Origin of the sequence: Leptolyngbya sp. FACHB-321 (genome assembly GCF_014695975.1) — a bacterium.
GTDB lineage: Bacteria > Cyanobacteriota > Cyanobacteriia > Leptolyngbyales > Leptolyngbyaceae > Stenomitos.
In genome coordinates, this window is record NZ_JACJPI010000090.1 from 115,344 (window position 1) to 173,014 (window position 57,671).

At 49.9% G+C, this 57,671-nt stretch carries 46 protein-coding genes and 2 pseudogenes (1 of these 48 only partly in view); 27 read left to right on the forward strand and 21 right to left on the reverse strand.

Annotated features, from left to right (window positions below; all coding sequences use genetic code 11):
- The first annotated feature begins 167 nt into the window (after positions 1-167).
- From H6F76_RS29115 to H6F76_RS29125, 3 genes are all read left to right on the forward strand, one after another.
- Positions 168-1,469: a sugar ABC transporter substrate-binding protein gene (locus H6F76_RS29115; protein ID WP_190513607.1), complete on the forward strand. Its 1,302-nt coding sequence runs from the start codon at positions 168-170 to the stop codon at positions 1,467-1,469.
- A gap of 63 nt (positions 1,470-1,532) precedes the next feature.
- Complete coding sequence (locus tag H6F76_RS29120; protein WP_190513609.1) at positions 1,533-1,799, forward strand: hypothetical protein; 267 nt, start codon at positions 1,533-1,535, stop codon at positions 1,797-1,799.
- Between the two features lie 534 nt (positions 1,800-2,333).
- The gene (locus H6F76_RS29125) at positions 2,334-2,900 is read left to right on the forward strand and encodes a PTPA-CTERM sorting domain-containing protein (RefSeq protein WP_190513611.1); all 567 of its coding nucleotides are present in this window, start codon (positions 2,334-2,336) and stop codon (positions 2,898-2,900) included.
- A 93-nt stretch (positions 2,901-2,993) separates the two neighbouring features.
- On the opposite strand, the gene H6F76_RS29130 is transcribed toward H6F76_RS29125, so the two are convergent.
- The 5 genes from H6F76_RS29130 to H6F76_RS29150 all read right to left on the reverse strand — a co-directional run bounded on the left by H6F76_RS29130 (position 2,994) and on the right by H6F76_RS29150 (position 11,629).
- The gene (locus H6F76_RS29130; RefSeq protein ID WP_190513612.1) at positions 2,994-6,497 is read right to left on the reverse strand and encodes a DNA polymerase III subunit alpha; all 3,504 of its coding nucleotides are present in this window, start codon (positions 6,495-6,497) and stop codon (positions 2,994-2,996) included.
- 203 nt (positions 6,498-6,700) lie between these two features.
- Positions 6,701-7,339 carry a histidine phosphatase family protein gene (locus H6F76_RS29135; RefSeq protein WP_190513614.1) on the reverse strand — a complete coding sequence of 213 codons (639 nt, stop codon included), beginning with the start codon at positions 7,337-7,339 and terminating at the stop codon, positions 6,701-6,703.
- A complete protein-coding gene (locus tag H6F76_RS29140) occupies positions 7,336-7,671 on the reverse strand; it encodes a hypothetical protein (RefSeq protein WP_190451334.1) in 336 nt (111 codons plus the stop codon). The genes H6F76_RS29135 and H6F76_RS29140 overlap by 4 nt, the downstream gene beginning before the upstream one ends.
- A 226-nt stretch (positions 7,672-7,897) precedes the next feature.
- A complete protein-coding gene (locus H6F76_RS29145; RefSeq protein WP_190513616.1) occupies positions 7,898-10,432 on the reverse strand; it encodes a glycogen/starch/alpha-glucan phosphorylase in 2,535 nt (844 codons plus the stop codon).
- Between the two features lie 21 nt (positions 10,433-10,453).
- Positions 10,454-11,629, reverse strand: a complete 1,176-nt coding sequence (locus tag H6F76_RS29150) for a transaldolase (RefSeq protein ID WP_190513618.1) — start codon at positions 11,627-11,629, stop codon at positions 10,454-10,456.
- A 321-nt stretch (positions 11,630-11,950) separates the two neighbouring features.
- Here H6F76_RS29150 and H6F76_RS29155 point away from each other — a divergent pair, with 321 nt between their 5' ends.
- The 5 genes and pseudogenes from H6F76_RS29155 to H6F76_RS29175 all read left to right on the forward strand — a co-directional run bounded on the left by H6F76_RS29155 (position 11,951) and on the right by H6F76_RS29175 (position 17,127).
- Positions 11,951-12,421, forward strand: a complete 471-nt coding sequence (locus H6F76_RS29155) for a hypothetical protein (protein ID WP_190513620.1) — start codon at positions 11,951-11,953, stop codon at positions 12,419-12,421.
- A gap of 55 nt (positions 12,422-12,476) precedes the next feature.
- Positions 12,477-12,824: a hypothetical protein gene (locus H6F76_RS29160; RefSeq protein WP_190513621.1), complete on the forward strand. Its 348-nt coding sequence runs from the start codon at positions 12,477-12,479 to the stop codon at positions 12,822-12,824.
- A 284-nt stretch (positions 12,825-13,108) separates the two neighbouring features.
- Positions 13,109-15,844, forward strand: a pseudogene (locus H6F76_RS29165) (DNA methyltransferase).
- A gap of 64 nt (positions 15,845-15,908) precedes the next feature.
- Positions 15,909-16,115 (forward strand): DUF2283 domain-containing protein, encoded by a 207-nt coding sequence (locus tag H6F76_RS29170; protein ID WP_190513623.1) that lies wholly within the window; start codon positions 15,909-15,911, stop codon positions 16,113-16,115.
- Between the two features lie 115 nt (positions 16,116-16,230).
- The gene (locus H6F76_RS29175) at positions 16,231-17,127 is read left to right on the forward strand and encodes a sugar ABC transporter permease (RefSeq protein ID WP_190513625.1); all 897 of its coding nucleotides are present in this window, start codon (positions 16,231-16,233) and stop codon (positions 17,125-17,127) included.
- Positions 17,128-17,225: 98 nt separating this feature from the next.
- Here H6F76_RS29175 and rsfS read toward each other — a convergent pair whose 3' ends face one another.
- The 7 genes from rsfS to trmD all read right to left on the reverse strand — a co-directional run bounded on the left by rsfS (position 17,226) and on the right by trmD (position 24,344).
- Positions 17,226-17,681 carry a ribosome silencing factor gene (gene rsfS, locus H6F76_RS29180; RefSeq protein ID WP_190513627.1) on the reverse strand — a complete coding sequence of 152 codons (456 nt, stop codon included), beginning with the start codon at positions 17,679-17,681 and terminating at the stop codon, positions 17,226-17,228.
- Between the two features lie 82 nt (positions 17,682-17,763).
- Positions 17,764-18,630 (reverse strand): bis(5'-nucleosyl)-tetraphosphatase (symmetrical) YqeK, encoded by an 867-nt coding sequence (gene yqeK / locus H6F76_RS29185; RefSeq protein WP_190513629.1) that lies wholly within the window; start codon positions 18,628-18,630, stop codon positions 17,764-17,766.
- A gap of 349 nt (positions 18,631-18,979) precedes the next feature.
- Positions 18,980-20,488 carry a PilT/PilU family type 4a pilus ATPase gene (locus H6F76_RS29190; protein ID WP_190451357.1) on the reverse strand — a complete coding sequence of 503 codons (1,509 nt, stop codon included), beginning with the start codon at positions 20,486-20,488 and terminating at the stop codon, positions 18,980-18,982.
- 499 nt (positions 20,489-20,987) lie between these two features.
- A complete protein-coding gene (gene ispF, locus H6F76_RS29195; RefSeq protein WP_190513704.1) occupies positions 20,988-21,470 on the reverse strand; it encodes a 2-C-methyl-D-erythritol 2,4-cyclodiphosphate synthase in 483 nt (160 codons plus the stop codon).
- Between the two features lie 147 nt (positions 21,471-21,617).
- Positions 21,618-22,244, reverse strand: coding sequence for a DUF1517 domain-containing protein (locus tag H6F76_RS29200; protein WP_190513631.1), 627 nt, complete (start codon positions 22,242-22,244; stop codon positions 21,618-21,620).
- Positions 22,245-22,456: 212 nt separating this feature from the next.
- The gene (locus H6F76_RS29205) at positions 22,457-23,548 is read right to left on the reverse strand and encodes a DUF1517 domain-containing protein (RefSeq protein WP_190513633.1); all 1,092 of its coding nucleotides are present in this window, start codon (positions 23,546-23,548) and stop codon (positions 22,457-22,459) included.
- 91 nt (positions 23,549-23,639) lie between these two features.
- Complete coding sequence (gene trmD, locus H6F76_RS29210) at positions 23,640-24,344, reverse strand: tRNA (guanosine(37)-N1)-methyltransferase TrmD (protein WP_190513635.1); 705 nt, start codon at positions 24,342-24,344, stop codon at positions 23,640-23,642.
- A 451-nt stretch (positions 24,345-24,795) separates the two neighbouring features.
- Between trmD and H6F76_RS29215 the strand changes: the two genes are divergently transcribed.
- Both H6F76_RS29215 and cphA read left to right on the forward strand, forming a co-directional pair.
- Complete coding sequence (locus tag H6F76_RS29215; protein WP_190513706.1) at positions 24,796-25,626, forward strand: cyanophycinase; 831 nt, start codon at positions 24,796-24,798, stop codon at positions 25,624-25,626.
- Between the two features lie 308 nt (positions 25,627-25,934).
- Positions 25,935-28,658 (forward strand): cyanophycin synthetase, encoded by a 2,724-nt coding sequence (gene cphA, locus H6F76_RS29220; RefSeq protein WP_190513637.1) that lies wholly within the window; start codon positions 25,935-25,937, stop codon positions 28,656-28,658.
- A 234-nt stretch (positions 28,659-28,892) separates the two neighbouring features.
- Here cphA and H6F76_RS29225 read toward each other — a convergent pair whose 3' ends face one another.
- Both H6F76_RS29225 and H6F76_RS29230 read right to left on the reverse strand, forming a co-directional pair.
- Entirely contained in the window at positions 28,893-29,831 is a 939-nt protein-coding gene (locus H6F76_RS29225) for a hypothetical protein (RefSeq protein WP_190513639.1), read from the reverse strand.
- Between the two features lie 285 nt (positions 29,832-30,116).
- Positions 30,117-31,775: a DUF262 domain-containing protein gene (locus tag H6F76_RS29230; RefSeq protein ID WP_190513641.1), complete on the reverse strand. Its 1,659-nt coding sequence runs from the start codon at positions 31,773-31,775 to the stop codon at positions 30,117-30,119.
- A gap of 458 nt (positions 31,776-32,233) precedes the next feature.
- Between H6F76_RS29230 and H6F76_RS29235 the strand changes: the two genes are divergently transcribed.
- The 6 genes and pseudogenes from H6F76_RS29235 (at position 32,234) to H6F76_RS29255 (ending at position 39,956) form a co-directional block, all read left to right on the forward strand.
- On the forward strand, positions 32,234-32,476 hold the full coding sequence (locus H6F76_RS29235; protein WP_190513644.1) for a hypothetical protein: 243 nt from the start codon (positions 32,234-32,236) through the stop codon (positions 32,474-32,476).
- Between the two features lie 173 nt (positions 32,477-32,649).
- Entirely contained in the window at positions 32,650-35,277 is a 2,628-nt protein-coding gene (gene alaS / locus H6F76_RS29240) for an alanine--tRNA ligase (RefSeq protein WP_190513647.1), read from the forward strand.
- 41 nt (positions 35,278-35,318) lie between these two features.
- Complete coding sequence (locus tag H6F76_RS29245) at positions 35,319-35,918, forward strand: Uma2 family endonuclease (protein ID WP_190513649.1); 600 nt, start codon at positions 35,319-35,321, stop codon at positions 35,916-35,918.
- A 23-nt stretch (positions 35,919-35,941) separates the two neighbouring features.
- Positions 35,942-36,076: pseudogene (locus H6F76_RS31675) on the forward strand (AAA family ATPase); the annotation flags it as partial.
- Between the two features lie 114 nt (positions 36,077-36,190).
- The gene (locus tag H6F76_RS29250; RefSeq protein WP_190513651.1) at positions 36,191-37,567 is read left to right on the forward strand and encodes an inorganic phosphate transporter; all 1,377 of its coding nucleotides are present in this window, start codon (positions 36,191-36,193) and stop codon (positions 37,565-37,567) included.
- A gap of 466 nt (positions 37,568-38,033) precedes the next feature.
- Complete coding sequence (locus H6F76_RS29255; RefSeq protein ID WP_242036898.1) at positions 38,034-39,956, forward strand: DMT family transporter; 1,923 nt, start codon at positions 38,034-38,036, stop codon at positions 39,954-39,956.
- Between the two features lie 25 nt (positions 39,957-39,981).
- Here the strand turns inward: H6F76_RS29255 and H6F76_RS29260 are convergent, their stop codons facing one another.
- Positions 39,982-41,556: a glycosyltransferase family 39 protein gene (locus H6F76_RS29260; protein ID WP_206754425.1), complete on the reverse strand. Its 1,575-nt coding sequence runs from the start codon at positions 41,554-41,556 to the stop codon at positions 39,982-39,984.
- A 565-nt stretch (positions 41,557-42,121) separates the two neighbouring features.
- Here H6F76_RS29260 and H6F76_RS29265 point away from each other — a divergent pair.
- The 5 genes from H6F76_RS29265 (at position 42,122) to H6F76_RS29285 (ending at position 49,478) form a co-directional block, all read left to right on the forward strand.
- Positions 42,122-43,954 (forward strand): NAD(P)H-quinone oxidoreductase subunit F, encoded by a 1,833-nt coding sequence (locus H6F76_RS29265; protein WP_190513655.1) that lies wholly within the window; start codon positions 42,122-42,124, stop codon positions 43,952-43,954.
- A 93-nt stretch (positions 43,955-44,047) separates the two neighbouring features.
- Complete coding sequence (locus tag H6F76_RS29270; RefSeq protein ID WP_190513657.1) at positions 44,048-45,553, forward strand: NADH-quinone oxidoreductase subunit M; 1,506 nt, start codon at positions 44,048-44,050, stop codon at positions 45,551-45,553.
- Between the two features lie 130 nt (positions 45,554-45,683).
- The gene (locus tag H6F76_RS29275) at positions 45,684-46,976 is read left to right on the forward strand and encodes a CO2 hydration protein (RefSeq protein WP_190513658.1); all 1,293 of its coding nucleotides are present in this window, start codon (positions 45,684-45,686) and stop codon (positions 46,974-46,976) included.
- Between the two features lie 134 nt (positions 46,977-47,110).
- Entirely contained in the window at positions 47,111-47,512 is a 402-nt protein-coding gene (locus tag H6F76_RS29280) for a fasciclin domain-containing protein (protein ID WP_190451385.1), read from the forward strand.
- A gap of 616 nt (positions 47,513-48,128) precedes the next feature.
- Complete coding sequence (locus H6F76_RS29285; RefSeq protein ID WP_242036899.1) at positions 48,129-49,478, forward strand: LCP family protein; 1,350 nt, start codon at positions 48,129-48,131, stop codon at positions 49,476-49,478.
- Between the two features lie 64 nt (positions 49,479-49,542).
- Here the strand turns inward: H6F76_RS29285 and H6F76_RS29290 are convergent, their stop codons facing one another.
- Genes H6F76_RS29290 through ndhC form a run of 3 tightly spaced genes read right to left on the reverse strand, consistent with a single transcriptional unit; the run spans position 49,543 to position 51,204 of the window.
- The gene (locus H6F76_RS29290) at positions 49,543-50,049 is read right to left on the reverse strand and encodes an NAD(P)H-quinone oxidoreductase subunit J (protein WP_190513712.1); all 507 of its coding nucleotides are present in this window, start codon (positions 50,047-50,049) and stop codon (positions 49,543-49,545) included.
- Between the two features lie 55 nt (positions 50,050-50,104).
- Entirely contained in the window at positions 50,105-50,791 is a 687-nt protein-coding gene (gene ndhK / locus H6F76_RS29295) for a photosynthetic/respiratory NAD(P)H-quinone oxidoreductase subunit K (RefSeq protein WP_206756078.1), read from the reverse strand.
- 50 nt (positions 50,792-50,841) lie between these two features.
- On the reverse strand, positions 50,842-51,204 hold the full coding sequence (ndhC, locus tag H6F76_RS29300; protein WP_106259002.1) for a photosynthetic/respiratory NAD(P)H-quinone oxidoreductase subunit C: 363 nt from the start codon (positions 51,202-51,204) through the stop codon (positions 50,842-50,844).
- 271 nt (positions 51,205-51,475) lie between these two features.
- Between ndhC and H6F76_RS29305 the strand changes: the two genes are divergently transcribed.
- From H6F76_RS29305 to H6F76_RS29330, 6 genes are all read left to right on the forward strand, one after another.
- Complete coding sequence (locus tag H6F76_RS29305) at positions 51,476-51,811, forward strand: rubredoxin (protein WP_190513661.1); 336 nt, start codon at positions 51,476-51,478, stop codon at positions 51,809-51,811.
- Positions 51,812-51,914: 103 nt separating this feature from the next.
- Entirely contained in the window at positions 51,915-52,949 is a 1,035-nt protein-coding gene (locus H6F76_RS29310) for a photosynthesis system II assembly factor Ycf48 (protein ID WP_190513665.1), read from the forward strand.
- A gap of 175 nt (positions 52,950-53,124) precedes the next feature.
- Entirely contained in the window at positions 53,125-53,373 is a 249-nt protein-coding gene (psbE, locus tag H6F76_RS29315) for a cytochrome b559 subunit alpha (protein WP_190451398.1), read from the forward strand.
- Between the two features lie 20 nt (positions 53,374-53,393).
- Positions 53,394-53,525 carry a cytochrome b559 subunit beta gene (gene psbF, locus H6F76_RS29320; RefSeq protein WP_190451400.1) on the forward strand — a complete coding sequence of 44 codons (132 nt, stop codon included), beginning with the start codon at positions 53,394-53,396 and terminating at the stop codon, positions 53,523-53,525.
- 20 nt (positions 53,526-53,545) lie between these two features.
- Complete coding sequence (locus H6F76_RS29325) at positions 53,546-53,671, forward strand: photosystem II reaction center protein L (RefSeq protein WP_190451402.1); 126 nt, start codon at positions 53,546-53,548, stop codon at positions 53,669-53,671.
- A 67-nt stretch (positions 53,672-53,738) separates the two neighbouring features.
- Positions 53,739-53,858 carry a photosystem II reaction center protein J gene (locus H6F76_RS29330; RefSeq protein WP_190451404.1) on the forward strand — a complete coding sequence of 40 codons (120 nt, stop codon included), beginning with the start codon at positions 53,739-53,741 and terminating at the stop codon, positions 53,856-53,858.
- 273 nt (positions 53,859-54,131) lie between these two features.
- Here H6F76_RS29330 and H6F76_RS29335 read toward each other — a convergent pair whose 3' ends face one another.
- The 3 genes from H6F76_RS29335 to H6F76_RS29345 all read right to left on the reverse strand — a co-directional run.
- Complete coding sequence (locus H6F76_RS29335) at positions 54,132-54,260, reverse strand: photosystem I reaction center subunit VIII (RefSeq protein WP_190451407.1); 129 nt, start codon at positions 54,258-54,260, stop codon at positions 54,132-54,134.
- Positions 54,261-54,472: 212 nt separating this feature from the next.
- Positions 54,473-57,058 (reverse strand): hypothetical protein, encoded by a 2,586-nt coding sequence (locus H6F76_RS29340; RefSeq protein ID WP_190513667.1) that lies wholly within the window; start codon positions 57,056-57,058, stop codon positions 54,473-54,475.
- Between the two features lie 204 nt (positions 57,059-57,262).
- Positions 57,263-57,671, reverse strand: the 3' portion of a protein-coding gene (locus H6F76_RS29345) for a secondary thiamine-phosphate synthase enzyme YjbQ (RefSeq protein ID WP_190513668.1). The gene runs 8 nt beyond the window's last position; the window shows 409 of its 417 coding nt (coding positions 9-417); its start codon lies beyond the right edge, outside the window — the gene reads right to left on this strand; the stop codon is at positions 57,263-57,265.

A 57,671-nucleotide genomic window follows, 5' to 3' on the forward strand; every position in this document is an offset into this window, starting at 1 on the left:
TAGCTTGCATCCTCTAAACTAAACAAGGCGATCGACCCATTGGGACACAAACTGCACCGTAAAGCAGTCATTGAGGACGAAAGGATCTTTACCCTTCTCCTCTATTTGTACTTACCCCGCTCCTCCTCTCAATTCCCGCCCCCTAGATGCTTTAGATGATACGTGCAATGAGTCGGACAAAAACCTGGAAACAAATTGGCATTTTTTCGCTGCTGGGCTTCTTGCTCAGTTGGCTGGTGAGTTGTAGTACTGGCGCTCCACCTGCTGCAAACAATGGGCAAGCAGGCGGCAAGCAAGAAGTCGAATTCTGGACTATGCAGCTCCAGCCCGACTTTACCGACTATTTCAATAAACTCATCGCCCAATTTGAGCAGGAAAATCCGACGCTCAAGATCCGCTGGGTCGATGTGCCCTGGGCAGATATGCAGCGCAAAATTTTGACGGCTGTCTCCGCTAAAACTGCGCCTGATGTCGTGAACCTGAACCCAGATTTTGCTTCGCAACTTGCACAACGCAACGCCTGGTTAACGCTGGATGACAAGGTTCCTCGCGACGTGCAGCAGCAATATCTGCCAAAGATCTGGAAAGCCAGCACGCTGAACAACCAGAGCTTCGGCATTCCCTGGTATTTAACAACGCGAGTGGCAATCTACAATACAGCCTTGTTAGAGCAAGCTGGAGTAAGCAAGCCCCCCGCAACCTATGCCGAACTTGCTCAGGTTGCCAAGCAGATTAAGGCGAAAACGGATAAGTACGCCTTTTTTACGACGGTTGTGCCAGAAGACTCCGGCGAAGTGTTGGAATCGTTTGTGCAAATGGGGGTCAATCTGGTCGATGCACAAGGCAAGGCAGCGTTTAATACGCCTCAGGGTAAAGCGGCATTTCAGTTCTGGGTGGACTTATATAAGAATGAACTGATGCCCAAAGAGGCGTTAACGGAAGGGCATCGCCACGCAATCAACCTGTATCAGCAAGGGCAAACTGCAATTCTGGCTTCGGGTGCTGAGTTTTTGAATACGATCGCCAAAAACGCACCGACGATCGCCAAAGCCTCTGCCTCTGCGCCACAAATTACGGGTGACACAGCAAAGAAAAACGTCGCTGTCATGAATCTGGTGATTCCTAAAAACACAGACGTACCTGATGCTGCCCTTAAGTTTGCCCTCTTTGTCACTAACGATGCCAATCAGCTCTCCTTCGCTAAAGCCGCGAATGTCCTGCCTTCTACGGTGAAGGCACTGCAAGACAGTTACTTTCAGACAGCACCAGCCAACGCCACGCCTGTAGACAAAGCCCGCATTATTAGCGCCAAGCAAATGCAGGATGCCGAAGTGCTGATTCCAGCGATGAAGGACGTAAAACAACTCCAAAAAGTGATCTACGATAATTTGCAGGCAGCAATGTTGGGTCAAAAGGGTGTCGATCAGGCGATCGCTGATGCTGCTGACCAATGGAATCAACGCAGCTAAACCTTGACCCATCGCTTTTAGGTCACAACGTTCGGTAAGAACGACAGCTACTCAAGCAAGACAATGGCGAAACATACCCAGGCACATATCACGCGTACGATCGAGTCCAACAAACCAGACTTCTTCAAAACTCGTACCAAAGAGCAGATGCACTACTATATGGGCGCGAAGCTGATCGAAATCGGCATTGAACCCAAAGCAGTGCTCTACCGTTGGTCGATGGAACCAAAAGGCAATAGCGAAGTCTGGACGTACAGCGCGTACTGGGGTGACTCTAAGGACAAGTTACTTCAGCAAGAAAGCGACTCTCAAACAGGCTCTCATCAGTAACTCTCAGTTGCAGTCAATAAAGTTGCAGCCGATAAATCTGGCTTAGGGACGAAGAACTCTTCGTTCTCAAGATTGATGCGTTTGATCGAAACTTGTTGACTAGCCATAAGCAAGTAGAAAACGTACGCTTGGCATAGGACACTTTTCCACTTGTCCTATAAGCAGATAGACTCTTGAGCTAATAGCCTATCCACTGTTTCGTTTGCCGCTGTTAGCCTTTCAGGCTCGTTGATTTCGCTACGTCACCAGTCTTAGGGTAGGTATAATTCTGCTCCTTCAACCGACTTTGCAACGATGTGCCAATTTGTTGCTTGCCCCCTTTAAGCAGCAGCCTCGCTTTTGGCAATTTATTGTAGTAGGCATCATTCAGGTGTGTCTTTTAACCCTCTGCTCGACCTTCTTTTCAAGTCATATCAAGCGTTACACAATCCAGGGCATGAGATTTTGCGCTCTGGACGTTACTTGAAAATGAAGCAGTTTGCTAAGGGAACGACCGCAGTGCATCTCCAAAGATTCAACTTTATTGGAGAACTAATGATGACCCTGAAACTAAAAGCCCTTGTGACAGTTGCTGCCATCAGTACCACTGCTGCTTTTGTCACTCATGCCAGCCCAGCATCAGCTGCATCACTGACCTGGAACCTTAATGCTCAGTTTGTTGGCGGTGGCACAGCCACAGGTTCATTCAACTATGATGCGACCAGTGGGGTACTGTCTCAGTTCAACATTAAAACGTTGGCTGGTACATCTGCACCGTCTAACTTCCTTTTTCCAGGTGCAACCTATACGGCTGCATCGTCTACTGGAAGCCTACAAGACTCTATTAGATTAGAACTCATTGGCTCCGAGTTCTCTTTCCAAACGTTGTTCTCTGCACCCTTAACAGAGGCGGGTGGCACAATTTCACTGGTGCCGTCATTTTCCTTTGAAAGACTTCCAGTTTCAGGTGGCGTCGGGATTATTCGTGACCTGGCAAGTGGAACAGTTACAGCATCAGCGACGGCGGTGCCAACACCCGCACTTTTGCCCGGTCTCGTTGGTCTAGGGCTAGGCGTTCTCCGTCAGAAGCGTAAGGCTGCACAGGCTAATCCGCTCAGTTAAGCTTCGGCTTCTGTTCCTTGTTTCATTGTTACTGTTGCTTGGTGGATCATCCGATCGCGCTCCTGCGATCGGATTTCTCTTTACAAGCAGCGTTTACGCACTCGTCAACGACGCTATCCTTGCGCGAAAGCCTGCTCTTGCCAGCGCGCTGACGACTAGCTGGTCATCCTGAATGCGAAACTGAGAGCCAAAGCCAACCACACACCGCTGGTTGTAGTTGCTGACAATGCCAATGATGGATACTTTTGCCTTGTCCTTTTCGCCCTGGTGCTCCAGCAAAACCTCTTTCAATCGCTGCCGCTCTGAAATATCGCTGGCAAGTTTAGGGTCAAGTTCGACCATCACCATGCGGACAGACTCGATCGGCTCAGCATCGTCAATGATGAACTGTACCTGATCATCGCGGCGATCGACCTTACCCCAGACCATCAGCCGTGCATCTGCTTGAATATGGTGCCCAATGCGCTCAAAGGATTTGGGGAACACGACCGCTTCAGTGTGGCCCGTCAAGTCTTCGATCTGGATGATTGCCATGCGATCGCCCTTTTTCGTCACGACGGATTTGACGCTGGTAAGCATGACGATCGCGCTAACGCTGGTGCCTTCTTTGTAATCGTTGAGATCGCTCAAGCTGATGGGAGCCAGCACTCGCGCTGATTCCCGCAACGCCTTAAGCGGGTGATCAGAAATATAAAAGCCGAGAATTTCTTTTTCTAGCCGCAGCTTTTCTTGCTGAGGAAAATCGGGTGTGGGTGGCGCTTTGGGAGCCAACGTAAAACTGGCAGGTGCTTCTTTGACTGCTGTACCACCACCGAACAAATCAAACAGGTTGCCCTGTCCGCTGGCTCGATCTTTCGCGCGCGACTGTGCCCAATCAATGACCAGATCCAGATCTTTGATCAACTGCTGTCGGTTGGGTTCGATCGTGTCGAAGGCTCCGCAGTAGATCAAAGCTTCCAGGGCGCGACGGTTAACGGTACGAGAATCAACGCGATCGCACAGATCCGCCAGGGATTTGAACGGTCCATCTTGATCACGGGCAGAGAGAAGGGACTCGATCGGTCCCATGCCTACGTTTCTCACACCGCCCAGCCCAAAGAGAATGCGGTCTGCCAGTGGCGTAAAGTCTACGCCCGATCGATTTACGTCTGGTGGTTCTACGCGAATACCCATCGCCATGCAGGAGGCAATATACCGCTGCACTTTATCCTGATCGCCACTGTTGGTGGTTAGCAGCGCCGCCATGTATTCGATCGGATAGTTGGCTTTGAGATACGCCGTTTGATACGTCACATACCCATACGCTGTAGAGTGTGATTTGTTGAAGCAATACTCGGCAAACATCACCATTTGCTCGAACAAATCAGAGGCAACCTTTGCCTTCACGCCATTCTTTTGAGCACCTGCGACAAACATCTCCTGATGCTTTTCCATCTCGGCTTTCTTTTTCTTACCCATTGCCCGACGCAGCAGATCGGCTTGACCGAGGGAATAGCCGCCCATGTCCTGCGCAATTTTCATGATCTGCTCCTGGTAGACCATGATGCCGTAGGTTTCGCTCAGGATGGAGGTAAGAATCTCGTGGGGATAGTCGATTTGCTCCCGTCCGTGTTTGCGGTTGATAAATTTGGGGATTAGTCCGGCATCCAGTGGTCCAGGACGATACAGGGCAAGCACAGAGGAAATATCTTCCAGACTATCGGGTTTGAGGTCGCGGACAATCTGGCGCATCCCCGAGGACTCTAGCTGGAAGACTCCTTCCAGTTCGCCCCGTGCCAAGAGTTTGTAGACTTCGGGGTTATCCAGCGGCAGACCATCCATGTCGATCGTCTCTTGCTTTGTCTGCTCGATTAGATCAACCGTTTTTTGAATCATGGTCAGGTTCTTGAGTCCCAGGAAGTCCATTTTTAGGAGTCCCAGGGATTCGATGTCTTCCATGTAGTACTGGGTGAAGACAGCACCGTCAGCGTTGCGCTGAAGCGGCACCAGTTCATCCAGCGGTTGCGCTGAAATCACGACTCCAGCCGCATGGATGCCAACACTCTTGTTCGTCCCTTCAATGCGGATGGCGGTATCAATCCACTGGCGCACGATCGGATCTTTGTCGTACCGCTCTTTGAATTCTGGTGCAGGCGTTTCTGCCGAAATCATCACCTTCAGCTTGGTCGGCTTACCACGCACCACGGGGATCATCTTCGCCATCTTATCGGCATCGCCGTAGGGAATGTTGAGCACCCGTGCTGTGTCTTTCAGCACCGCTTTGGAGGTCATGCGGTTGTAGGTAATGATCTGAGCAACCCGCTCGGTGCCGTACTTTTCGGTGACGTACTGGATGACTTCTTCCCGGCGATCGATGCAAAAGTCCGTATCAATATCAGGCATGGACTTCCGTTCGGGATTCAAGAAGCGCTCGAACAGCAAGCCGTGATGCACCGGGTCAATATTGGTAATGCTCATGGCGTAGGCAACGAGGGAACCTGCTGCCGAACCACGCCCCGGACCCACTGGAATCCGGTTGTCTCTGGCGTATTTGATGTAGTCCCACACGACGAGGAAGTAGGTGGCAAACCCCATCTGCTGCATCATCTTGAGTTCATAGTCCATTCGATCGCGGTAGACCGGCTTGATCTCTTCCCGCGAGTGGCATTTGAACCGTTCAAGCAAGCCCGCCCAAGCGACGTGCTCAAAATAGGCATCGGCTGTATCAAACCCCTCAGGGATGGGATAGTCCGCAATCCGGGGTTCGCCCAGAATGTGGTACTCCTCAATTTTGTCGGCAACTTCGAGGGTGGTGGCGATCGCCTCGTCAATTACGTCTTCCGTCAAATGATCCTGGAAGAGTGATCGCATTTCCTCAGCGGATTTGAGATATTCGGTGCCGCTATAACGCAGCCGCTTGTCTTCGGAGATCAGTTTGCCAGTTTGGATGCACAGCAGCGCATCATGCGCCTCTACGTCGAAGCAAGAGATGTAGTGCGAATCGTTAGTGGCAATAATTTGAATGTCGAGTTCACGGGCAATGTTGACCAGTTCGACGTTCACGATGCGGTCTTCCTGCGACCCGTGATCCTGGATTTCGAGGTAGTAATCGTCGCCAAACCGATCTTTGTACCACTGTGCCACTCGCCGCGCAATTTCCGGTCTGCCCTGAAGAATCGCCTGAGGCACTTCGCCACCCAAACACGCGCTCGTGACGATCAGTCCTTCGTGATACTCCTCCAACATCTCTTTGTTGATGCAGGGGCGGGCGAACAGCCCCTTACCTTGAAAGCCTTTGAGGTGGGAAAGAGTCGTGAGTTTGACCAGATTTTTGTAGCCGATGTCGTTCTTTGCCAGCACAATCTGGTGATACTTGGGGCGGCGCTCCTGCTTAGTGACATCACTATTCATGATGTACATCTCGTTGCCGATGATGGGCTTTACGCCTTTGCCCTTGCACACCTTTAGCAGTTCGATCGCCCCATACATGACCCCGTGATCCGTCAGGGCGATCGCTTTCATCCCTAGCTCAACGGCGCGATCGACCAGTTCCGGCAACTGACTGGCTCCATCAAGCAGGCTGTAGTCACTATGAATGTGCAGACCAACAAAGGACATACTATTACTCAAGCATCACGCGAATCCAATAAGGTTACTCGATCGCAGGCGCTACGGCTAGGCTTTTTTGTAAGAATTGACGCTAGATGTGGAGAGTATGCGATCGTTCTAACGGTGAACTGGACAAACGAAAATCACCCTAGTACCAATGTATCAGCACTGAGCGATTGTCCGAGTATTTTGTTTTCACCGCTTGCCTTCGCTCAAGTGCCTTCTAACGTCCGTAGCGCTTCATCCATGTAGGAGCGATCGCCCAGGACTTCTAGAAGTGGACCATGTTCACGAAATTTGACGACGCTGATGGAACCAGCAAGGGCATTGATGCGATCGCGGTAGCGCCCTAGATCAATCCCTAACAGGCTGCACAAGATAATGCGAATGGTGGCTTTATGTGACACGACCAGTACGTTACCAGTCTTGTGTTTTTGCTCAATTTCAGCGACTACTAATGAGGCACGACTGGCGATTTGCACAGAGGTTTCGCCGCCAGTGGGCGCGTTCCAGGCGGGTTCAGCCAGCCAGTGAATATAGTCGTCGGCGTAGTGTTCTTTGACATGCTCTTGCGTCAGCCCTTCCCATTCGCCGTAGCGAATTTCTTTGAGTCCATCGCGCAACTGCATTTCCAGCCCGATCGCGTCGCAAAGGGGTTTTGCAGTCGCGATCGTGCGTTTCATCGGGCTAACGTAGACGGCAGCCCAGTCGATGGTTTTATGGGCAGCAGCAAACGCCTCTGCCATTTTGAAGCCATTTTCTGTGAGTTCTGCATCTAGATCGCCACAATAGCCACCAGAGCGACTATAGGTGGTTTCACCATGCCGCACAAAATAAAGGGTTAGGGTCATGAGGCTTGCTTGCTGTCCTCGTCGTAGTGCATTCGATAAATGGGGTTGTCGAGTCCCAACTCATTCATGACGGTGCGAGCATGGAGGACGCGATCGGCGATCGAGAGCGAGTCGCTTAAAACGCCAAAAAGCGAAATTTCGGCTTCTAGCTTGCGGATTTCTTGCAGTAACGTTTGCTCAACATCGCCTTCAACGTCGTGCAGCTTGCTCATGAGCGTACTCCGCTCAACCTCATAGTGAGAATGAGAGTTTTTGAAATACTCATGGAGTTGCGTGACGAGAGACGCGACGGACTGGTGATCGACTAGAAAATGCGGATCTTTTGTTTCCATCGGGAGGTAAGGGGGGAGAAGGCAGGGGGCAGAGGAGGGAAGGCAGGAGGCAGAAGGCAGGGGGCAGAAGGTAATCCTTTGTCACCCAATGGTAGTGTTCAGTGACTCAATCGTCTTACATCAGGCGCTAAGGAACTGTTTATTGCTGACGTTATTGCTGACGGTTCACTGCCGACAACGACAAAACTCAGAACTCAAAACTCTGCTTTTAGGGCAGAGCGATCGCCTAAGCCAAGCCGGTTCCTGCCTGGACGTACTCTTTGAGTTCGACCGCGACGGGTTTGACGTACCAGATGTCTTCACAGTATTCGCGAATCGAGCGATCGGACGAAAATTTACCCATCCGCGCCGAGTTGAGAATGGAGAGCCGTGTCCAATACTCCTGATCGAGGTATGTCTGACTAACGCGATCCTGGCAGTCGATGTAGGACTGGTAATCTGCCAGCAGCAGGTAGTCATCTTTGTAAAGCAGAGTGCTGACCAACGGATTGAACAAGTTGGTATCGCCGTTAGAGAAGCCACCAGAGGCAATGCGATCGATCACCGCTTTGAGTGCTAGGTTGCTTTCGTAGTAGTGGTAGGGGTTGTAGCCTTTGGCTTTTAGCTCGTAGACTTCGGGTGTGGTGAGACCAAACAAGAAGAAGTTTTCGGCTCCTACTTCATCGCGAATCTCCACATTGGCACCGTCCAACGTACCGATCGTCAATGACCCGTTCATGGAAAATTTCATGTTCCCCGTGCCAGAGGCTTCCTTGCCTGCCAGCGAAATCTGCTCAGACAGGTCAGCAGCAGGATACACCCGCTGGGCAAACTTCACGTTGTAGTCTTTCAGGAAAACAACTTTGAGGCGATCGCGCACATCAGGATCGTTGTTCACCACATCCCCTACGGAGTTGATGAGCTTGATGATCAGCTTTGCCATAAAGTAGCCAGGAGCCGCCTTGCCACCAAAAATAAAGGTGCGTGGCGTAATGTGGACATCCGGGTTCGCTTTGATGCGGTTATAGAGGGTGATGATGTGCAGCACATCTAAATGCTGGCGCTTATACTCATGAATCCGCTTTGCCTGGATGTCGAAAAGCGACGTGGGATCAACATCTATGCCGTTGACCTGCTTGATGTAAGTGGCAAGGTCCTGCTTAATCGCCAATTTGATGTCTCGCCACTGCTGGCGAAAATCAGCATCCTCAACAAACGCTTCGAGCTTGCGAAGGTCGTCGAGGTGTTTGATCCAGCCATCGCCAATTTTGCTGGTGATGAGGTTGGTCAGACGAGGATTACTCAACACCATAAAGCGGCGTGGCGTGACTCCGTTCGTCTTGTTGCTAAATTTTTCGGGATAGAGTTCGTAGAAGTCGCGTAGCACGTCCTGCTTAAGGAGTTCGCTGTGCAGGGCGGCGACTCCATTGATGGCATGACTGCCCACACACGCCAGATGCGCCATACGGACGTAGCGTTCGCCTGCTTCATCAATCAGCGACATCCGGCTCAGGCGCGCGTCGTCATTGGGAAACTTACGGCGAATGTCGTCCAGAAACTGGCTGTTGATTTCGTAGATGATCTCCAGATGGCGCGGCAGGAGAGTGCTAAATAGCCCCATGCCCCAGCGCTCTAATGCTTCTGGCAGCAGCGTGTGGTTGGTGTAAGAGAGCGTCTTTTGCGTGATGCGCCATGCAGTATCCCACTCAATGCCGTGTTCGTCCATGAGCAGGCGCATGAGTTCGGCAACGGCGATCGCAGGGTGCGTATCATTTAACTGCACCGCAAACTTCTCGTGGAACTGCTCCAGCGGAATGCCCTGACGAATGAGGATCAACATCATGTCTTGCAGAGAGCAGGACACGAAGAAGATCTGCTGAGCAAGGCGTAGCTTCTTACCCTGAGCCGATTCGTCGTTGGGGTAGAGTACTTTCGTGAGCGTTTCGGAAACGGTTTTCTGCTGCACCGCGCGGAAATAATCGCCAGAGTTGAAGGCGGCAAAGTCAAACGATTCGGCGGCGGCGGCGCTCCAGAGACGGAGGGTGGTGGCAGTGTTGGTCTTGTAGCCCAGGATTGGCGTGTCGTAGGGAATGCCCATCACGACTTCGTGGGGAATCCAGCGGGTACGATTGCGCCCATGTTCGTCGGTGTAGCGTTCGGTATGACCACCCAGCTTCACTTCGACTGCCCATTCGGGACGAGAAATTTCCCAGGGATTGCCATAGCGCAGCCATTTGTCGGTGCTTTCAATTTGCCAACCGTCGCGGATGTCCTGGTCAAAGATGCCAAACTCGTACCGAATGCCATAGCCGATCGAGGGAATATCGAGTGATGCCATGGAGTCGAGGTAGCACGCCGCTAACCGTCCCAGACCACCGTTGCCCAGTCCAGGCTCTTCTTCTTGCTGGAGCAGCGCGTCAAAATCAAGACCGAGTTCGGTAATTGCTTGCTTGGCTTCGTCGTAGATGCCCAGGCTAATCAGGTTATTGCCCAGGTGGGGACCCATAAGAAACTCGGCAGAGAGGTAGGCAACGGTGCGTACGCCTTGATGGGTATGAGTTTCGGCAGTAGTGAGCCAGCGTCGCAACAGCCGATCGCGCACAGTGTATGCCAGCGCCATGTAGTAATCGTTTTGGGTGGCAATGTTGGCGAACTTGCCCTGAATGTAGAACAGATTGTCTTGAAAGGCGCGTTTGAGCGTTTCGACGCTGAGTCCAGTGCGATCGTCCTCGACGACGACAGTTGGCACGCACTCGATCGGTTGATTCGGTACAGTCTGCATAGTTGTGAATTCCTTCAAAATTTACGCTTCAGCCAGGTGGAACGCGGCTCCCAGCCCTGCGCCCATTTCTGCTGGTGTAATCTTGCCGTCGTGGTTGATATCGATCGCATCGAAAACGGCATCCGTGCCCATCCATTCTTCGCGGGTGATGAAGCCATCCCCATCCAGATCGTAAGCGTGGAAGATATCTTCAGCCGCGTGCAACACAAATTCTTCGCCCTCCAGCGCTGCCAGCCGCTTTTCAAGCAATTTTTCGAGGGCGACTAGTGCTTTGGTAAAGCCTGTGATGCCTTCGTCGAGCTTTTGCGTTGCCATTGGGTCTTCAGCGTGGAGTTGGTCAAAGGTGGCTTTGTCGATCGTGAGCTTTTCCAGTTCTAAGCCAGCCGCTTTAGCAGGATCAAGCTTACGGGGCAGTTCCGCTTCAGTCGTTTGTAGCTCTTTAAGCAGGGCGGGCGAGATGGTGAGCAAATCGCAGCCTGCCAGTTCGGTAATTTCGCCAAGGTTGCGGAAGCTGGCTCCCATGACTTCAGTTTTATAGCCAAACTTTTTGTAGTAATTATAGATCTGGGTTACAGACAACACGCCAGGATCTTCAGTCGCGGCATAGTCTTTGCCAGTGTTGGCTTTGTACCAATCAAGAATGCGTCCGACAAACGGCGAGATGAGAGTGATCCCTGCGTCAGCGCAAGCGATCGCCTGATGGATGCCAAACAACAGCGTGAGATTGCAGTGAATGCCTTCTTTTTCGAGCGTTTCAGCCGCTTTGATGCCTTCCCAGGTAGACGCGATTTTAATCAACACGCGATCGCGCGCTACGCCTGCGGCTTCGTATTGAGCAATCAGGTCACGACCTTTGGCGATCGTCGCTTCGGTATCGTAGGAGAGCCGAGCATCCACTTCGGTTGACACGCGACCGGGAATAATTTTGAGAATGCGGAGACCAAAGGCAACGGCGAGGCGATCGAACGCCAGGGTCAAAATCGTTTCGTTGGGGGCATCGGCACCCGCATCTCGCTTTGCCCGTAGCAAGGTTTCATCCACAATTTCCTGATACTGGGGCATCTGTGCCGCTGCCGTAATCAGTGAGGGGTTGGTCGTGGCATCGCGTGGCTTGAAGGTTTCGATCGCCTGAATATCGCCCGTATCTGCGACGACAACCGTCATCTCCCGCAGTTGCTCGAGTAGGTTCGTTGCCATTGGTTACTCCTGATCGGTTTTTGGTCGAGTTGGCATTGTCTGAGTGCAAGACTCCGAGTGCGATCCACAGCTATGCACAGGCTACACCATCACGCTAGCGAGCGACTTAATCATACTAATGGTACTGGATGTAAAAACGGAGAGTAGCATCCAAAAACCCTGGTCTATTGTTTTGCTGGCTACTGACCAGAGGTTGAATGCTAATAGATTTCTTAAGGTTTGCCGACAGTTTGGCAATGGAACACCGCACCGCTAACTGTTATATCCCTGCGGGTCGCGTGGGCACTCTAAACACGTCAAATCTTTGAGAGAAAAAGACCGATGACCAACCGCATTAGTGCTGCGCTGACCCAAAGTGATCGTGAAGCCGTGATGGATGCCATTACCACTATTAAAACCAGACTACCGTTCTTGATTGATCTCACAGCCGAGGAGTGTAAAGCACTGCCCAAGATGGGCGATAAGAGTCGCGCATTTGTGAGCAAGGCGCTAGAGGTTGCCACGCAGAACCCGGACTTTTTGCCGCGCTCGTTTGACCTGGAGGAAATGCGGAAGGATGTGCAGTTGTTTGAGGCGATGTACCCGATTGTGATAGCGCTGGCACAACTGCAAGAACTGGTGGATGATACGACCACAGCAGCCGGTAGTGAAGCGATGGCAGCAGCATTGCAGGTCTACAGCTACGCGAAGGCAAGTGGACAGGGTGCTGGCTTAGAAGGGCTGGTGGAAGAATTGGGTCAGCGTTTTGCCCGCAAGACACGCAAGCCAAAGCCACAAACTGCAAACGTCTAGTGTCAGGCTCCAGAAACCGGGTTTCTCCTTCAAGTTGCTTTGCGATGGCGATCGCTTGCGCCCCAGAAATCCGGTTTCTTGCCTGCTTGAATCTGACCATTGGAGCAAAAAGGTCGGCGCTTCGAGCAAAAAGGTCGGCACTTCGAGTTCGGAACTGCAACGATCGAGCAAAAAGCTCGGTGCTTCGAGTAAAAAGCTCGGTGCTTTGAGTTCGGAACTGCAATTGTCGAGCAAAAAGGTCGGCACTTCGAGTAAAAAGCTCGGTGCTTCGAGTAAAAAGCTCGGCGCTTCGAGTTCTGAACTGCAACGTTGGAGCAAAAAGCTCGGTGCTTGGAGTAAAAAGCTCGGCGCTTCGAGTTCTGAACTGCAACGATCGAGCAAAAAGCTCGAAATAGATCCCTAACTTCTTTGAATAGCCCTGATTGTGCTGGTTAAGCCAGATACAGACGTTAGGTATCTCGGCTAGAGCCTGTAGGTTGAAGGTTAAGGTGGGAACACTGAGCGCTTAGGATCGGGAATTTAATAAATCCGCAAACTGTACGGGCGGGTTTAGCAGACCAAACTGCATCCTGCAATGATTTGACAGCAAAACCCGCCCCTACCAAAGATCGAACTTATTTAATTTCCATTCCTTATCATGTGTTGATCGATCGCTCCCCTCCATTAATCTCACTTTGAACGCCCCTCATGCCAGCTACAACTGCAAGCCTCCAAAAATTTGTTCAGTACTGCCAGCAGCATCTTAAAGGCGATGAAAAAGGCGAGTCGTAAAACTTTCTCGATCGCTTCTTTCAGGCGTTTGGACATGAAGGCGTAAAAGAAGCGGGGGCAACGCTAGAGCAACGGGTAAAAAAGGGCAGCAAAAAAGGCAATACGGGCTTTGCCGATCTGGCATGGCAGCCCCACTTGCTGATTGAGATGAAGAAGCGGGGTGAAGACCTCAACAAGCATTACGCGCAAGCCGTCACGTACTGGATGCAGCTACAGTGCCCCAGCTATGTGATGCTGTGCAACTTTGATGAATTTTGGATCTACGACTTTCGTAAGCAGTCCGAAGAGCCGATCGAGAAGATTGCGCTAGCACATTTGCCCGATCGCATCGGGGCGTTCACGTTCATGAATCCAGAGTTGGAGCGTGCGCCCGTCTTTAACAACAATCTAGTGTCGGTGACGGAGAAAGCCGCCGGACGCATGGGCGAATTGCTGACGATGCTGACGAAACGATCGCGCGATGCGGTTGATCCGAAGACGGCACAGCGGTTTGTGCTGCAATGCGTGCTGGCAATGTTTGCTGAAGACCGGGATCTGTTGCCAAAGGATCTCTTTATTAGTCTGGTGCGCGAGTGTTTAGACCGTACTCGCCAGGGCAAACCCTCAAACACCTACGATATTCTGGGCAACCTGTTTCAGGAGATGAATCGACCGGGCATTGCTCCCGCAGGACGCTATCAGGGCGTGGACTACTTCAACGGTGGCTTGTTTCGGGAGGTGCATCCCCTGGAACTGACTGGGAAAGAACTAGAGCTACTGGAAGCCGCCGCCTCACAAGACTGGAAAGCAGTGCGCCCGTCCATCTTTGGCAACATCTTTGAGTCGGCGATCGGCAAAAGCGACAGCAAAGAACGTCATGCCCACGGCATTCATTTCACCTCTGAAGAAGACATTCTCAAGATCGTTCGCCCCACGATCACGCGCTATTGGGAAGAAAAAATCGCTAGCGCGACGACACTAGGCGAACTCTCCACGTTGCAGACCGAGTTGCGTAACTACAAGGTGCTTGATCCTGCCTGTGGGTCGGGCAACTTCCTTTACATGGCGTATCTAGAGCTAAAACGGCTAGAGCGCGTACTGCAAGACAAGATTGATGCTCGTGGACGATCGGAGCGCGGACAGGGACAGATGAGCATTGGCTTTGTCACCCCGCAGCAGTTTTACGGCATGGACACAAATGCGTTTGCGGTGGAGTTAGCACGAGTGACGCTGATGATTGCCCGTAAAGTAGCGATCGACCTGTGCGATATTCACGACCAGCCCCCTCTACCGTTAGATACGCTGGATGAAAATATTGTTTGCAAAGATGCGCTGTTTACCGAGTGGGTGAAAGCGGACGCAATTATTGGCAATCCACCGTTTTTGGGTGGTTATCGAATGCGGCAAGAACTAGGAGACGAACAGACTGAGCACATTTTCGGAAAGTTTTCTGAAGTAAAAGATCAGGTAGATATTAGTAGTTACTGGTTTCACCTCGCTCACGATAATTTGGATGAGGCAGGTAGAGCAGGCTTTGTTGCTACAAATACTATTTGTCAAGGAAAGTCGCGCAGAGCATCACTAGATTACATTACTCAAAACAGCGGACGTATTCATGACGCTATTTCAACTCAGGTCTGGTCAGGTGAAGCTAAAGTTCATGTCAGTATTGTTAATTGGTGCTATCAAAAAGTACATAACTTCTACTTAAACGGTGAGGCTGTTCTATCCATAAACTCTTCACTAAATGCAGAGATTGATGTTTCAGGAGCATTAAGGTTAGGAGCAAATATAAATCATTGTTTTCAGGGTGTAATGCCAACAGGGAAAGGATTCATAGTAGCGCCTGAAAAGGCTCAGGAATGGATAAAAGCTAAACCTGAGAATCAAGAAGTAGTCAAACCGTTCTTAGATGCAGGAGATTTAGCGAAATCTCCAAATGGGATTCCTACTCGTTGGATTATTGACTTTAGCAACATGGATATTGAAGAGGCAAGCGATTATAAACGACCTTTTGAGCACGTTAAAATCACTGTCAAACCAGAAAGAGATACTAACCGCGAACCCATTTTGAGAGAGAAGTGGTGGAGATTTAAGCGCACTCATGCAGCAATGAGAAATTCTATCGCTCCGTTACAAACCTGTTTCAGCATACCTGCTCACTCTAAGTGGTTTATCTTTCTACCTACTAGCGCAAGCTGGCTCCCCAACAATTCAACCAAAGTAGTTTCCTCCGAAGACTTCTACATTCTTGGCATTCTTACCTCAAACGTTCATCGCACCTGGGTAAAAGCACAAAGTTCCACGCTGAAAGGCGATACTCGCTACACTCACAACACCTGTTTTGAAACCTTTCCCTTTCCCCAAACCCCAGCCTCCACTCTCATCACCGCCATCCGCACCACCGCTCAAGATCTCCACAACTACCGCAGCACCCAAATGGAGAAAAAACAGTGGGGCATCACCAAGCTCTACAACGAATACTTCCACGAACCCACCAGCCAACTCCACAAACTCCACGCTAAGCTTGATACCCTTGTCCTGCAAGCCTACCGCTTCAGCCCAGACGATGATCTGCTCGAAAAACTGCTGACGTTAAACTTAGAACTAGCCGCAAAAGAAAAGCAGGGAGAAGCGATCGTTGGTCCCTGGGCACCGACACAATTCAGCTAACTATCCATAACGCCTTTTTGGACCGTAACTTTTACAAGCGACAGCAGCGAGGTGAAGAACCCTAATGAAAATCCAGTATTTTTCTGAAACAGATACGCTAGCGATCGAGTTAACAACAAAGCTGATCGCTTCAACAGATACCATCACTGATGATTTGATTTTGGACTATGACAGTGATGGCAAAGTGGTTGCCATTACCCTAGATAACTGTTCTCGCAATGTAGAAACAATTAATTTACAAGCATTAGGAGTACCTCTTTTAGCTGCATAAACTGCCCAACGAACTACCAGCCAACTTTACAATCTCCAAGCCAAACTTGAAGCGATCGTCCTGCAAGCCTAAGCTTCAACAGATGCCATCACTATCGTTCTCATTGCACCGTGAGATGACCCACCAGAAGCTATCCCGCAACGCCTTCTTAGATTTTGATAATGAAACCGTCATTGCCTGGCTTTTTCTAGCGCCTGCCCTGCTGTTGTTGGGAATCTTCGTGCTGTATCCGATCGCCTACCTGTGTTACCTCAGCTTTACCGCAGGCAGTTTTACCAGGGCTGGCGTTCACTGGGTTGGCTTGCAAAACTATTGGCGCTTGTTTCTGACTCCCGATTTTTGGCAAGTCGTGGGCAATACGATCGTTTTTACCGTCGCCACTGTGCTTCCTAGCTTGCTGCTGCCGCTGGGTCTGGCAGTATTGCTCGATCGGGCGATCGTCCTGCGCGATCTCTTACGAGTGGCATACTTTTTGCCGTCGATTACCTCGCTCGTTGCGGTCGGTCTGGGATGGCGATGGCTGTTTCAAACAGAGGGACCGGTCAATCAATGGCTGGCATTACTTGGTATCGACCCCATTCCCTGGTTGAGCAGCACTGTCTGGGCAATGCCTGTGCTGATCTTGTTAAGCATCTGGAAGCAAATCGGCTTCAATCTGGTCGTCTTCCTGGCAGGGCTGCAAACCATTCCTATCAGCCGCTACGAGGCTGCCACGCTAGATGGAGCCAACGCCTGGCAGCAGTTTTGGCACATTACATTGCCGGGGCTGCGACCCACGCTAATCTTTGCCGCAGTGACAACAGCCATCTTTACCCTGCGAAGCTTTGAGCCAGTCTACGTCATCACGGGTGGCGGACCGCTCAACGCCACAAATCTGCTGGTGTATTACATCTACGAGCAGGCATTCGCTCAATTTGACTTCGGTTATGCTGCCGCTGCCGCCACGCTGCTGCTTGGAGCAACGTTAGTACTGGTGTCTGTCCAGCTAAGGGCATCGCGCGAGACAGATTAAAAGTTGGGTACTGTGAAAGATACTTTTTGGCATAGAAGGATTGTCTCTATCTTGGGACAACCCCTCTACCCTTTCTAGCACTACTGAAGCTACCCAACTTAGACGGAGGGAGAAACATGTGCCCGCTGGTCGATCGCAGCAAAGTCCACTCGCTCTGCATGCCCCCAAAACGCCTCGAGGTTATAAAATTCCCGCTCTTGCGGCATCAAAATATGGACAATGACATCGCCATAATCTTGCAGCGTCCAGCTTCCTTCTGACTGCCCTTCTGTACGAGTGGGAAGGCGGTGCAATTCCTCTTCAACCTTGTCCTTAATGGAACCCGCGATCGCCCGCACTTGTGCCTTCGAGAAGCCCGTCACAATAACAAAATAGTCTGCCAGCGTGGAAATATGTGCCACTCGTAGAAGCGTAATATCGGCACCTTTGCGATCGTCAGCAGCACTAGCAGCCGCAATCGCGAGTTGCAGGCTTGGATCTTGAGCGATCGTTGCAGCGTCAACAACGGTTGTTAAAGCAGCATCTAAGGAAGATTCTTGAGCGTAATTTGGCATTTAGTCTCCAGTTCTATAAAGTAGTTTTAGGCGTCAAGTAGTGGGTGAGAACGAGCCTTCCAACAGCCCCAGGCCGGAACAATTAAGGTGTGCGCGAGACAGGCAACTTCTTGTCAAATGGCTTTTTGTCAGTCAGTGCCAACGCCCAGTTGCGGGTTAGCACCATACGAGGATGAATTTGTTGAGAACGAGCTAGCAAGTGACGCAGGGACTCGTCGCAGGTTTGCCAAACGGCATGATGGAGATCTTGCTGGCTAAGACGCCGTAAGGCTTCTAGCTCCAGACTATCGCCCCGCCCTGGCTCCAGACTATCGGCTAGGAAAACGATACAGCTTAACGCACTCATGCCGGGGCACCCCAGCGTATGATGGCGAATCGCATCCAGCACTGCGTCATCGCCAATGCCAAATTCATCTCTAGCGACGATCGCCCCGACCGCAGCATGAAGCAAATGTGGATTGGCTAGCTCTACGGGATCGAGCGTTAGACCCTCCGCTTGTGCCATCTGGAGCAGACGCTGCGGCTTAAAGAACTTTGCCAAATCGTGCGTTAAGCCTGCTAAAGCCGCCTGAGCAACATCAACCTGATGCCGTTTAGCTAACTCGGCTGACATCTGCTCAACCCGCAAAATGTGCTGCAGGCGACTGTTCGGCACATTCTTTTGCAACCAGGTAAGAATGCGCTCGCGTAAAACTGATCGTTCTGAAACCTCTTGATCTAAACCCGCAACTCCTGCAGCTAGAAGATCTGAGGCAGCGCCACATGCATCGCTGGGATGAGGTAGCGGGCGTGCTGACGCTGGGCGCTCAGGTAGAGAAGGGCGATGAACACTAGAAAGGGCAACCAATGATGCGTTATCTGAAGTCAGCTTGGCAGGCTGCTTAATAGGCTTCAGATGCTTTACACCTGCTGCTATAGGGGAATCCAGGTTGGGATCGGATTCACGCATGCGGGTGAGAAGCTCCTAGTTTGCACCGAGAGAATTCATACCAAGAGAGAAGGTGGCTACAGACGATCGTAATCGAGGTCAAAACGGTTTAGGTAGGGAAGAAATTTAGCTGACTTTATTCTAGCTCAACCCCTCCGGTTGACCTCACACCTAACATAGAACGCAACTTTTCTTTCAATTCCTACGCTTCAAGTTGTGCTTCACGGCCAGACTAACGCTAGAAGTTCTCATCTTGTATAAATGGTAAGCGGTGGTTTGAGCGAGCGACCATCAGCGTAGTTAGTCTGAGATGTACCGTAGCTTGTATCTCAGAGGCAAACTGAACGTTGAATACTGCGAACTCAAGCAGTTAAGTCATTTGGTGATTGAAATAATCCGAGGTCGTGAGACCCGATCGGCTCGAGCGGCGCGTGTAGTTTTTCAGCATATAGTTCAGATCATCTGGAAAGAGGGAGGCAGCAAGTGCATCATGAGGCGTAATGACACCACCTTCATAAAGGTCAAAAAGCGCCTGGTTGAGCGTTTGGCTACCGTCCTTACCTTCTTCCATCAACTGATAAATTTCGTCGGTAGCACCCTTCTGTAAATAGTCTCGAACAGTGTCCGTGTTGATCATGATTTCTAGTGCAGCCGTGCGTCCACCGTGGACAGTCGGCACCAACGCTTGCGCGATTACAGCACGGAGGGCATCGACAATCTGAATCCGCACAGTTTCTTGCTCTTCAGGAGAGTAGAAGTTGAGCAGGCGCTTGAAGGCGTTGACAGAACCTTTTGTATGCAGAGTACCCAAAACCAGGTGCCCTGTAAGAGAGGCGCGAATGGCAGTATCTACCGTTTCACGATCGCGCATTTCACCAATCAAAATGATGTCTGGGTCTTGCCGTAGAGCGCCGCGCAATGCATCTTTAAATTCTTGAGTATGCAGTCCCACTTCGCGCTGTGTCACCAACGACTCATTGGACGTGTGAACGTACTCAATCGGGTCTTCGATCGTCACAATTTTGCGGGGCAGCGTTTCATTCACATGGCGCAGCATTGCTGCCAGCGAGGTAGATTTACCAGAGTTCACCGAACCTGTCACCAAAATCAACCCTTGCCGCTCTTCTGCCAGCACGCGCAAAATATCTGGCAATCCGAGCTTCCGCAGCGTTGGCACATCCAGCGAAATCAACCGCAGCACCATCGCGCCGCCCATAATCGACTGAGAGCAGTTGACCCGACACCGCACCATCCCATCATAAAGAATGGCAGTGTCCAGCTCTTGCCGTTCCTTAAATTGCTCTTGTTGGACTGGTAGCAAGACTTCTTGCAAAAATTCTTCAAACTGACGCGAAGTAACTTTACCGTACGTCTCCTGCTTGACCATCTTGCCCTGAATACGGAAGCGCACAGGCTCACCGACCTGGAGGTGAATATCAGATGCACGTTGTTTGTAAGCATCTTCAACCATGACTTGCACAGTGCCCTGACGTTGCACCGCTTGATCAGGACCATCCAGCGCGATCGCGTTGAGACTCATTGCCTCAGTACCCTGGGCAGTCGGTCCACAGTTAATGCGACCCTGCATAAAGCCAGGAATACGTACATCCATATCAAGCTTACGCACTTCCAGGTAATGCTTGAGCTGCTGGGGGGTCAACACTTCTTGGAGGTAGTGCCGAAACTGCTCTGGTGCTAGCGGAGCAAGATGCTCCTGAGGAAGTAACTTCCCGCTCATTCGATAGAACGGAGGGCGACCTGGCTGAAGATATAATGCTGTTGCACCTCGATTGTGTGCGTCTTGGATGACAAACCGAATCGATGTCGGTGCGTCAGGCTTCGATCCAGCAGAACCAGTAGAAGCGTTAATAGCAGTCATAACAAGTAGCTTCCAAAGCGAGGAGACAGTAAGCGTAAAAACCAGGACGATCCGCACTAAAACGTTGTGTCAGACCAAAGGTGAAGCATGATTAGTAAACAGACAGCACTAGGAGCATGACCATACGGGGAGGCGCAAGACAAGGAATTAGCTCAATAGAAATAGGCTTAAGCTTAATCAAAATATGATCGCCCTTTGATATTAAGACAATTGGTTTTTGTGCATCCAAGCAATCAGCAAACAAGATCATTTAACCGGACTAAACAGAGTTTCTGCAACTAAAGGAAGCAGAGAACCCTAAATTAGACTTCTTAAACTAGCACTTTCAGATGGTCAATAGGGTTTATCAATCTAGCCGTAAGGAGCTAGCCTCGATCTACACCTGCAACTTAATCTACCCCGCCAAGGTTGAGCGCTATCATATAAATTTTTAGTGAAGATTTGACGAAAGCCTTTATCGTCACAGGCAATCACCATTACTTGACTTAGCTACGTTCTGTCACTGCTGCACCAACAGCACAACTGCATAAGCGGCAATGCCTTCTTCGCGTCCAGTTGCATCCAGAGTTTCATTAGTCGTAGCTTTGATGCCAACTTGATTGGGTTGCAGATTCAGAGCTGTTGCAAGGCGATCGCGCATCGCCTTAATATGTGGCTTTAATTTCGGGCGCTCTGCCACGATTACGGAGTCAACATTGCCGATCGCCCAGCCATTGTCCTGAATCAAGCGATCAACCTGGGTTAGCATTGCCACACTGTCTGCACCTGCCCATTTAGGATCAGTGGGTGGAAAGTAGTGACCAATATCGCCTAGGCTCAAGGCACCGAGCATGGCATCCATGATGGCGTGAGTCAGCACATCGGCATCGCTATGACCTAACAACCCGAGTTCATGCTCAATGCTCACGCCCCCCAGGATAAGCGGGCGATCGCTAACCAAGCGATGAATGTCGTATCCATTGCCAATCCGAATGTTAGTCATCAGCTTGCGGCGAGCGGCTTTCTGATTATATGCGGACAAGCAGCAATCAACGGCATACCAGCACTGTGAGCCACCAATTTTGAAGGCTCGACCTTGAGGCATTGCCTTAAAGAGAACCCACAGCGCTCAAGAGTCCGACTGCTTCTGCTATGCAATGGGCACCAGATCTGCGTAGTCGGAGGCTAGATCAGCTTCAGTCAGGCTATCGGTTACGTCTTGTGGTGTCCAGAGGAGTTCAAAGACTAGCAGGAAGCGCGATCGCAGCAGGGTAATATCTTCCAATACATCACGCAGAAGGGAGGTCGAATAAATCTCGTTAAAAAGAGGCGCATCATCCGCTGTACCAAGCAGCAGCGTCACCACGATATAAGCTGGCTGTTCGCTAGAGGGGGGTGCTACGGGCGCTTTTTGGCTCACAACTCCATTGACATTCGTTAGAGTCTCAGCACTAAATTTACTGCGCTCTTGGATTGAATACTGATTAAACAACGCTTCTGCTTGTTCGCGGCTATCTACCGTCTGCGACCCTGCTAAAACATGTGTCCAGAAATCAGCGTTTTCTAGCAGTGTACTGGCTGTCTCTTGCAACAGTTCAAACAGCCCTTCTGCCGTAGCAGTATTTGCCCGTAATGCAATGTCGGAGAGTTTTGTCTGGAGGCGTTTTGCCCGCGATCGCAGCGCTACTTGAAGACGACTCACTGTCACAATATCATTTGTCAGTTCTGAATCATCAGCGCCGTCACTGTCTGACATTGCTTGCAAATCTTGTTCCATAGCACCCTATTTTTAACCCCATTCTCAAAAAGACTGACTACAAAGATGCCACTTGAACGCGTTTGAATCGTTTGTTTTTAACGAAGTATGCGATGGAAGGATAGACGATCATAACATTAGGTTGCTCAAGACCAGACGCCCTCTAATCATTCTCCCACAATCCTTGCATCGCCCTAGTGTCAAACCATTCCTGCTTTGCTCATGCAGTGAATCTAAAGCTGAACCATCTCTGTATACTCCGTGAGCAATTCGTCGTAGGTGAGGCTATCAGATGACTCTTGTGGACTCCACAACAACTCAAACGCCATGAGGTTATCAGATGGCAGTGACGCTAGCTGTTCTAAGGCACTAGTTAGCTCTGCCTCGGTGCGAATCCGTTCAAAAAGCTGTTGATCGTGGGTTGTGCCAACTAATAACGTCACCACGATATATGCTGCTGGATCTTCATCTGGATTCGGCTTGAACCCATCGCGTTTGTTGACTCTGCCACCTACATTGGTTAGCGTCTCAACACTAAACTTACTACGTTCGGCGATCGAGCTTTTTTGAAAAAGGGCTTCTGCTTCCTCCCGACTTTTGACCGTTTGTGAGTCTGCCAACACGTGTGACCAGTTTTCTGGCATCCGTAACAGCGCTAAAGACGCTTCTTGAACCAGTTGTAGCAGTCCTTCTGGTGTGTCAGTATCAACCTCCAGGCTGAGGTCAGTCAGCTCAGACTGAATATCCCTTGCCACTGCCAGCAGTGCAACCTGAATTTTGCTAACGGTGACAATATCATTGTCACGTTCGTTCGCACCAGTGCTGCCCCGCATGGCTTTCACCACCAGAAACACAAGACCAAAGATGACCGCTGCCGAAACGCCTAGAAAGATGAGTCCAACAATCCAGCCAAGCCCAGAGTCATCAGTCGAGGCTTGCCCACTACTGGAGCTACCACTACGGTAACCATCGTTACGGTACGGGTCATTATAGACGCCAGGACCGACTGGCACGGGCACAATGACAGTGCCACCGCCACCATAGTTACGCTGGTAGGACGGGCTTCGATCGAATCCAGACGATCGTGAAGGGGATGAGCTTGAACCAGACGATCGTGAAGGGGATGAGCTTGAACCAGACGATCGCGATGGGGACGAACGGAAGGAGCCACCACCACTGCGACCACCACTGCTGCGGGCAGAGGCTTCAGCATCGAAGGTCAAACGTGCGTTGGTTGTATCAGTGGAAGGGTGCAAAGTGATTGTGCTTGCCAGCAGTGTTCCGACAGCAATGGCACAATAGCGCTGAAGTTGTGAGTGTCTCATAGATTGAAGTTGCGGCTGTAAAGCTGACCTCTGACGTTAAAGCTACCCTGCGTACTATTTTAAGCAATCAGGCTTGAGGCTGCCCTGACAGTCATGATTCTTGACTGGGCTGCGCTTCAAGCCACTGGGCATAAAGGTCAGGGCGACGATCACGGGTACGCTCAAGCTGTTGCTTTTTGCGCCACTGGGCGATCGCCTGGTGATTACCAGAAAGCAACACGTCGGGTACTGCCCATTCCCGAAAGATAGGAGGACGTGTGTATTGCGGATAATCGAGCAAACCATCCTCAAAGCTTTCTGCCTTCAGCGATTCTGCTTTGCCCACCGTACCTGGCAGCAAGCGGATAACACCGTTCAGCAATGCCAACGCTGGGATCTCGCCACAGGTGAGCACAAAATCACCAAGAGAGACTTCTCGCGTTGCCAGATGCAGCACGCGCTCATCCACCCCTTCATAGTGCCCACAGATGATTACGATCTGATCGTGGTCGATCGCCAACTGCTGGAACATTGCCTGATGCATTGGCTCACCTTGAGGCGTCATCAAAAGCACTGCCCGTCGCGGCAAAACTGGTAACGACTCCACTGCTGCAAAGATCGGTTCTGGCTTCATCAACATCCCCACACCGCCACCGTAGGGTTCATCGTCTACCCGATGGTGTTTATCGCTTGTAAAGTCGCGTGGATTTGTGCAGTGAACAGCCGCAATCTGTCTGGTCAGCGCTTTGCCCAGCAAGCCCGAACCAAGAGGAGAGGTAAAAAAGTCGGGAAACAAGGTGACAAGATCGAAGCGCATTCCGGTTGAACTTTAAACTGTGAGCGTTGAACTGTAGACTAAAAGCACTCGACAGCCTAACACGCTTGAGCGATCGCAGAGCCACGTCTAACCTTAGTAACAGCTTTGGCGGCGTTGCCTAGCGATCCCCACTGCTAGCCTATGTCACAACTCTCTAGCATTACAATTCTCTAGCGTATGATGCCTAGGGGAACCTGATGCCGCAAGCATAGGTTAAGCAGGGATCACGCGATCGTATCTGTATCTAACGTCTTTATCCAAGTCCGTCTAATCGCTTTTGCCAAGCAAACACTATTATGAGGACAATGAGCGGTCAGGCGGCAACATGAACAATAGCAGCGTCCACACCTCAGTGATGAAACTATGGGAGCGCTGGTTTCCCACTGCCCCCGTTCCCAGTACATTTGACGTTGTAGCGTCACAAGTCGATTTTCAGCCCCTTGGAGAGAATATGCCCCAGTCTACGAAAACTGCCATTATGGTGATTGGAGGGGCAGAGGATAAAATTCACGGGAAGGAGATTCTGCACAACTTCTTTGGTCGCTCGGGGGCGGCAGAGGCTCGTATTGCTATTATTCCATCTGCGTCTCGTGAACCTGCCATTATTGGCGAACGCTACCTCACTATTTTTGGCGAGATGGGCGCTAAAGGGATAGAGGTGCTGGATATACGTGATCGCGAACAGTGTAACGATGCTCTGATGCAGAGCTATGTCGAAAACTGTACAGGCGTTTTTATGACTGGGGGCGACCAGTTACGTTTATGTGGGCTACTGGCTGATACACCGCTTATGAGAACGGTACGTCAACGCGCGCAGAAAGGCGAAATCACACTGGCGGGCACCAGTGCAGGCGCAGCAGTCATGGGTCACTATATGATTGCTGGAGGAGGCAGTGGAGAATCGCCCAATCGATCGCTCGTTGATATGACAACGGGGCTAGGCATTATTCCCGAAGTCATTGTGGATCAACACTTTCACAACCGCAACCGCATGGCTCGCTTGATGAGCGCGATCGCTGCGTATCCCGATCGTCTGGGTATCGGCATTGATGAAGATACCTGCACGTTGTTTGAGGGCGATGGCACGCTGCAAGTGATTGGCAAAGGTACTGTGACTATTCTCGACCCAGCAGAACTGTCCTACACTAATCAGGAAAAGGTTGGTGCGACTGACCCTCTTAGCATTGGCAACCTGCGCTTACACATCTTGAGCCACAGCGATCGCTACGACCTCCGTAAACGAGTGCCATCGTTTGCTGCCTATCGTATGGCGCAGGAATAGTCTGCGGCTCTGGCTTCAATTTACAGAAGGTGTACTCTGAGGCTAAAGCGTTCTTTTATAAACAAGCAATCAACGAACGTATCTTTTTCAACCATTAGCCTTTAGTTTGTAATCCCTGACAGCATGGACATTCTGGACGAGGCAAACCACCTTTTCGACTTAGAAATGTTTACAGTGAACAGTCTGAGGGGTTTTAAGAGTTTGAAACTGAGAGAGTGCTCCTTTTGGTTGTCTTTTTAGCGATAACAAAAGTTAAAAGCTGATATTTTGTTGCCCAGCCTTGGCGTTCCTCCTAAAGAATCAGTGTCATGAAAATACTCAAAGTACAGACGCTACGCGGTCCCAACTATTGGAGCATTCGCCGTCCAAAACTCGTTGTCATGCGTCTGGATCTGGAGGAGCTTGCAGATAAGCCCTCCAATGTAATTCCTGGCTTCTATGAAGGACTGACAGAGGCATTGCCTAGTTTGGTCGAGCACTTTTGTTCGCCAGGTTGCCGGGGTGGCTTTCTAAGCCGTGTCCGTGAAGGCACCATGATGGGGCACATCGTTGAACACGTGGCTTTGGAGCTACAAGAGCTAGCAGGCATGGTGGTGGGCTTTGGCCGCACCCGCGAAACGGCTGACCTGGGAACGTATCAGGTTGTCTTTGAATATCAGGATGAACAGGCGGGGCGCTATGCTGCCAGGGCGGCTGTGCGTCTTTGCCAAAGCATCATCGAAACGGGCCACTACCCTCAAGAGGAGCTAGCGCAAGATTTGCAAGACTTGCGATCGCTCCAGGCTGAAGCGTCACTGGGACCCAGTACCGAAACGCTGATCAAAGAAGCAGAGGCGCGCGGCATTCCCTGGGTGCAACTGAGCGCCCGCGCCATGATTCAGTTTGGCTATGGCGTACATCAGAAGCGGATTCAGGCAACGTTAAGCAATCGCACGGGCATTCTGGCGGTTGAGCTTGCCTCGGATAAAGAAGGCACCAAGCAAATTTTGCGCGAAGCAGGTGTACCAGTGCCGCGCGGTACGGTCATTGGCTACTTGGATGAACTGGAGGGGGCGATCGCGGATGTCGGCGGCTACCCGATCGTGATCAAGCCTTTGGATGGCAATCATGGACGTGGGATTACCATCAACATTATGTCCTGGGAACAGGCAGAAGCCGCCTATGACGCTGCCAAAGAAGTTTCTAGGGAAGTGATTGTCGAGCGCTTTTATCAGGGACGAGATCACCGCGTACTGGTTATCAACGGTAAGGTGGTTGCAGTAGCGGAACGGGTGCCAGCGCATGTAGTGGGTGATGGTTCCTCAACAATCAAAGCACTCATTGACCAAACGAATGAAGATCCGCTTCGGGGTGAAGGGCACGAAAACGTCTTGACGAAACTGGAGGTCGATCGCACGACCTGGCAGCTATTAGAGCAACAGGGCTACGACCTCGAGACAGTGCTGCCAGAGGGCGAAATTTTCTATCTGCGAGCGACTGCTAATTTGAGCACGGGCGGCATTGCGGTCGATCGCACCGACGATATGCACCCCGAAAACATCTGGCTGGCACAGCGCGTTGCCAAAATTATCGGACTAGATATTGCAGGAATCGATGTCGTCACGCCTGATATTTCACGTCCCCTACGCGAAGTGGATGGTGTGATTGTCGAAGTCAACGCCGCTCCTGGGTTCCGGATGCACGTTAGCCCCAGTCGAGGGATTCCCCGCAATGTAGCTGAGCCAGTGTTAAGTATGCTGTTTCCGCCCGGTGCACCCAGTCGTGTGCCGATCATTGCGCTCACAGGCACAAATGGGAAGACGACTACAACGCGCTTGACGGCGCACATCTTCAAGCAAACAGGGCAAGTTGTAGGCTACACCACGACCGACGGCACCTACATTGGCGATTATTTAGTAGAACCTGGCGACAATACGGGACCCCAAAGCGCTCAACTGATTTTGCAAGATCCAACGGTGGAAGTCGCTGTACTTGAAAGCGCTAGAGGTGGCATTCTCCGTTCTGGGCTGGCGTTTACAGCATGTGATGTCGGTGTAGTGCTAAATGTCGCTGCCGATCACCTGGGTCTTGGCGACATTAACTCGATCGAACAAATGGCACAGGTCAAAGGTGTCGTCGCTGAAACAGTGATCCCAGGTGGCTACGTGGTGCTGAATGCGGATGATCCCCTGGTTGCTGCGATGGCAGATCGGGTCAAGGGTCAAATCGCTTACTTCTCCATGAATCCTGATAGTCCACTGATTCGATCGCACACCCAGCAAGGGGGGCTAGCGGCTGTTTACGAAAATGGCTATTTGTCCATTCTTAAAGGCGACTGGACGCTGCGGATTGAGCAGGCAGTGAATGTGCCCTTGACCCTGGCAGGGCGAGCGCCGTTCATGATTGCCAATGCGCTAGCAGCAAGTTTGGCAGCCTTCGCCCAGGGTGTCCGTATTGAGGACATTCGTGAAGCGCTGATGACCTTCCAGGCTTCGACCGAGCAAACACCGGGACGAATGAATCTGGTGAATCTGGGTCGATACCATGCGCTGGTCGATTATGCTCATAACGCCCACAGCTACGAAGCCTTAGGCGGCTTTGTGAAAAACTGGCCCGGTGAGCGTATTGGTGTGGTCGGCGGTCCGGGCGATCGCCGCGACGAAGACTTTGTGACTCTGGGTAAGCTGTCGGCACAGATGTTCGATCGCATCATCATCAAAGAAGATGACGACACACGGGGTCGACCACGCGGAGATGCCGCCAGCTTAATTACTGAAGGGATTGTGCAAGTAAAACCAGATGCTCGGTACGAAACCATCCTCGACGAAGTGACCGCTATTCACACGGCTTTGGATGCTGCTTCGCTTAATGGGTTGGTCGTCATCCTACCCGAAAGCGTCACTCGCGCCATTAGCCTGATCAACGCTCGTCGCCCGGAGGAAAAACCCTCGCCATCACCTGTAGCTGTGAAGTCAGCGGAGAATGGTCAATCGCAAGCAGTTTCAGAAGCTAACCCTGAAGGATCTGTAGAATACGTCAACTTTAGTCGCTAGCACTTGGTATGAAGGAGCCATAGCTGTGGTGAGGGAGCATAGAATTTAACTAACGCTCCCTTAGAGGGTCGATCGCTGTTTTCCCGAATATCTGCATTTCAGCTGATGGGCAGATCATGCTGGAGTACTGCACAGAGCTACCTATAGAAAATCGCGTCAGAAAATCATTCTCTGGAAAGCTTCAAGCAGACAAACTAGCATCTCATTCGCAGGCAAGAAGTAATTGCTAACCCTTTAATACTCTTCAAAAGAATCTAATCTCCCTTGCTTCGGTTCATTAGATAAGTTTGCAGCTCTTAGCTCAAGAACTTTTAATAATGTATGCCTGGTAGAAATTAGATTATTATCTACATCATATTTTGAAACAACTCCTACTATCGCTAATACTGAATCTCCAGGGGCAAGGACAAACTCTCTATTTCTAAATCTTTCTAACCATTCAAAGTCATTAATTTTCACATCAATTGAGCCTTTTCCATCCTTAAACTCCCATTGGGAGGAGCCAAGATAATCAGGCTTTTTAACTTTTAATAACATTGTGATCTCATTAGCAAGAGTCTCTTTGGTCAATATATCCTCAATGACTCCTGGAGTAAGGTCTAAACCAAGATTAAAAGGTGTTTTACTATTATCTCTACCGATATATTCAACACTATCTTTACCTTCTGTTAAATACGCAACAGCTGACTGCATTTTCTGAATGCCGAAAAGCAAGTCTTTTTTCGGAACAGGTGTGTAAATAGGCAATTCAGGTGTTGGCTTCTTTTCTGATAGAATACCAAAAATTTTCATCTGAACTTCTGTTAAGCCGACATCAGTTAATGCAGCTTTATTTCTTGTAAAATCTATAAGAGCAAACTTGCTTTCACCCAGATATTCTTCAAGCTTATGAGAATCTAAGCCCAAACTGGGAGTATTCTGAGGGAACTTAAAGGTACTTCTAATCCAAGCAATAAGAGAGCCTTTTTGGATATCCTCCAAAAGCAAGATAGGTTCAACATCTACTTGAATAGAACTGACCAGTCTTCTGTCTATGTCTTGGCAAACTTTGATAAGCTCAGCCATAGCGACAAAAACGCGAGAAGGATCTCCCTCCCTCTCATCAAAGTTAATCTTTAAGCCGAATGAGGCTCTAGACCTAGTAATCAGCCCAGCTTCTGTAAGTGCAACCACCTATGTATTTCCAAGCATTATAAGGTTCGGGAAAGTTCGGTCATGGCTTTAAGCGATCGAGAGGCTGGCAATAAATAAACTCATCCTATCAGTCAATATCGGTACAGTGCGATCGTTGTTTTGCCAGCACCATGCGATTGTTTAGCATCGAAGCTTTCAGCAGCAGAGGTTTAAGCGATCGTACCCAAAGGACAGACTATTGTAGAAGGCATATGAATGTAGAAATCACTATTTTCTATTGTTAATAATCGTCCCACTCAGCAAAGAAAAAGCATATTTGAGAGTTTACAAAGCCCAAATACTTTCAGCCATGCTTATCAAAGCTTTGTGTCTTCCTTGGAGAGAAGAAATATCCCAGTCTGGGTAATCACAGAGATCTTTGGTTATATCAAACGAAACCTTCTTATTACTTTTTCCGTAAACTTCTTTCTTTTTGTCAAATGAACTATTCTGAGCCTCGGAGTTTTTGGCACCACTAATTAATGCTAGATTGCCCAGCTTATGTAGCCATTCAGCGTGTTCTTTGTCTGTAAATCTTGCCTGCCAATAATCATTAAGACTGCGCTGAGGTAGAACGTGTTCGATAGTAATTCGTCCGTGATAGGTCTTATATACACTATCATCTTGCATCTCCTGATCCATTCTCAAAAGTACAGCTTTTAGAAAATTGACTCTGTTAGGAGATGGCTCATATATATCGTCGTCAAGAGAAGATATAAAGCCTAAATTGTCAGCATGATCTTTAATAACATCAATTATTTCTTGAAACGTCTTTCCAGTATTAATAGCCACTAAAGCTGAGAAGCAAACTATTTCTCGCTTACTTCTCACCTGTTTCTTAAACCATCCATGCATGTAGCACTTCTCAAAAATTTGAACAAATTCCTTGAACTGTTTTTTGCTAATGCTGTTATCCTTGTCCATCCGATTGATAAAAGCCAAAATGGGCGGCACCCATTCATCTGAAAGCCGGGACAGAGAAGAAAAAACTTTGAATAATCCCATATCTTCAAATTCTAAGTCTTTAATTCTTTGATAATTACCTGCAGCCTTAAGAAGATCAACAGTAAATTTTATCGCTTGATTTGAATACACGCTTTTCAAAAGATCTGCATACTCATCCACCAAATTTTTAACTGCTCTATCTCGATCTTTCTTTTGAGATAATCTATTTAGCATTAAAAATTTATCCATATTTTCAACGCCAATGGTGTCCTCAATTCTGTCCCAATATTCCTCTACTTTTTCATGCCCTTCACCAGAATCTTCTGCTATTTCAAAAAGACTATTTTTGATTAGATCAGAGCCAGCTAAAGGCATTCCTCTTGTATTGAGAACATTAAACAGTCTGAATGAGGAGGTAAAATTATCTGTTTGAACGAAAACGACATAAACACGCTCTAATATATATCTTGCAAGACTGCAAAGAACAGCTTCGTCATCCGCTTTTGATAACAGATATTCCTCAATTGTTTTAAAGTTTTCTATAAAAAGTTTTTGAGTAGATGTTGGAGAATCAGGAAGAAAACTAGAATTCCCTTGCAAGATGTAATTGTAATAAAGGTCAAACTCCTTACTTCTAACTTTCAATCTAGGCTCTTGAGGCTTATCAGAGAAGTCATCAATAGGCAGAACTCTTTTTTGCAGATTTTCTTTAGCTCTTTTATTTTGACTAATCAAATCTTTCATTTTGGCAAAAATAAGACTGAGTGTAGTTAGTCTCTGCTGCCCATCAACGATCTCATATGTATAATCACCTTTGTGTATACAAATCAAAGTTCCAATAAAATATTCTTCGTTTTCCTGACAAAAGCTATTGTATATGTCTTCTATTAATTGCTCTGTGTTACTCTTATCCCAGCTATATGGTCTTTGATAAGACGGAACAACGTACTTCTTGTTTTCTGTAAGAATATCGATAATCTTTGACTCTTTTGCCTCCATTTTTCTGCCTCACATTAAGTTTGGGATGGTAATCAGAAAGAGTTCAATCGTCACAATGCTCTAATCTTAGTGCGGAAAAGCCTTTCTCAGTAGGCCTTTCAAGCGATGAACTAGATTTCTACAGTACAAATGTAACCTAGATTCTTTAAACATGACAGGTAGTAGTACTCTGCGCTCATCATTTTCGTTAAATTCCCACTAACCTGTTGGCGCATAACTTTATATTAGATAGACTTTGTTCCTGCGCATTTACTTAAGTTAGAGAATTTAATTTAGACAGGCTCTTGTCGGCTAAATCTTTGACTGAGACAATTAGGCTGAGACATCGTACTCTAAAATCTGACCGCAGTGATTAGGCTATACTTTGCCTGCACATTAGCCATGTGAAAGGGATAAAACCGGAAATTTAAGGTTTTTATCAGTGTGGTAAGGTCTTTGCTTCCCCTCCTATCTCTTGAATGGTTCTTCTTCCTGATCTTGATTCGGCAGGAGAGATCGCTACTTCCGTTCAAGCTGTCGTAACTAATGAAGAAGCGATCGTTACTTATGCTCAAGCGGTGGTAACTTCTGCACAAGCAATCGTTACTTATGCACAAGTTATCGTTACTTACGCTGGAGCGATCGTTAGTAATGATGAAGCTATGGTTACTAACGGTAAAGCTATGGTTACTAACGGTGAAGTTACCGTTAAGCACGTTTAGGCAATCCAGCGTTCTGCCTGCGTATAAACCCGCTCTCCTGTTTCTCAGCAGTTGAGTTGCGGCTTCCGCTTCACTTTGTCAGGGCAGTTTGTCGGGATGTCAGGTGAAATGACAGAATCATGCGGCATCATTAAGATCAGCGAATAATTTCTTAGCAGATCCCACCACGTCTCATGGCTACTCCCTTCAGCGGCGCTCAAATTCGGCAAACCTTCCTCGACTTCTACGCAGACAAAGGGCACAAGATATTGCCCAGTGCTTCTCTAGTGCCAGAAGACCCGACGGTGCTGCTGACGATCGCCGGGATGTTGCCGTTTAAGCCCATCTTTCTGGGGCAGCGTCCGGCTGAGTTTCCTCGCGCTACGACTTCGCAGAAATGCATTCGCACCAACGACATTGAGAATGTAGGACGCACCGCACGGCACCACACCTTCTTTGAGATGTTGGGCAACTTCAGCTTTGGCGACTACTTTAAGTCGCAGGCGATCGCCTGGGCGTGGGAACTGTCTACTCAAGTCTACGGCTTACCGCCTGAACGTTTGGTCGTGAGCGTGTTTGAAGACGATGACGAAGCCTTTGCCATCTGGCGAGATGAGATTGGCATTCCAGCGCATCGGATTCAGCGCATGGGCGAGAAAGATAACTTCTGGGTGTCGGGTCCTACGGGTCCATGTGGTCCGTGTTCTGAGATCTACTACGACTTTCATCCCGAAAAAGGTGATGAACACATTGATCTGGAAGACGACACTCGGTTTATCGAGTTCTACAACCTGGTGTTCATGCAGTACAACCGGGATGCAGCAGGTAATCTGACACCGCTGGCAAACAAAAACATTGATACAGGCTTGGGACTGGAACGGATGGCGCAAATCCTCCAGAAGGTGCCCAACAACTATGAAACCGATCTGATTTTTCCCATTATTCAGAAGGCGGCGGCGATCGCTAAGCTCGACTACGCTACTGCTGACGCAACAACTCAGATTGCGCTGAAAGTCATCGGCGATCACGTCCGTGCCGTGGTGCACATGATTGCCGATGGCATAGTGGCATCCAACGAAGGCAGAGGTTATGTGCTACGGCGGTTGATTCGGCGCGTCATTCGCTATGGTCGCTTGATTGGCATTGATGGTGAGTTTACACCCAAGGTTGCCGAAGCCGCGATCGCCCTGTCTGAGTCTGCTTATCCCAGCGTGCGCGCGATGGAGCGGACGATTAAAGTCGCCCTACAACGAGAAGAAATCAGCTTCTTGAAAACGCTCGATCGGGGTGAGAAGCTCCTGGCAGAGGTCATTGAGCAAATGGGCGCGGGTGGACAAATTTCTGGCAACGATGCCTTCACGCTTTATGACACCTTCGGCTTTCCGCTAGAGCTAACCGAAGAGATTGCGGCTGAGAAGGGGTTGACCGTTGATGCCAAAGGCTTTGAAGCTGAGATGGAGCAACAACGGCGGCGCTCGCAACTAGCGCATGAAACGATCGACCTCACCGCTCTAGGCACACTGGATCATCTGGCAGACCATATTGAGCAAACCGAGTTTTTGGGCTATACCCAACCAGCAACCGACGCAGCAGTGCAGGTCTTAATGGTCAATGGCAAGCCCAGACAAACCGTTGAGGCTGGCACCGATGTACAGGTCGTGCTGGATAAAACGCCGTTTTATGCTGAGTCGGGTGGTCAGATTGGCGATCGCGGCTATCTTTCTGGTGACGATGTCCTGGTGCGCATTGAGGATGTGCAAAAAGAATCTGCCTTCTTCGTCCACTACGGTCGCATTGAGCGGGGCACCTTGCATACAGGCGATGCCGTCACCGCGCAAATTGATCTTGCCTGCCGTCGTCGCGCCCAGGCACACCACACCGCTACCCATCTCTTACAATCGGCACTGAAAAAGCTGGTAGACGACAACATTTCTCAAGCGGGTTCGTTGGTGTCCTTCGATCGCCTCCGCTTTGACTTTCACTGCCCTCGCCCGCTTACACCCGACGAACTCCAACAGGTTGAAGATCAGGTCAACACCTGGGTTGCCGAAGCGCATCATGCTCAAACATCAATCCTACCGATCGCAGAAGCAAAAGCCAAAGGTGCGATCGCCATGTTTGGTGAAAAATACGGCAGCGAAGTCCGCGTACTGGACGTAGCAGGCGTATCAATGGAACTGTGCGGCGGCACCCACGTGAGCAACACGGCTGAAATTGGTCTGTTCAAAATCGTCTCCGAAACAGGCGTAGCAGCCGGCGTTCGTCGCATTGAAGCCATTGCGGGACCTGCCGTGCTGGAGTACCTGAATGTACGCGATGCCGTTGTGCGCGACTTGAGCGATCGCTTTAAGGTTAAGCCTGAAGAGATTGGCGATCGCATCACTACCCTGCAAACCGAACTCAAAACTACTCAAAAGCAACTCGAAACCGTCAAAGGTCAGCTTGCTCTTGCCAAAGCCGATAGCCTGCTGGCACAAGCCGAAGCTGTGGGTGAGTTCCACATTCTGATCGCGCAACTCGATGGCGTTGACCCCGAATCGCTTAAAACGGCTGCGGAACAGCTTCAGCAAAAGCTGACCAACGGTGCGGTTGTGCTTGGCTCTGTGCCCGAACCCGATAAGGTTAGTCTCGTCGCTGCCTTTAGCCCTGCTGTAGTTAAAAAAGGCTTACAGGCTGGGAAACTAGTGGGCGCGATCGCCAAGCTCACAGGCGGCGGCGGCGGCGGACGACCCAACCTCGCTCAAGCAGGCGGACGTGATGCCAGCAAGTTACCTGAAGCACTCGAAGAAGCGAAGAACCAGTTACGCTCTGGACTGAGTTAGGTTAGTCGCTCACTATATTCCCCAGGCATTCTATAGCTGTCATGACACCACAAATCCTGGAAAAACCGTCTTCAACCCAAGAGCAACGGCTTCTCTTGCCCGGTTGGCATAGCTGGCAAGAGTTCAAGGCGATTCAGACCCTGATGGAAGAAGTGCCTGGAGTACGGCTAACCTATCTGGATGGGTTTATTGAACTTATGACGATCGGCGAACCTCACGAATTACTCAAAAAAGCAATCTCGATTCTGTTGGAAGTTTATTTCTTCGAGATGGGCATTGAATTTGTACCTGTTGGCAGTGCAACTCGTGAAGTAGAAGGGCAAAAAGTTTCGTTTGAGCCAGATGAATCCTATTACATCGGTGGGAAGGGAAGTAAAGAGCATCCTGATCTTGCGATCGAAGTCATTATCACCAGCGGAAATATCAAGAAATTAGCGAAATACAAGCGGTTGGAAATCCCTGAAGTCTGGTTTTGGGAAGACAATAGCCTCTCTCTTTACCGGTGGCGTGAGCAGGATTACGAAGCCATTTCTCGCAGTGAATTTTTGCCGAAGTTAAATATTGATTTGCTAGTGCGCTGTGTGCTGATGCCGTCTCGACTGGAAGCCAGAAACGAATTTCTTAAAGGGATTCAACGTTAACCGATTAATTTTGAAGTGGGATCATGCTCAAGAAACTCATCTTGGAAAACTGAAAAAGTTTTCGTTACGCAGAACCTCCCATTGACCCACTTACTGTATTGATTGGCACTAATGCTAGTGGAAAATTAAAGGCGATCAAAGCTTTAGAGTTTCTTCGGCTTTGAGGTCGAGGCTTTCACAAGCGACAAGGGGTTGAAAGCGTACCAGTCAATCCTTCTACCAAGCGCGATTCCCAAGCGTAGAAGTCAAAGAAGCATTAAGAACGATCGCCCATGCTAATTTTTACCAGCCTGCTCGCGTTCTACCTTGCCTGGAACTTGGGAGCCAATGACGTTGCCAACTCAATGGGCACTTCCGTTGGCTCAAAGGCGGTCACGTTGCGACAAGCGTTGGTCATTGCAGGCATTCTAGAATTTGCGGGAGCAGTGTTGTTTGGGCGAGATGTATCGGCAACACTGGCAACGAAGATTGTGAATCCAGCGTTGTTCGCGCAGTCGCCACAGCTTTTGCTAGTGGGCATGGTATCTGTTTTGCTTACTTGCGGTCTATGGCTGAATCTTGCGACTTTAAAGGGGCTGCCTGTTTCTTCATCCCATGCAGTGGTCGGCGCGATCGCTGGATTTGCCTGCGTTGCAATTGGTTCTCAAGCCGTCGATTGGCGATCGATTGGCATCATCTCACTTACCTGGGTTGTCACTCCTGTCATCAGTGGAGCGATCGCAGCCCTCTTTTATAGCCAAATCAAACGCTGGATTCTTGACCAACCGGACGCGATCGCGCAGCTTAGAGAATGGATTCCCTGGCTGAGTGCTGCGTTGCTCAGTGCCTTTGGTGTGATTGTTCTACCCACTGTTGTGGAAAAGTTCGCCGTTGCGTTACCGTTGCCATCCCATACAATCTCGCTGGCAATTGGGGCGATCGGGGCAGTTGGGTTAACTTTTTTTAGCTGGAGGCATTTGGATGAGGCAGGAGGCAGGCTTCCCAAAACGTCAGCCGACGGGAGGCAGGAGGCAGAGGGAGCAAGAGGGGTAGAAGTACAACTAATTGACGATAAAACCGATCAAAATCTTAGTCCTTCTCCCCCAGCCCCCCTTCTCCTTAGCCCCCCTTCTCCCCAGCACTCTCCCTTCTCAGCGACCGAATCACTGATGGCTCGCTTCCAACTTCTAAGCGCCTGCTTTGTTGCGTTTGCTCATGGGTCGAATGATGTGGGGAATGCAGTGGCTCCGCTGGCGGCGATCGTCTACATCGTTCAAACAGGTACAGTTCCTTTAGAGAACTTTCAGGTGCCGTTGTGGATTCTGGTGCTGGGAGGTGCGGGCATTGTTGCAGGCCTGGCGGTGTGGGGCAAGAAGGTGATTGCAACGATCGGGGAAGGTATTATTCCGCTCCAGCCTAGTGGCGGCTTCTGTGCCGAACTTGCCACAGCAACAACCATTTTGTTGGCATCGCGATTGGGTTTGCCCGTGTCAACCTCTCACGCACTAGTGGGTGGAGTCATAGGAATTGGTTTGGTACAGGGAATGAAGTCGATTCGGTTGCAGACCTTAAGCTCGATCGGGCTTGCCTGGATTGTCACAGTTCCTGTTGCTGCTGGGCTAGGTGCACTCATCTTTAGCCTCAGCCGTTGGTTGCTGCCATTTCATTAAATTAAGCAGCGATCGTTCGGATTTGGGTCTATCCTTAATTGGATCTATGCTTAATCAGAGATCGCATCTCCGTTCAGCCACCTCTAGCGTTTAGCTGCGATCGCGTCCCTTATTCAAAAGACTGGACTTAACGCTGTGTTAAGTTACGCCTGGAACATATTCTCTGCAAGCTTGCTGAAAGGATTGATGGCAGTGCTAGTTGTCACCGAAAGCCCCTTTGATGGAAACAATCACTCAAGCGTTAAGCGTCAATGAGCCTGCCGACGATCGTTCTTACAACACACATCCTTACCACGTTTAAATTTTTTCCTGTTTGAGTCATTGTTTTCCTCAATGGGGAGTACCGTGAGAACGGATGAATTACAGATGCTTTAGGAGGTTGGCAATCAAAAGGGGCATTCTGATCATTAAGATGCTGATCGACAAGTACTCGCAGTTAGGATTGGCAGGTTAGAGGAAACCATCCATGGGGCAACTGGGCGATTCTCCAACGTCTGAAGGGCGCACGCCACAATCGAAACTATTTGATGACCAGTCAACAACTGAGGCAGAAAACGCTCGGGCAGTAAATACTGTCTTGCAAGCCGTTGCCCAGGATCTGACAGCGCTCCAGCAAGGGGTGATTGGTCAGCTTTCGCGGGATGTTGCCCGCCTGCAAGCCGAAAAAACGCGGCTCTTAACAGACATTGATAAGCTGCAAGCCTATTATCAAACGCTGCAATCACGCCAACTAGAAGCGCTCTCGCAGCAGCAAATCGCACAGCAGCAGCTTTGGGCCAAGCAGTTAGCTCAGGTGTTAGCAAGCCATTTGCAAGCGCTGATGATCCAGCGGCTCAATCAGCTCGCCAGTACACCTCAGGCATCGACGGCTCCAGCAGCAGGCTTGCCTTTGACTGCTGTCAATGGTCATAGTGATCATGCTCAGCGCCTCTTAGCTTCTCTGGATGCTACTTTTAGCACGACCTTTAAGGCTTTACAGCAAGACCTCAACAGCTATCAAAGTTCGCTATCGCAGCAACTGAACCGCATGCAGGGGCTGGAGCAGCAAGGCGAGGCAATTTTAGAAGCGCTGATCGATCGCCTGCGTGAACAGCTTCAGGTGGAGGCTAGTCGCCCTCCTGCCGCATCGCCGCAGCCATACTATGGAAACGGCTACCCCAGAGAGAATGGCTATGCGAAAGAGGGACATTATGCCGCACCTGTGGCAAATGATGGCATAGCGCAAACTCAGCCGTCGTATGCACCAACGGTGCCACCAAGTCCAGCTTACCCAGCGCCTAGTCAGCAGTATGAGCCACCGAGCGCTCGCCCAATTCCATTAGAAGCACCGGGTGCACCGTTGCCACTGCCCGCTCGATCGAAAAAGGAACTTTCTAACTTTCAGCTAGGGTTGTTGCTGGTACTCCTATCGACAGCAGCACTGTCAATCCACAATGTGGTAGTGCGGATCATTGGCAGTGGAAGCTGGGAGCCGGTAGCGAAGGTATTCACGCTGCATCCAGCGAGGGTGCTTGGTCTGTTTGATTTGGGCGGTTTTCTTCAGCTCAATCTAGGCAATTCATTGCTCATTTTGTGGCTGCGGATGCTGGTAGTGCTGCCGCTGATGGTGCCTGTAGCCATGTTTTTGTACCCCCCTGTCTGGCGAGATCTGAAGAAGTTTTTGTCAGCGCCCGATCGCCGCCCGCTCTTTACCGTGATTGGCAGCGGCGTCTTTTTATTCTTATCTCAAGTATTTATTTACATGGCAATTGGCAAGATTGGTGCCGGTCCAGCAGTAACAATTTTGTTCATGTATCCCATTGTGACGGTCCCGTTGGCGTGGTTTCTGTTTGGCGATCGTCCAACGCGCCTACGTTGGATTGTGATGTTCACAATTTTGCTGGGCGTGATTTTTACCGCTCTACCTGGTCTGACATCAACAAGTGGCACTGTATCTGGTGGCGGTGCATTGACCGCGATCGCGTCTGGTATAGCGTTTGCGTTTTATTTAGTGTGTATGCAGCTTGGCTTCAAAAAGCTACATCCCATCCCAGTCACACTTATTCAGTTCTCAACTATTTTTGTGTTGTCAAGCGTTATCCTGACGTTGCCGCTGAACCTGGGCGTTCAAGTCGATAAGCCTGCTGGATTTTTGGTGGGGGGCATCATCTTGGGCGCTTTGACACTGGTTGGCTACTTAACCAATAATTTTGGTGTGCGCTATATGGGCGCGGCGCTAGCATCGATCGTGGCTTCTAGCGGTCCCGTTGTTACAGCCTTGCTGGCGTTTGTGTTGATCAACAACCCGCTACTAGGGATGCAGCTCTTTGGTATTTTTCTCGTGACGCTTGGTGTAGGTGCTCTTAGCTTTGAGCGGATGCGGAGCCAACGTCAGGCAGCGGTAAAGTAGCGAAGTAGTTGCTTGAACGGGTTGCCTAAGCCTTTGAGTCGGGAAGACGATCGCGCCGCCAAAACTGAATCAATCTGTAAACCTGCGTGAGTTGGTAAGTTTTACCCTGTTGCAGTTTCGATACGAGAGTATCGCTTGGTCGTAGCAGAAAAACCTGGTGTCTAATATCGGGCGGCTCCAGTGTTGCCGCTTCGGTCGCTAGCCGCAGCCTGACATGATCACTAAGGCGATGGCTAAGGGAAAGGAGATTGCCTACTGAGCGATCGCTGACATTATCGCTGAGGAGTAGGGGTTGCGGTGCCTGGTTTACCATACGCGAGATCGGTGGCAGATAAGCATTGTCATATTTATGCCACCAGCTTTCGGCTGACCAACTGCTGGCACCTGAGATGATACCAAGCGCTACCAGGACGATCGTCACTTGTTGCCACTGCTGCGATCGTTTATGAGGCTGAGACATTTTTGTTGCCAGCACATAAGCAACCGCAAGCTGAATGCCCAGGTTGTAGGGAATCAGATAGCGAGGCACCGTCGATCGCAAACCACCTAGCAATAAATCCAGCAGCATCAGCGTGAAAGCATTCGCCCCAGCCAGCGTCAGGATAAAAAGCTTGACCCGCAGCGGCGCTTGACGACAGAACGTGTACAGCGCATAGCCCAGCAGACCAATCAGGGGTGGAATGATGTAGGTGAAGGGATTGTACCAACTAAAATCGACATCTAGAAAGAGGCGGCTAGTATTGAAAGCGGTCTCCAAAAGCCGCAAAAAGGGATTCGTCTTCACAGTTGCCCAGCCGGTTGTGGCATGAATCTTAGCCGCCTGATTCAGCATGACTAGTAACCAGGGCAAAAAAGCGAATAGCCCTGCCAGAGCAGCTAACAAGAAGGCGATCATCGCTTTGCTCAAACGCCATCCTTCCAGTACCGCAACGTAAAGTCCGTGCCCTAGCAACACCAGACCTGAAAGGGGAAAGGTGTAGAGTCCCAGCACAGTGGCAACGGCATAGAGGTGCCACCACAAACGCTTTTGCACGCGCATGGCTCGCAGCAACGTCGCACTAGAAAGTAGCGTCGTGACCGTCCATAGTACGAACTCCCTTGCCTCTTGAGCAAACAGGATATGGAAGGGAGAAACGGCAACCAGTGCGATCGCCAAGCCACTTATGAGCGCTGACTCAAACAACTCCAGGCACAGCCAGTAAAGACTGGGCAATACCAACAACCCCAAGAACGCAGACAAGCTTCTGATTGCTGTTACGGAACTGCCAAAGCACTGCATCCATCCTCTAGCTAGCAGATAATACAGTGGCGGGTGCTGTGAATCTTCTACAACGAGCGACTCCACCGTATCCAGCCAGCTTTTTGCGGCATTAAGCTGCTGATAAAGTTGCAAATCAGCTTTCCCAATTTCATGCCCATCAAAAAGCTGTTGACGGACATCCGCTACTGTAAAGCCAGAAACTCTGAGAGAGGTAAACGCCTCATCGCGCCAATAGACCTTTTGGTCAAGGTGAGTACACCGAAAAAAGATGCCTAACGCCAGCACCATTGCCATGAGCCACTTTAACTGTGCTCGGGAGTTTTTCCAGTCTTGTATCAATTGACTTCACGCTACGAGAACGAAGGCGGCTCAATCGCTAAACAAAGCTGCCAAGAACACCGTAAATGAAAACGCTAGCAAACAACCAATATGGAGGCAAGCTGAAAGCTAAACCTGCGTCACCGAACGCTATTTTTTGAACAGATGGACAACACTATAAATGCGACTCTTTCTATAACCTGGCGTGTTAGGGAAACGGCAATAGCCAAGTAGCCTCTTCTTAATTTAGGTCTTTCCTGTCCCTTTCTCTAGCTATAGACAGAGCAGAGCTCGTTGATCGCGATACATAGACATAGATCTATGTACGACATAACAATCAACCCTTTTTAAGAATGTCTTAATGCCATATGATTTGGATGAGAGCAATCAAGACACGATGTGCGCTCAAATTGTCCTCATCCTTGCCTGTAGCTTGCGTTCCTTAGATTTAAAAGTCTTAGTGGGCGTTTTAGGACAGTTCAGCGCGTTAGTAAAGGTTGCTTCTAGAGCGTTCAGTTGGTTCAGCCAGCCGTAGCGAACGTTCCTCTCTCGTCGCTCAGTTTTTTTGAACACTTGAAGTCATTTTATGGACCTCCTCCTCCTCCAGAGTATCTGGTTGGTGCCTTGCTACGCCTTAGCTGGTGCTGCCCTATCTGTCCTTTGGTTTCCGTCGATCGCCCGTCGCACGGGACCACGCCCTGCCGGTTACACCAATGTGGTGATGACGTTTTTAGCCTTTCTACATTCGCTGATAGCGCTACCAGCAACGTGGCATCAGCCGCCACAGCAATTTTTCTTTCCCTGGCTTAATGTTGCCAATCTCGATTTAACGCTACCGCTGGAGGCATCGTCCCTCAACATTGGTGCGATGGTTCTAGTGACTGGCTTAAATTTGCTGGCGCAAATCTATGCCATTGGCTATATGGAGATGGACTGGGGCTGGGCACGGTTTTTCTCGCTGCTGGCACTGTTTGAAGCGGGTTTATGTGCGCTGGCATTGTGCAATTCACTGTTCTTTAGCTACATCATCCTGGAGATTTTGACGCTGGGAACCTACTTGCTGGTGGGGGTATGGTTTAACCAGTCGCTAGTAGTGACGGGTGCACGCGATGCCTTTCTCACAAAGCGCGTGGGTGATTTGTTTCTGCTTATGGGTGTGGTAGCGCTGCTACCACTGGCAGGCACCTGGGATTTTACAGAGCTAGCTGTATGGGCACAGACGGCGGAGGTTGATCCAACTGTCATCACGCTGGTTGGACTAGCGTTGATTGCGGGGCCGATGGGCAAATGCGCTCAATTTCCACTGCATCTCTGGCTCGATGAGGCGATGGAGGGTCCGCTACCCAGTACGATTTTGCGTAACTCAGTGGTGGTTGCAACGGGAGCCTGGGTGCTGATCAAGCTAGAACCTGTGCTGGCATTGTCACCCGTCGTTATGGCTACACTGGTTTGGATTGGTGGCATTACCGCTGTTGGTGGTTCGTTGATTGCGATCGCCCAAATTGACCTCAAGCGCACTCTGTCTTACTCAGTCAGTGCTTACATGGGGTTGGTGTTTATTGCAGTTGGCACGGGGCAAAGCGAGGCAGCGTTGCTGTTGGTGCTCACTCATGCTGTGGCGATCGCGCTGCTGGTCATGAGCCTTGGTGGAATTATCTGGAACAGCATTACGCAAGATATTACCCAACTGGGAGGACTTTGGTCGCGTCGTCCAGTCTCAGGTTTGGCATTTTTAGTTGGTACGACTGGCTTGATTGCCTTGCCGCCCTTCGGCAGCTTTTGGGCATTGCTGAAACTGGCAGATGGGTTATGGGCAACGCAACCGTGGTTGGTCGGGTTGGTGCTGTTGGTGAATGGTCTTACAGCCTTTAGCCTCACACGGGTATTTAGCCGCATTTTTGGCGGACAGGCACACCCAATGGCACAGCGATCACCCGAAATCTCCTGGACGATGGCACTGCCAATGATGGTGCTACTCGGTGTTGTGTTGCATACGCCACTCGTGCTGCAAGCCTTATCGTTACTACCAGTCTGGACAGATTTAAACAAAGACGTGGCATTGCTACTGCTGTGGTCAAGTGTTTTTGGATGCAGTCTTGGTGCCGTTGTCTATTTAGGAAGTGCGGTGCCGAAACCAGTTCAATTCCCCTGGAAGCCCCTTCAAGACTTGCTTTCCTATGACTTCTACACGGCTCAGATCTACCGCATGAGCATTGTACTTGGGGTCGATCTCGTATCGCGGCTGACCTCCTGGTTCGATCGCTACCTGGTCGATGGGTTCATTAACTTCCTGGGCATTGCCACACTGTTTGGTGGTGAAGGTTTGAAGTACAGCACATCAGGTCGGGGACAGTCCTATGCATTAACGATTGTGGTCGGTGCCGTTCTGGTTGGCTGTCTCGTTATGTGGTCGTCGTAGGAGTCAGAAGAAGGGCTAAAAGTTTAGTCAGTAGTCGATAGCCGAAATCAACTTAAAACTCAAAACTCAAAACTTCTCACTCCTTACCCTCCTATGCTTAGTACTCTCATCTGGCTACCCGTTGCCGGTGCCATCCTCATCGGCTTTTGTCCCGAACAGCGATCGCGGTTAGTGGCGTTGGCGATCGCGAGCCTTAACCTTCTCTGGACAATCCTAGTGCTGACTCGGTTCGACATCGGCAATACAGGGCTTCAAATGCAGGAAGCGCTTTCCTGGTTAGAGCCACTGGGCTTGACGTATCGGCTTGGTGTCGATGGGTTGTCGATACCGTTGCTGGCGCTCAATAGCTTGCTGATCTGGATTGTGATTTTCGGTAGCAGTCAGCAAATGGAGCGATCGCGCTTATTCTATGGGCTGGCTCTCTTAGTCGGTGGTGGCATCGCAGGCGCATTTTTGGCTCAGAATTTGCTCCTGTTTGTGCTGTTCTACGAAGTTGAATTGATTCCGCTTTACTTGATGATTGCTATTTGGGGCGGTTCCAAGCGCGACTACGCGGCGATGAAATTTCTCCTTTATACAGCCGTTTCAGGCGTGTTAATTTTGGTCGGCTTCCTGGGTTTAACCTGGCTCAGTGGAGCGCCGAGCTTTGACTATGCGGCGATCGATACGCAAGTTTTGCCGCTCAAAGCCCAGCTTATTCTGCTCACGATTCTGCTGATTGGCTTTGCAATCAAAACACCTTTAATTCCACTTCATACCTGGCTGCCCGATGCCTATGTTGAAGCGTCACCGCCCGTTGCGATTCTGCTGGGTGGCATTCTGGCAAAGCTAGGAACCTACGGCATCATCCGGTTTGGTTTGCAGTTGTTTCCCGAAACCTGGGCGATCGTGGCACCGGGCTTGGCGATCGTAGGTGTAGTTACCGTACTGTATGGCTCCTTGACCGCAATTTCTCAAAAAGATATGAAGCGGATGGTGGCGTATAGCTCGATCGGTCATATGGGCTATGTTCTGGTCGCCTGTGCAGCGGGTACACCTCTAAGCCTGCTAGGAGCCGTTGGTCAAATGGTTAGCCACGGCTTAATTCTGGCAATCTTGTTCTACCTGGTTGGCATTATTGAAGCGAAAGTGGGCACCCGTGAATTGGCTAAACTCAATGGTCTGCTGAACCCCATTCGCGGCTTGCCTCTGACCAGCGCCCTGCTCATTCTTAGCGGGATGGCAAGTGCTGGTATTCCGGGTCTAGTCGGTTTTATAGCAGAATTCCTGGTTTTTCAGGGAAGCTTCCCAGTCTTCCCCATACCCACACTGCTTTGCATCATAGCCAGTGGTTTGACCGCTGTTTACTTTGTCATTCTGCTCAACCGCACCTGCTTTGGCAAATTAGACAACGCGACGGCATACTACCCCAACGTAACCTGGACAGAACAAACACCTGCTCTAGTGCTGGCAGCATTGATCTTTTTCTTAGGCGTGCAACCAACCTGGCTATTACGTTGGAGCGAACCGACAACGAAGGCGCTGGTCGCAACATTGCCCATCAGTAGCGATCAGCAAATAGCAATGGATAGCGAGCAGTTCATAGAGAGTAAGGAGTAGGGAGCGAGGAAAGGTTAAAGGCTAAAAGTTTGGTCGCCACGGCTTCTCCCCCATCACCCTGCATCCCCTGCGTCCCCTATCCCCGCTGCTCCCCCTTCCTCCTCATCCCACAACTCAAAACTTTCCCATCATGACCACTGCAACCCTTACCAAAACTCTCCTTCCGCCCTCTCAGCATGAATTCGCTGACATTGTGCATCGCCTAGAAGCGGGTGGCGCAATGCTGCCAGATACGCCGGAGAACCTGATGCAAATTATCGGGCTGTACAAGGCGTATGCAGTGCCGATGGATTTCTATTGGCGCGATTTACTCTATATTGCGGAGCGGGAGTTTCTGAATCCACTGCCGTTTTTCAAGTACTTCCTTCCGAAAGAATATCTGGAGTTGCACAACCACTACGCGGGCGATGATGCTGATTTGCGGGTTTGGCGGGGGCAGGCGACAGCACATCCCGAACTGCTGGCGTTTATGGAGAAAGGGGAAACCATCAAAATGCCTCGGCTGCTCCATCACCTCTGGCATGATCGCATCAATATGGAGTTTGCCGAAGAATGTATGCGATCGATGCTCTGGCATCGGGGCATGGGCGGACAGTTCGATCCATATCTCGATAGCGAAGAATACAAGGCGAATGCCGATCGCGCGATTCGGGCATATTTCAAAGGCAATCCCGCTATGTTGGGCTTGTACAAACTGTTTCCCGATTTGTTCTTAGAGCAGTGTCGGCAGATGTCGTACTACGCCAACTTGGGGCTGTTTTGGGAAGTGATGGCTCCCGTCTTTTTTGAAATGTCAGATCTCTACGACGAGGGCAAAATTACCAGCGTCCCAGAGGCAATGAATTTTTTGGTGAATGGTATCTTTGCGATCGCGGGTCGCCCCATTTACCACCACGTTTATATCCGGGGTGAGTGCTACGAGATTGTTCCTAAGTCGAAAGGCTTTATGTGGCTCTACGAAGCAGCCTTACCCTATGTGGAAGCCGTGTTCTACCGTACCTCGCCGTTCCGAGGCACAAAGTCTTACAATGCTCAGGCAAAACAAGTACCCGGCGAGCAGAAGGACTTTCACTTTGGCATTCTCTACGCTGATGTGTTTCCAGTCGGTACAGCAGGCATTCCGCCAACGCTGTTGATGCAGGATATGCTGCACTTTTTACCACCGTATTTGGTGGACTACTACCGTCAATACTGCCGTGGCGAAGACGATATGTTGATCCAGTTAGGAATTAGCTTCCAGCGATCGATGTACTGCGTCACCTCAGCCGTCATCCAGGCATTGCGAACTGCCCTTCTCTATCCCCTCGATGACCCCAACCCCAAGCATCTCCAGGCAAATCGAGCGTTCTTTGAAGCACAACTCGATCGCTTCAAACGTCCAGAGGCACGGCTACGCGACATTCAGCAGCAGACCTATCGATAGGAGAAGAGTAAGGGGAGAGGAGTTGGTTTAGCGGTCAGCGGTCAGCAGTCAGCAGTCAGCTCTTTAGCCTTTCCCCTTTCCCCTTTCCCCTCCAGCCTTTTCCACTCCCTACTCCCTACTCCCCACTCATCCCCATGCCCGACATCGTTGATATTGCCGTCAATGCTGGTTCTTTCAAAACGCTTGTCACAGCAGTGCAGGCGGCTGGATTAGTCGATGTATTACGCAGCCCTGGTCCTTTTACTGTGTTTGCACCAAACGATGAGGCGTTTGCTAAACTGCCGCCCGGAACCGTGCAGACGTTGGTACAGAACATTCCGCAGCTTTCCCGCATCCTGACCTATCACGTGGTTTCGGGAAAATTGATGCAGGCTGACTTGCAAACTGTGGATTCGCTCACGTCGGTTGAAGGTTCACCTATTCGCATCAATACGACCGATGGGTTTGAAGTCAAAAATGCTACAGTGGTTGCTGCTGATATTGAAGCTGATAATGGCGTCATTCATGTCATTGATACGGTGATTTTAATGGGCTGATGTAGAGCACGATCGAGTCTCTTCAACACGATCGCTGCCATACTTCAACTGCTCACATTCAAAGAAACGGAGCGACATCAGCTCCATTGTTATTGCCACTAGCTGCTTCTCCTATTCGCCAACCTTAGTGCTTTGCGCTGGGGTTGGTTTTTATATATGGAACCTAGGCACCGAATCAAGGCTGTCTCTATCTTTTACTTGTGATATGGCAGTCGAAGAGAACGTTAGGACAGGCACAAACATGAAACTTCCTTGAAGCAAGGGCTTTTATTTATCCTTCATCCTTTTGCTATGAGCGTTTCTTTTTCCATTGCAGAAGTTTCGCATATGATTATTGAACTTTTGCAGCAGACTGCGGAAATTATTGCTACCATGCTGCTGCTAGGGGTGCGTAGAAAGCGGTAGACACCTGGCAGAGAGAGCGAACAGTTCAACTACTCACGTTTTAAAGTCCCTAAAGTGCCTTCTCAAAAAAGTGCGCTGCTCAAAACGGTTTAGTTCACTGTTGAAAAGTTGCCACCGTTTCAGCAGTCTTTATCGTTGTGTGGGGTAAAAGGAAGAAGTGAACGGTTCAAATCAGCGTCCTCTGCATTCAGTGAGGAAACCAAAGGCAGTTTTGAGGAAAATTCCAAAACAGAAGAAGCTGCGGTGGCTTTGGTTGGTGGCTGGGCTGGCGGGAGTGGCATTAGTATCAGCGACAGCAGGCGCAATTTTGGCAATGTCCTTTGCTAGCACTCCGTTAATGCAGCGTGAGTTGAGTCCAGAACAAGCGTCTGTTTTCTCAAAGGGCGATCGTATCTCGAAAAATAATCGCTTACAGTTGCCGGAGCTTACTCGCCCCGTCAATATTTTGGTATTGGGGCTTAAAGTGCTGACGAGCGACGTTCAGGAACCGCCGGAGCACCTTAAAAAATTACGCTACCATGCACTCGTCAATTCATTTGATGGCTTGACCGATACGATGCTGCTGCTCCGGTTCAATCCTGAAGCAAAAAAGTTAGTAGCACTTTCTATTCCAAGAGATACCCGTACTGAAATTCCAGGCTATGGTGTCGCCAAAATCAATGAAGCAAATGCAAACGGTGGTCCAGCGCTAAGTGCTAGAGCAACCAGTGAACTATTGGGAGGTGTAGGGGTCGATCGTTACGTGTCGATCAATGTCCAGGGTGTGCAGGCATTAGTTGATGCACTGGGCGGCGTAACGGTTTATGTACCCAAAGACATGAAGTATAAGGATGAAAGCCAACACCTTTACGTCAATCTTAAAGCAGGCAAACAGCATCTTAATGGTGATCAGGCACTGCAACTGTTGCGTTTTCGCTATGACGAATATGGTGACATTGGTCGCATTCAGCGGCAGCAATTAGTCATGCGTGCGTTGATAGAGCAAGCGCTGAGTCCAGCGACCCTGGCACGCTTGCCTCAAATCTTGTCAACCATCCAAACCCATATTGATACTAATTTGAGCGTAGAAGAGTTGGTCGCGTTGGTTGGGTTTGCTGCTCGTACCAACCGCTCTCAAATGCAAATGCTCATGGTACCAGGTAATTTTAGCCAGCCCAACGAGTACAACGGTGTCAGCTATTGGCTACCCAGCCCGCAGCGCATTCAAACGTTAATGGCACAGCATTTCAACTTTGGTACAGACTCAACTGCACCACTTGCCAATGCTGCAAGAATCGTCATTCAAGATAGTACGCGCCAGCTCAATGCAGCTCCGGCTGTTTCCAAAAAGCTAGAGCAAGCGGGCTATGGCAACGTCAGCATCACAAAACCCAGCCGCGAACCACTGCAAGTGACTCGTATTGTTGCGCAACAGGGTGACTTCGCAGGTGCTGAAGCAGTTCGTCGATCGCTCGGGTTTGGTGAAGTTCGCATCGAAAGTACAGGTGAGCTTGATTCTGATGTCACCATCCAAATTGGTCAAGACTGGACACGTATACAGTCGCGATCGTCGCAGCAATAAGCACAAACAACAATGAACCCTTGTTTAAACTGTGCTAAACAAGGGTTCTGGGAAGGTGCAGTCTTTAATAGGCATCCTGCAATTCGTAAAAATCAGGCGAAATATAATCTTTGCGAAGCGGCCAGCCCACCCAATCTTCTGGCATCAGAATGCGCTTCAGGTTTGGGTGCCCTTCATAGATAATGCCGTACATATCGTATGATTCACGCTCTTGCCAGTCTGCTGTTTTCCAGATCCAGTAAACAGATGGCACACGGGGATTTTCACGTGGCAAGAACACTTTAATACGCACTTCCTCTGGACGATCGGCGCGATCGCGTAGCTTGATGAGATGGTAAAAACTCACCAATTGATCGCCCGGACCCGCATCGTAAGCACCCTGACACTGCAAATAGTTGAAGCCGTAGGCATACAGCGCCGTAGAAAAGGGAATCAAAAACTCTGGTTCCACCTTCAGCATCTCTACACCAGAGGCATCCGCACCAAGTGACTCGTGCTCAAAACCGTTTTGCGTGAGCCATTTTGAGATTGTCCCTACAGAATCAACGGCTGCGGTTTCAGCTGGGACAATTTCAGCGTTAGTATCTGCCTGCGGCGCAGTTTCAGAGGTTGGCTTGGATTCTTCTTCAGGCACGATCGAGACCCTCCTTTTCGGCTGCTTTGAGCGCTGGTGGTACTGGTAGCCCCATCGCTTCTGCCAACTCTCTAGGCGGCATTTCGCGCGTACCTGACTGGATATACTGCCCTGTGAGAATCGGGTCTACCGCTTTCATCGTATGGGTAGTGCTGTAATAACGGTGGGTTTGTCGCAAGTCGCCGCGTTCTTGAATCGACTCGTTTGCAATCTTCTTCCGCAGTTTAATGATGGCATCAATGATTGCCTCGGGTCGCGGTGGGCAACCAGGAAGATACACATCGACTGGAATCAGCTTGTCAACACCGCGTACAGCCGTTGGGGAATCGACGCTAAACATTCCACCCGTAATCGTACAAGCGCCCATAGCGATCACGTACTTAGGATCTGGCATCTGCTCATAAAGGCGCACTAACGCAGGAGCCATCTTCATAGTGATCGTTCCTGCGGTAATGATGAGGTCTGCTTGACGAGGACTCGAGCGTGGCACCAGACCAAAGCGGTCAAAGTCAAAGCGAGAGCCAATCAAGGCAGCAAATTCAATAAAGCAACACGCTGTGCCATAGAGCATCGGCCATAAACTAGACAGCCGCGCCCAATTGTAGAGGTCATCAACGGTTGTTAATACAACGTTTTCAGACAGATCATGAGTGACGTTCGGTCGCTCGATCGGATTCATAATCAACTCAGACTGCCCAACAACAGCGCCTTTTGCTGCCGTTCTCGGATCTAAGACCATTCCAGTGCTCCTTTACGCCAAGCGTAGACAAGACCAATGATGAGGATGCCAACAAAGATGAGCGCTTCAATAAAAGCCAACAAGCCCAACTGGTTGAACGCTACCGCCCACGGGTATAAAAACACAGTTTCTACATCAAAAATGACGTAAACCAACGCGAACATATAGTAACGAATGTTGAATTGAATCCAAGCGCCTCCGATCGGCTCCATACCGGATTCATAAGTCGTACGACGCTCTGGTCCACGACGACTGGGGCGAACCAGCTTGGAGGCTGTCAATGCGAGCAGCGGCACTAGGCTGCACACCAGCAAAAAGCCAAGCAGATACTCATAACCACTGAGGACAAACATAAATCACGACCCCTCAGGCTGTGTAAACAACGACGCTAGCGGTTTGTTACCTGCCTTCATATTATAGGGTTGGTGTCCATAAGATGTATCGAAAAGCCCCACCGAAGTCTATAGAGAATTAGGGGAGGAAGGTTAGATCATTCTCAGTCGTCTTGACTTTTGTGATGTCAGGATGCAGTAATTCCCAGTCATGTCATAATCATTTACAGAACTCTCAGAATTCTGTAACTTCGATTTCTCCTTGCCACCCTAACCCTTGAATGCGAAAGCAATGAGTACCGAAACGGCTGAACCAACGGCGTTAGACCGCTATGAATGTCAAGCGTGTGGCTACATCTATGAACCACTAAAGGGGGACGAGCGCCGTCAGGTTTCTGCAACCACTCCTTTTGAGGCGGTTCCGTCTAACTGGCGTTGTCCTGTTTGTGGGGCACCAAAATCGCGGTTTTCAAACATTGGTGAGGTTGGCTCACCATCTGGGTTCAAAGAAAACCTGGGCTATGGGTTTGGGGTCAATACGCTGACACCTGGGCAAAAGAACATTTTGATCTTTGGTGCTCTGGCATTGGGCTTTCTCTTTTTTCTCAGCCTGTATGGGTTGCAGTGAAAAGGAAAGCGTTTCAGAGCAAGCCCAATAGGTACAGTCTCAACAGATTAGAAAAACCGCTTGATCGATATTGAGTAGAGATTTGAGTGCAATGCGTTTAGTTATGGCATTTTTGAGGCGGGCGATCGCCCAGCAAGTTGTTTTAAGGCAGGCGGTTTTAGGTCGCATCGTTGGGCTGTTTGCGATCGCAATGCTGTGTTCAAGCTGCGGTGGTTATCTACCATCCATTAGCGGCACTCCATGGCAGCAAGTTTCCGTTCCTACTGAAGCAAACCTGCTGGATTTGAGCTTTGTTGATGCCAAACATGGTTGGCTGACAGGCACTAGCTCGACATTGATGGAAACAACCGACGGTGGCAAGACCTGGGAACCTCGCACTCTGGAGTTAGATCAGGCATATCGCCTCAACTCGGTCAGCTTTTCGGGCGATGAGGGTTGGATTGCAGGACAACCCTCTCTTTTGCTGCATACGACAGATGGTGGAAAATCCTGGTCCAGGGTGCCCCTCAGTGCAAAGCTACCTGGCTCTCCAAATACAGTTCTGGCGCTCGGCCCTAAGGCGGCAGAGATGACGACGGACATTGGAGCCATTTATCGCACAGCTGATGGTGGTAAAAACTGGAAGGCAATGGTTGAAACAGCCGTTGGTGTTATTCGTAACATTTCGCGTGCGCCTGATGGTAAGTATGTTGCCGTCTCTTCACGCGGAAACTTTTATTCACTCTGGCAACCGGGTCAAGCTATTTGGGAGCCGCACGATCGCAACAGTTCTCGACGGCTTCAGAGCATGGGCTTTACACCTGATGGACGGCTCTGGATGATTGCACGAGGCGGGCAGATTCAGTTTCAAGCTCCTGATGCTCCTGATGAGTGGGAGAAACCAATCAGCCCAGAATTTTCTACCAGTTGGGGACTGTTAGACCTTGCTTTCCGCACTCCTAATGAGATTTGGGTTTCGGGGGGGAGTGGTAATCTTTTACGGAGCGTTGACAGCGGCGAGACGTGGGAGAAGGATCGATCGATCGAAAACGTTCCATCTAACCTGTACAAAATCCTGTTTCTCAGCGCCGATCGGGGTTTTATCATCGGTCAAAAGGGAACGTTGCTTCGATATAGCCCCTCAGAAGCGACAGCATGATTAGCAGGCTAATTATGGGTTAGCAGTAGAGCTAAGTTACAGCCTTTAGCTGCTCATATTTGGACTCTTTAACTGTTTTCTGGCTCAATCTTGCAAAGTTGCTTGTGAGTGGTTCAGTGGTTTCGTATGATGAAGAGAAAGTAAGCGTTTTATGATCATTACTGGAGGAATCTAAATGGCTGGTACTACTGGAGAGCGCCCTTTTGGCGACATTATTACAAGTGTTCGTTATTGGGTGATTCATAGCATCACCATTCCAGCGTTGTTTATTGCTGGTTGGCTGTTTGTACAAACAGGTCTAGCTTACGATGCGTTTGGCACACCGCGTCCAAACGAGTACTACCCCACACAAGTGCAATCAGCACCCATCATCAAAGATCGGTTTGATGCAAAACAAGAGATCGAAGAATTTCTCGCTAAATAGTTTAAGGATTGCTCACAGTTATGACTAGCAGAACAAACGAACCCGTTACATACCCTATTTTTACAGTGCGCTGGTTAGCTGTACACACGCTGGCTGTGCCTTCTGTTTTCTTCTTGGGCGCGATCGCTGCCATGCAGTTTACACAACGATAGACACAACAAGGGGCAATATCATGGCAATTAGAGGTAATACGAATCCAAACAAGCAGCCAGTTGAGTTAAACCGTACTTCGCTTTACCTTGGCTTGCTGATGATTTTTACACTTGGCATTCTTTTTTCTAGCTACTTCTTTAACTAGCTGCTCCTTGGTTTGGAGCAACGCTTTGCATCAGTTTGTTGAGTTTTCTTCTTAAGAGGTTAGTGTCGTGTCTAGTTCTGGAAAAATTCCTTTGTGGATTGTGGCAACAGTGGCGGGGACGGGTATTCTTGTTGTCCTTGGTATTTTCTTTTATGGTGCTTACGCTGGTCTTGGTTCCTCTCTCTAGGGACAGGGCTTGGTGCAGGTTTTGACTTAAGGCTTTAAGGTTCTGCCTCTTTTGCTAGACCTGCTGCTGCTAGACAATGAGCGCTTTGGGTTTCAAAAAGCTGTCCTACAAAAAATGTCTGTCCAATCAAGTGGACAGACATTTTTTGTAGGACGGAAGCAGGGCTGCTGTAAGTCAATGATTACATAGGGCACAGCATAGCTGTGCCCCACGCTAAGGTATGTCCAATTTCCAATTAAATTGGTACGAGTTTAAACCTGAACCAAGAGTCTCTTAGATACCGCTTGCGTCTTCACGCTCAATATAGAGAAAGAGAAGACCAAACACGACGGCAGGCAGTAGCCAGGTGACTACTGGAATGAGAATCCAGGGCAAAAAAGAAGCAGCGTATGAACCTGTCATAACAAGTTTCCTATCTAGATTTAGATGGTTCCAGAACTGACTTTACTGCGAAAGGGGAACGAGTTTTGCACTTCTAACCATTCTTAACAAGCGAGAGTATACGGTTACTCACTTGCATCTGTTAAGAATTTTGGACAGTTAAAAAGCTTCTCACTTAACCCTAAGCACTTTTCAGGGTGTTCACTGTACGTTTAGCCTATTTTGACCCACTACTATTCGTTAAAATCTTCCAGCGAGACGCTGGGCAGATCCGGTGGTACTACCAGACGATCGACCGTGACTTTATGACTTTCGCGTTGGGTATGCATCTCAACCGCGATCGCTTCTAAGCGAATTTCGACACTGCCGAACGGTACGGTCAAGGGTGTCATCGCTTCAAGATCGCCCAAGCCATTAGGTAGAAAATCGATCAGCCAACGAGGAGCATCCAGCAATGAGCGAGTTTGGCGATCAGTGACCCAGAGCTTAACGTAAATTCTAGGCAACAGGTTGGGCAGCTTAACGCGGATATTGATCGGCTTGCCAGAGACTAATTCTCCAGTAACAACTTCTAACGTTGGCGTTGGCACAGACTCCTCTGCTGGCAGAATGAGTGGGTTGGGCTGTTGGTCTGTCGTAGGTTGCATCGGTGGCATCGTCGGCTGGGGGTTGCTGCGACGGCGCTCATTTGGCAGTGGCTCATCGTCAACAACGATTTCGTCCGTTAGCGATCGAGCTTCAGCAACTGCTGGCACAGTTATGGCGTTCGGCGGTAGGCTACCGGGTGCCAGGTTAGCTTTAAGCAGTGCAGACAGCTCAGTATCAGAAGCAAGGGATGTGAGTCGCGTTAAAAATCGATCTTGAAGCTTGAGCGATTGAAACGCCATGTGAGTGGGTGACGGCAGATCCAGCGTTTTGTCAGTGCTGTTAATGTCAGCACGATCGAGTGCCTCAATAGAGGCTTCTTCCGCTGGTAGCGCATCATTTTTGGCGCTGTCTAAAGCTTCAGGGGTAGCTTCAGTATGATCGTCTGCAAGAATTGGAGCAGTTTCGGGCACGTCAACAGCATTTGTTTCAGCGGCTGTTACGCTTGCGTCGGAGGTGGAGGGGATTGGTGTAATAGTCTCAGCCATCGGTGCTTGCGGTTCTGAAGGCTGATTGGCAAGCTTAAAGGCAGGCAAATCGAGCGGTCTAGCATTTGCTTGCTCTGGGGTGGGTCGGTAAAGCTGAGGCGGTAGGGGCTGACCTGCTAGCGAAGGAAAACGTGGCGATCGCTCGTCTGTCGGTTCAATGACAGCCAAATCTAAGAAAGATAAATCTAAGGGTGGGGATGCTTGCTCTTTTAACCGGGAAGACAGTTCCAGCGGTAGATCAATTCGCTCTTCATCGTCAATTTCAGTCGTCAGTGCTTCATGTAGTTTTGCCAGTTCGCCCACCAATGCAGTAGGGTCAACGGTAATGGAAAACGCCTGGGTAAGTAGCACGATCGATGCTTCTGGTTGATCTGGCAGCGCACCACACAACAGCACCTCTCCCAACACCAAATGCGTTGCAAACGTATCGGGCAGCGAGAATGTGAACGTAAAGGGTAATGGGTAGCTAGCAGAAGGGAGCATCTGGTGATCGCTAACTAAAACCTGAAGGCTCTGAGGATCGCGCAAACAAAGCTGTAAGACTTGCGCGGTTGCACCAGCAAAGGTAGGCGAGGCTTCACTAGCCCACGGATCAACAACTGCAGCTAAATCATCTGGTTCCGCAACTGGCACGGAGGAGCGTGTTTTAGCCGGTGATAGCTGGATAGTTGACTGCGGCACGATCGCCACCTGTCCAGACACGGTGATTTCTTCTCCTCGCGTTGCCACAAAAGTTGATTCATCAAGCGTTAGCGAAAAAGCTTCGCCAGCCGCGAGTGTGTACAGCGTTGGTGTATATGTTGGCAAGGATTGTGATGCTACATCATCCGGCTGGGAAGGCGGCACAGAGCCGTTGGTCCAAGTAGCCGCAGAGTTTGATACAGGAGTAGTAAAGTCCTCACCGTTGTAAAGCGTACTCTCTCCTGCATGAGCAGGCTCTACAGGACTAGCAACGTCTATAGATGAGGAGGTAGACGTGAGCGTGGCGAGATCAAAGTCCTGAAGCACATCATCAACCAACTGCTCAGAGAGTTGCTCGGCAATCTGAAACAGCCGCTCCATCGAAGCACCAAGAATTTCAGATACTTCTGGTGGCAGCGGTACCTGGCGATCGTTTGTTGCGGGCAATGGGTTAATAGCGGACTCCGATTGTAAAGACGACGCGATCGCTTGTTCCATTAGAGCATCGTCGGTGAGATCAGTAGAGGCTGCAGGAACGTTCTCTGCTGCAACATTGCCTGTTGTCGCCTTTGCATCACCAACAGCAGAGGGCATAGTGACCGTTGTTAGAGCAGCAGGGGATGTCCAATCAGGATCCCAATCTTCTTCCACATCGTGTGCTACTACTTGCAGCGTTACAGCATGTGTTTGAGCACCTGCCATTAAGTCGGTCAGCAGATCTTTAGGAGAACATTGCAACTCCCACAAACCCGGCTCAAGGCGAGTGAAAGGGATGACTACCGTTAAACCCTCCTGGTTGGTTTGGCACAAGCGTTTTTGCACGCGCCGTGTTGGAGGTACTGCTTCTGTAGCAATATGTACGATGCGAGTTTCGATCGCCGCGTTGACATGACTGGAACGAGCCACAATGCGATAGCGTCCCTCCAGGATTTCAACGTCGGGTGAATCCAGAGGAAGCCAGGAGCGATCGCCCTCTTTCTGCAACAAAAATTCCCAGTGTTCCATCTCACACCCGCGCCAAAGCTCTGCTAAACTCAACCACCGCCTAAACCATCTCTATAAAACGCTAGCTCTAGCGTTTGGGAGTTATTCTACTCCCGTTTAAATCTTTAGACGATACCTAAATATAGTGGACTGATCCAAAACTTTCACATCCTAGTTAAAACTGGTTTTTAATCTCTTCTCTATGACCAGCCCATAAGTCTCTGCTTAACCACCGATCAGGTGAATAACTAATTCACGGGTCTGACCATGCTGACGATGCTCCCAGAGGTAAATGCCTTGCCAGATGCCCAGAACCAGACGACCGTTAGCGATCGGAATTTGCTCCGATGTCTTGGTTAGCGCTGTACGAATATGAGCAGGCATATCGTCGGGTCCTTCGGTGCTATGGATGTAGTTTTCCCACTCTGGCACCAGTTTGGCAAAGAAATTCTCTAAGTCTTTTAAGACATCAGGGTCAGCGTTTTCTTGAATTAACAAGCTAGCCGATGTGTGACGAAGAAAAAGGGTGCAAAGCCCGGTTTGAATTTGCGATTCAGCAACGATCGCCTGTACTTTCTGAGTCACCCTACAAAGTGATTTGCCCGTCGTTTGAAGCTTGAGTACCTGCTGGTGT

Coding starts and splice junctions, on each gene's coding strand:
- H6F76_RS29145 (WP_190513616.1), bottom strand. CDS start 10,432: ATGCAGACTGTACCGAATCAACCGATCGAGTGCGTGCCAACTGTCGTC.
- H6F76_RS29190 (WP_190451357.1), bottom strand. CDS start 20,488: ATGACTGCTATTAACGCTTCTACTGGTTCTGCTGGATCGAAGCCTGAC.
- H6F76_RS29150 (WP_190513618.1), bottom strand. CDS start 11,629: ATGGCAACGAACCTACTCGAGCAACTGCGGGAGATGACGGTTGTCGTC.
- H6F76_RS29305 (WP_190513661.1), top strand. CDS start 51,476: ATGAGTACCGAAACGGCTGAACCAACGGCGTTAGACCGCTATGAATGT.
- H6F76_RS29335 (WP_190451407.1), bottom strand. CDS start 54,260: ATGACAGGTTCATACGCTGCTTCTTTTTTGCCCTGGATTCTCATTCCA.
- H6F76_RS29115 (WP_190513607.1), top strand. CDS start 168: ATGAGTCGGACAAAAACCTGGAAACAAATTGGCATTTTTTCGCTGCTG.
- alaS (WP_190513647.1), top strand. CDS start 32,650: ATGGCTACTCCCTTCAGCGGCGCTCAAATTCGGCAAACCTTCCTCGAC.
- H6F76_RS29280 (WP_190451385.1), top strand. CDS start 47,111: ATGCCCGACATCGTTGATATTGCCGTCAATGCTGGTTCTTTCAAAACG.
- H6F76_RS29120 (WP_190513609.1), top strand. CDS start 1,533: ATGGCGAAACATACCCAGGCACATATCACGCGTACGATCGAGTCCAAC.
- H6F76_RS29230 (WP_190513641.1), bottom strand. CDS start 31,775: ATGGAGGCAAAAGAGTCAAAGATTATCGATATTCTTACAGAAAACAAG.
- H6F76_RS29135 (WP_190513614.1), bottom strand. CDS start 7,339: ATGACCCTAACCCTTTATTTTGTGCGGCATGGTGAAACCACCTATAGT.
- rsfS (WP_190513627.1), bottom strand. CDS start 17,681: ATGCCAAATTACGCTCAAGAATCTTCCTTAGATGCTGCTTTAACAACC.
- psbF (WP_190451400.1), top strand. CDS start 53,394: ATGACTAGCAGAACAAACGAACCCGTTACATACCCTATTTTTACAGTG.
- H6F76_RS29265 (WP_190513655.1), top strand. CDS start 42,122: ATGGACCTCCTCCTCCTCCAGAGTATCTGGTTGGTGCCTTGCTACGCC.
- psbE (WP_190451398.1), top strand. CDS start 53,125: ATGGCTGGTACTACTGGAGAGCGCCCTTTTGGCGACATTATTACAAGT.
- H6F76_RS29130 (WP_190513612.1), bottom strand. CDS start 6,497: ATGTCCTTTGTTGGTCTGCACATTCATAGTGACTACAGCCTGCTTGAT.
- H6F76_RS29170 (WP_190513623.1), top strand. CDS start 15,909: ATGAAAATCCAGTATTTTTCTGAAACAGATACGCTAGCGATCGAGTTA.
- H6F76_RS29175 (WP_190513625.1), top strand. CDS start 16,231: ATGACCCACCAGAAGCTATCCCGCAACGCCTTCTTAGATTTTGATAAT.
- H6F76_RS29155 (WP_190513620.1), top strand. CDS start 11,951: ATGACCAACCGCATTAGTGCTGCGCTGACCCAAAGTGATCGTGAAGCC.
- H6F76_RS29325 (WP_190451402.1), top strand. CDS start 53,546: ATGGCAATTAGAGGTAATACGAATCCAAACAAGCAGCCAGTTGAGTTA.
- trmD (WP_190513635.1), bottom strand. CDS start 24,344: ATGCGCTTCGATCTTGTCACCTTGTTTCCCGACTTTTTTACCTCTCCT.
- H6F76_RS29310 (WP_190513665.1), top strand. CDS start 51,915: ATGGCATTTTTGAGGCGGGCGATCGCCCAGCAAGTTGTTTTAAGGCAG.
- H6F76_RS29255 (WP_242036898.1), top strand. CDS start 38,034: ATGGGGCAACTGGGCGATTCTCCAACGTCTGAAGGGCGCACGCCACAA.
- ndhC (WP_106259002.1), bottom strand. CDS start 51,204: ATGTTTGTCCTCAGTGGTTATGAGTATCTGCTTGGCTTTTTGCTGGTG.
- H6F76_RS29340 (WP_190513667.1), bottom strand. CDS start 57,058: ATGGAACACTGGGAATTTTTGTTGCAGAAAGAGGGCGATCGCTCCTGG.
- ndhK (WP_206756078.1), bottom strand. CDS start 50,791: ATGAATCCGATCGAGCGACCGAACGTCACTCATGATCTGTCTGAAAAC.
- H6F76_RS29250 (WP_190513651.1), top strand. CDS start 36,191: ATGCTAATTTTTACCAGCCTGCTCGCGTTCTACCTTGCCTGGAACTTG.
- cphA (WP_190513637.1), top strand. CDS start 25,935: ATGAAAATACTCAAAGTACAGACGCTACGCGGTCCCAACTATTGGAGC.
- H6F76_RS29140 (WP_190451334.1), bottom strand. CDS start 7,671: ATGGAAACAAAAGATCCGCATTTTCTAGTCGATCACCAGTCCGTCGCG.
- ispF (WP_190513704.1), bottom strand. CDS start 21,470: ATGACTAACATTCGGATTGGCAATGGATACGACATTCATCGCTTGGTT.
- H6F76_RS29125 (WP_190513611.1), top strand. CDS start 2,334: ATGATGACCCTGAAACTAAAAGCCCTTGTGACAGTTGCTGCCATCAGT.
- H6F76_RS29200 (WP_190513631.1), bottom strand. CDS start 22,244: ATGGAACAAGATTTGCAAGCAATGTCAGACAGTGACGGCGCTGATGAT.
- H6F76_RS29215 (WP_190513706.1), top strand. CDS start 24,796: ATGCCCCAGTCTACGAAAACTGCCATTATGGTGATTGGAGGGGCAGAG.
- H6F76_RS29270 (WP_190513657.1), top strand. CDS start 44,048: ATGCTTAGTACTCTCATCTGGCTACCCGTTGCCGGTGCCATCCTCATC.
- H6F76_RS29275 (WP_190513658.1), top strand. CDS start 45,684: ATGACCACTGCAACCCTTACCAAAACTCTCCTTCCGCCCTCTCAGCAT.
- H6F76_RS29235 (WP_190513644.1), top strand. CDS start 32,234: ATGGTTCTTCTTCCTGATCTTGATTCGGCAGGAGAGATCGCTACTTCC.
- H6F76_RS29205 (WP_190513633.1), bottom strand. CDS start 23,548: ATGAGACACTCACAACTTCAGCGCTATTGTGCCATTGCTGTCGGAACA.
- H6F76_RS29245 (WP_190513649.1), top strand. CDS start 35,319: ATGACACCACAAATCCTGGAAAAACCGTCTTCAACCCAAGAGCAACGG.
- yqeK (WP_190513629.1), bottom strand. CDS start 18,630: ATGCGTGAATCCGATCCCAACCTGGATTCCCCTATAGCAGCAGGTGTA.